Source organism: Nocardia sp. PLKS1-43, from assembly GCF_059510335.1.
The window spans coordinates 346,030-403,700 of record NZ_JCAJZQ010000002.1; the positions used below are offsets into that span (position 1 = coordinate 346,030).

The window sequence follows — 57,671 nt, forward strand, 5'->3', positions numbered from 1 at the left end:
GGTGGTATCGATGACCGCTTCCAGGGTTCCCGAGTCGTCCTGTCCTGAACCGTTTTCCGATTCATGCACTTGCGCCCCCTGTCGCCGTCATGGCGACCATTGTGACCCGGGGACGCCTCGCCCACGGCAATTCGGACAGATCGTTGGCATAAATCACAAACCGGCGAGTAGCCGTGCGCAACAGCGCAGTTCATGATCACAAGCGATCGGACCGACCGGCCCGTATGTACCGGCGACGGTCCGCGCACCGGAATGCCTGTCGCACCGGATGATTCACCAGCCATCGAGTACGAAAACGGGTTTCGCAGACGTCGCGCGGCGGCTCAGACGAGCACGTGGAGATCGGCGACGGTCAATCCGATCAGGGAATCGCGGAAGGTGTAGCCGGGCGCGGGCGGGACCGGAATCTCACACGGGATCACCAGCACCGCACAGCCCGCGGCGGCCGCGGATGCCGAGCCGGTCGGTGAATCCTCCACCGCCACACAGTGTTCGGGGGCGATATCGAGCAGCTCGGTGGCGCGCCGATAGGGGTCCGGGGCAGGTTTGCCGTGCACCACCTCGTCGCCGCAGACCGAGACGTCGAAGTACTCGCGGCCGAGCGTGTTCAGGCACACCTCGGCGACCGCGCGCTGAGTGTTGGTGACCAGCGCCGTCCGCAATCCCGCCGCACGGACCATGCGCAATGCCTCCTGCGCGCCGGGACGCCACGGAATCGGGCCGGCCATCAGCTGCGTCACCCGCCGCTCGAGCCACTCCCCCGCCTCGGCCATCCGCACCGGATCGAGCTCGAGTCCCAGACCGGCGAAGATGATCCGCAGTGTGTTCGCCGCGGCGGAGCCGATCAGCGCGTGCCTGGTCGCATCGGTCATCTCACCGCCGAGTTCCACCGACAGCTCGCGCACCGCGATATCCCAGAGCTTCTCCGAATCCAGCAGAGTGCCGTCCATATCCCACAGCACGGCCTTCGCGGCGGGTGCGGACATCCGGCGGCTCCCTTCCTCGGATCTGAATTCCGGCGCCGATGATCGGCTTTCCGGCGCACCACCCCTGAATTCGCTACTTTCCGAGGTCGTCACGCCGTCGACACACTATCGGCCCGGCACCTGTGACCCGGATCCGCCCCGGCAAGGGCAACCGGGCCGGATCAGCGCTCATCCCACCTGGGAGTCGAGGATCACCGTCTGGCCGTTGACCGATCCGACGCGGCACCACCGCTGCTCCGAGGTGACCTGCCCGTTCTTGTAGTGATACGTGACCGTACCGGTAGCCGTATCGCCGTTCTCGGTGACACCGCTCACCGTCACAGAACTGAATTCGCCCCAGAACTGCAGGTAGTTGTCGTATCCGCCGGACGAGGACTGATATCCGGAGGACAGCAGCGGCCACGCGGCCGCCGCATTGCCCGGCAGCATGCCGTAGTAGCTGGTCATGAACCCGGCGGGGTCCGCGGGCACGGCCGCGGTGGTGGTCGCGGACGTCGTCGTGGTGGTCGTCCTCGATGACGCCGGGGTCGTGGTGGTGGTCGGCTGGGCGCTGCCGGTGCTCTGCTCGCGTGCGGGCGGCAGGGCCGCGGCCGAGGTGGACCGAGTCGCCGACGCCGCCGCGGCCGGGTGGTCCTGTCCACCGCTGCCACCTCGCACCATCACGACCAGCCCGACGATCACGAGCACGACGACCACACCGGCCGCGGCGAGGATCAGCACGCGGCGATCGGCCGTCGACTCGGCAGGCTTCGACTCGGCCATCGGCGTCGCACCGGGAGTCGTCCCGCCGGGAGCCGCCGCACCGATGTGCAATGTCGGATCGGCGGCATTGCCTGCCGCCGCGCCTCCGGCCAGGACGGTCGTCGCGGCCGTGGCATCGGCCGGACCGGATGTCGGCAGGATCTTCGTGGCCGAAGGCGGCAGCACCGGCGCTCGCCCCTCGGCGACGGCCTCGAGTTCCTTGCGGGCCTCGGTCATGGTCGGCCGGTCGCCGGGGGCGGCGGCCAGCAGTCGCATCAGAACCGGGCCGAGCGCGCCCGCGTGCTGCGGGCTTGGCACCTCGGCTCGCACCACCGCGTGCAGTACGGCCAGCGGATTGTCGCCCTCACCGAACGGCGGCTGCCCCTCCACCGCCGCGTACAGCGTGGAGCCCAGGGCGAACACATCCGACGGTGATTCCGGATTTTCTCCGCGCGCCACTTCGGGAGCCAGATACGCCGGCGTGCCCGCGAGAAATCCGGTGGAGGTCACCGTGACATCGCCGACCGCGCGGGAGATGCCGAAATCGGTGATCTTCACCGCCCCGTTGTCCGCGACCAGGATATTGGCCGGTTTCACGTCGCGGTGCACGATTCCGGCGTCGTGCGCGGCGGCCAGCGCGGCGGCGACCCGGGCACCGATCCGGGCCACCTCCGCGGGGTCCAGACGGCCCTTGTCCCGCAGCAGCGTCGCCAGGCTCGGCGCGTCGACGAATTCCATGACCAGCCACGGCTGGCCGTCCTCCTCCGCGACATCGAAGACCGTGACCGCGTTCTGATGATGCAGCCGCGCGGCGATGCGCCCCTCGCGCATCGCCCGCATCTTCGCCTCCAGCGCCTGCGACCGCGTCAGGCCGGGGGCGAGCAGAAGCTGCTTCACCGCCACCGTACGCCGCAGCCGGACGTCACTGGCCCGCCAGACGACCCCCATTGCCCCCGAGCCGATGGGATCGCCCAGCCGGTAACGTCCCGCGATCAGCCGGTCTGATGTCATGTTCTCGTGCCCCTCCTACGCTTGCACGCCGAGCCACCCTGCCACTCTGCGTGAAGCCCGGAAACTCAAACAGCTTACGCGTTAAAATATTTCGCTTCGGGATGCAGTAGGACGAACGCATCCGTCGACTGCTCCGGATGCAGTTGCAACTCGTCGGACAGTGTGACACCGATCCGCTCGGCTTCCAGAATCGATACCAGTTTCGCGCGGTCCTCGAGATCGGGGCAGGCGCCGTAGCCGAATGAGTAACGCGCGCCGCGGTATCCGAGCTTGAAGTACTCCTGCACGTCGGCGGGGTCGTCGTCGGCCACCGCATGCCCGTCGAGCACCAGTTCCTCGCGAATCCGGCGGTGCCAGTATTCGGCCAGCGCCTCGGTCAACTGGACACCGATACCGTGCACCTCGAGGTAATCGCGGTAATTGTTCTGCGCGAACAACTCGTTGGCGAAATCCGCGATCGGCGATCCCATAGTGACGAGCTGGAACGGCAGCACATCCACCTGTCCGCTTCGTGCCGCGAGTTCGCGCGAACGGACGAAATCGGCGATACACAGGAAACGGTCGCGTTGCTGGCGCGGAAATGCGAACCGATAGCGTTCCGGCGCACCGGGATCCGGCTCGGACAGCACGATCACCTCATCGCCCTCGGAGACCGCTGGGAAGTACCCGTAGACGACCGCGGCGTGAGCGAGCACGCCGTCGGCGGTGAGCCGGTCGAGCCAGTACCGCAGCCGCGGGCGTCCCTCCGATTCGACCAATTCCTCATAGCTCGGGCCGTCGCCGCCACGCTGACCGCGCAGGCCCCACTGGCCCAGGAACAGCGCGCGCTCGTCCAGCAGGCCCGAATACTCTTGCAGCGAAAGGCCCTTCACCACCCGGCTGCCCCAGAACGGCGGCACGGGGACGGGCAGATCGGCGGCCACATCGGAGCGGGCAGGCACCTGCACGGGCACCTCGGCCGCCTTGCGTTCGGCGGCAATGCGTTTGGAGCGTTCGTGCCGGGCCTTGCGCTCGGCGGCCTTCTCCCGCGCGGCGATCGCCTCCGGGCTGTCGGCATCGATACCGCCGCCGCGCTTGATCGTCATGATCTCGTCCATCAGGCGCAGACCCTCGAACGCGTCGCGCGCGTAGTGCACATCGCCCTGGTAGACATCGGTCAGATCGTTCTCGACATACGAGCGGGTCAGCGCGGCCCCGCCCAGCAGCACCGGGAACTGATCGGCGATCCCGCGGGTGTTGAGCTCCTCGAGGTTCTCCTTCATCACCACGGTCGACTTGACCAGCAGGCCGGACATGCCGATCACATCGGCCTTCTTGTCCATCGCGGCGTCCAGGATCGTCGCGATCGGCTGTTTGATGCCCAGGTTGACGACCTCGTAGCCGTTGTTGGACAGGATGATGTCGACCAGGTTCTTGCCGATGTCGTGCACATCGCCCTTGACCGTGGCCAGGACGATGCGGCCCTTGCCCGAATCGTCGGTGGCCTCCATATGCGGTTCCAGATACGCGACCGCGGCCTTCATCACCTCCGCGGACTGCAGTACGAACGGCAGCTGCATCTGGCCCGAGCCGAACAGCTCGCCGACCGTCTTCATCCCGGACAGCAGCGTCTCGTTGATGATCTGCAGCGGCGGCACCTCGGCCATGGCCGCGTCCAGATCGGCCTCGATATCGTTGCGCTCGCCGTCGACGATGCGCCGCTCGAGCCGGTCGAACAGCGGCAGCGCGGCGAGCTCCTGCGCGCGCGAGGCCTTCGAGGAGGCCGTGGAGACGCCCTCGAACAGCGCCATCAGCTTCTGCAGCGGGTCGTAGCCGTCGCTGCGCCGGTCGTACACCAGATCCAGCGCCGTCTCGCGCTGCTCGTCGGGGATCCGGCTGATCGGCAGGATCTTCGAGGCGTGCACGATGGCTGAATCCAGTCCGGCTTCGACGCATTCGTGCATGAAGACCGAGTTGAGCACCTGCCGCGCGGCCGGATTCAGGCCGAAGGAGATGTTCGACAGGCCCAGGGTGGTCTGCACGTCCGGATGGCGGCGCTTGAGTTCGCGGATCGCCTCGATGGTCTCCAGACCGTCGCGCCGGGACTCCTCCTGGCCGGTACCCAGGGTGAAGGTGAGCGTATCGATGATGATGTCGCTCTCGGCCAGACCCCAGTTGCCGGTGATGTCGGCGATCAGGCGTTCGGCGATCTCGACCTTGTGCTGTGCGGTGCGGGCCTGCCCCTGCTCGTCGATGGTCAGCGCGACCACCGCCGCACCGTGCTCGGCGACCAGCGCCATCGTCTTCTGGAAGCGCGAATCCGGTCCCGCGCCGTCCTCGTAGTTCACCGAGTTGACCGCGCAGCGGCCGCCCAGATGTTCCAAACCCGCTCGCAGCACCGGGGTTTCGGTGGAGTCGAGCATGATCGGCAGGGTCGAGGCGGTGGCCAGCCGGCTCGCCAGCGCCTCCATATCCTTGGTGCCGTCGCGGCCGACGTAGTCGACACACAGATCCAGCATGTGCGCGCCGTCGCGGGTCTGGTCCTTGGCGATGTCCAGGCACTTCTGCCAATCCTCGGCCAGCATCGCCTCGCGGAACGCCTTGGAGCCGTTGGCATTCGTGCGCTCACCGATCATCAGCACCGAGGCGTCCTGCTCGAACGGGACCGCGGTGTACATACTCGACACGCTCGGTTCGTGCACCGGCTCGCGCCTGCCCGGGGCGACGCCGCGCACCGCCTCGGCGACCTGGCGGATGTGCTCCGGGGTGGTGCCGCAGCAGCCGCCGACCAGGGCCAGGCCGAATTCGGTGACGAAACCGCTCAGCGCGGCCGCCAATTCCTCCGGCGTCAACGGATATTCGGCGCCGTTGGGACCCAGCACCGGCAGGCCCGCGTTCGGCATCACCGACACCGGCAGTTGCGCGTGCTTGGACAGGTGCCGCAGATGTTCGCTCATCTCGGCCGGGCCGGTGGCGCAGTTCAGGCCGATCATGTCGACCCCGAGCGGTTCGATCGCGGTCAGCGCCGCGCCGATCTCGCTGCCGACCAGCATCGTCCCGGTGGTCTCCACGGTGACGTGGGTGATGATCGGGATCCGGCGGCCCGCCTGCGACATCGCCCGCCGCGAACCGGTCACCGCGGCCTTGACCTGCAACAGGTCCTGGCACGTCTCGATCAGGATCGCGTCGGCGCCGCCGTCGAGCATGCCCAGCGCGGCCTCGGTGTACGCATCGCGCAGGGCCGCGAACGGCGCATGGCCGAGGGTGGGCAGTTTGGTGCCGGGTCCCATGGAACCGAGCACGTATCGCGCGGAACCGTCGGCGCCCGGCCCCATCTCGTCGGCGACCTCGCGGGCGAGGCGGGTGCCGCGCTCGGACAGGTCCCGGATGCGGTCGGCGATATCGTAATCGGCGAGATTGGGCAGGTTGCAGCCGAAGGTGTTGGTCTCCACCGCATCCGCGCCGGCCTCGAAATAGGCGCGGTGGATGTGCCGCAGCACGTCCGGACGTGTCTCGTTCAGGATCTCGTTGCAACCCTCGAGGCCGCGGAAGTCGTCCAGCGACAGATCCGCAGCCTGCAGCATGGTGCCCATCGCACCGTCTCCGATAACGACACGCCGGGCGAGCGTGTCGAGCAAGGTGGTATCGAACTCGGCGCGGGGGGACACAGGCATGTACTAGAGGGTAATGGGAAGCAGGGACAAGTCCGACGACAGCGCCGGGTCACCAGCACGGGAAGTGGCCCGCGCCACACTCGGGCCGACCGGCCGGTCGGCCGCCACACGGTATGCCCGGAATTCGCGATCCACCCCGGGCCGACCGGACACGCTGTCGGCAATATGCCATGAACAGCGGGGCCGGTACGCCGTAGGCTGACCGGGTGAACGCCAGTGCATCACCCGATCCGGACCTGCCGACGTTGCGCGATCCGGTGCTCGTGGCCGCCTTCGAGGGCTGGAACGACGCCGCCGACGCCGCCAGCGGCGCCATCGAGCATCTGGAACTGATCTGGGACGCCGAACCTCTCGCCGAACTCGATTCCGAGGACTACTACGACTACCAGGTGAATCGGCCCACGGTCCGCCAGGTCGACGGCGTGACCCGCGAGATCCAGTGGCCCGCCACGACGCTGTCGGTGTGCTCGCCCCCGGGCAGCGAACGTGACGTGGTGCTGTTACACGGCATCGAACCGAATATGCGGTGGCGCAGTTTCTGTGACGACATCCTCGAACTCGTCGAGCAGCTGCGGGTGAGCACCGTGGTCATCCTCGGCGCGCTGCTCGCCGACACCCCGCACACCCGGCCCGTCCCGGTCACCGGAACCGCTTACAACAAGGAGGCGGCCGAGCAGTTCAGCCTGGAGCAGACCCGATACGAAGGCCCGACCGGGATCACCGGCGTGCTGCAGGACGCCTGCGTTCGCGCGGGCGTGCCGGCCGTGTCGTTCTGGGCGGCGGTGCCGCACTACGTCTCGCAACCGCCCAACCCCAAGGCCACGATCGCCTTGCTGCACCGCGTGGAAGAGGTGCTCGACATCGAGGTTCCACTCGGTGAGCTGCCCTCCCAGTCCGAGGACTGGGAATCCGCCGTCGACGAGATGACCGAGGGAGATGAAGAGGTCAGCGAGTACGTGCGTTCGCTCGAGGAGCGCGGTGACGCGGCCGTCGACCTGAACGAGGCGATGGCCAAGATCGACGGCGACGCCATCGCCGCGGAATTCGAGAAATACCTACGCCGCAGAGGCGGCCCAGGCGGCTTCGGGCTGTAATTTTGGCAATTTTGGCCTCCGCTTCGCCCGCGCCGAAAACCTTGCAGGTCTTCTTGCTGAGCCTTTCGCTTCGCGGGCGACTCCCAGCGGGACAGAGACGCTTCGCCGCTGGGTGCGTTGGGATTTCGCCTCGCTTCGCTTCGGCCGGCTGCTGCTGGGCTCGTCCCGCGGGCGAAGCGTCTCTGTGTCTTCAGAACTGTCAGGCAAGGAAGGTCGACCCCAAAGGTTTCGGCGCGGGCTCGTCGTTGCGCGGTCGAAGCGCATGGCCGAAGGCCGAGTCTCGACCGCGCAACGACGAGCCTTGAAGCGCCGGAAACCCGCCGGAGCGAAGCGGAGGCACATCGGACACTGCCCAGACTCGGGCTTCGGCCTCTTCGGCCAGTTTGGCGAGCAGGATTTCGCGTGGAATCGTTTGTCCCGCAAGATGTTCCAGGGATGGAACCACGACGTGGTGTGCGTCCGCGCGCTTGAGCTCGGCGGTCAGCTCCGCGAACGCGGTGCCGTCACCGGTTGTCGATTCATGGAACGTCGCGGCGAAGCACATCCCCGCGGAGTTGGCAAGGCTGCACATGGCGTCTTCGAGCTCTTCGGGGTGGCCTTCGGCCAGTTCGTCACGCACATACCCATAGATCAACGCTTCCACCCGAGCCTCCGTTGGGATCTGGATAGGGATTCGCTGTTCTGTTGTCGCCCCCCACATGCGGGGCGCTGCTCGACGAGGTACCGCGGGCCGATAGCACTGCTTCGGCGGTACCGCGCGGGCCGGAAAAACCGGCCCGTTTCGAGCATGCATCACTGCCAAATGTGATTGCAGATGTCAATGCGCTGACATTCGGATGCCCTATCCGGGCCATCTGGAGTTAACTGGTGGGATACTGAGGCCGTGGCCGCTGGTGACGATCGACCCGTTTGGGCAGTCCGAATGCGTTCCGAACGAGATGCCAGGGGGTGGTCACAGACCGAAGCGATCCGCGCGATGCGCGCCAAGTCCTCGCACAACCTGCCGACCGACAGCACTTTGCTACGCAACTGGCGGCGCTGGGAATCGGGCGAATCGCGACCCGACGAGTTCTACGCGCCGATCATCGCGGCGGCCTTCGACACCGTCACCGCCGCTTTCTTCCCCAAGGCACGCCCGAACCGGGACGACGAGTTGCTGTCCTCCACCGGGATGGACACCCTGGAATTCCTCGGCCGCCTGCGCATGTCCGATATCTCCTCGGCCACTCTCGACGCCATCCGGATCACCGCCGAGCGGCTGTGCTGCGAATATCCCAGTTCCGACCCGCGCACCCTGCACGCCGAGGGCACCGCGTGGCTGCGCCGCATCACCTCACTGCTGGACGGCCGACTGACCTTGGCGCAGCATCGCGAGGTGCTGGTCCTGGCCGGATGGGTCGCCCTGCTGGTCGGTTGCCTGGACTACGACCTGGGCCGGCGAACCGAGGCCGAGGCCACCCGCCGGGCCGCGTTGTCCCTGGGCCAGGAGGCCGACCACGCCGAGATCATCGGCTGGGGCGCGGAGATGGCCGCGTGGTTCGCCCTCACCCAGGGCAACTACCGCGGCGCGATCGACGCCGCCGACGCCGTTCTGGCAAGTACCCAGCAACTAGGCGTCGGCGTGCAACTCGCCGCACAGCAGGCCAAGGGCTGGGCGCGCCTGGGCGATCGCAGAGCGATGGACGCGGCGCTGCGCAGGGCCCGCTCGATCCTGGACCGACTCGACCATCCGGTCAATCTGGACAACCACTTCGTCGTGGACCCGCAGAAACTCGACTTCTACGCGATGGACTGCAGCCGCGTCGTCGGCGAGGACCAGTTGGCGAGAAGTTATGCGCAGCAGGTGATCCGGACATCCACGGGCCCCGGCGGCACGGTCCTCAAACCCATGCGGCTTTCCGAGGCACGACTGACCCTGGCCGTGCTGGCCGTGCGGGACGGCGCATTGGACCTCGCCGTCGACGAGGGCCTGCGTGCCTTCACCGGAACCCGGCGCTGCCTGCCGTCGCTGATGTGGGTCGCCAGCGAAACCGCCCGGGAGATGATCGAGCACTACCCGGACGATCCGCGCACCCGCACCTACCTCGAACAACTACGTGAGCTGGCAACACCGTGAACGCTGTGTTTTTGGCCTCCGCTGCGCTCCGGCGTGTTCGCGGCCCCCGAAGTCTCGCCGGGCCGCGAACCTTGCGGTTCGCGTTACCCGGGGTGAACGAGCCAGGGTGACCGACGGGTTCCCACGCTACGCTACGGCGGATCCGCAACCCCGCGAACCTCACCGCTCCCACCCGCGAACCTCGCAACTGGCCTAACCCGGGATGAACCAACCTGGCTGACCAACGGATGCCCACGCTGCCCTACGACGCGTCCACAACCCCGCGAACCTCACCGCTCCCCCGTCCGGCGAGACCAGCCGCGAACCTCGCAGCCGGCGTTATCCCCGGAGTGAGCGAACCTGGGTGACCGACGGTTCCACGCTGCGCTGGGGCGGGTCCACAACCCCGCGAACCTCACCGCTCCCCCGTCCGGCGAGACGGGCCGCGAATCTCGCAGCCGGCGTTATCCCCGGAGTGAGCGAACCTGGGTGACCGACGGTTCCACGCTGCGCTGGGGCGGGTCCGCGACCCCGCGGACCTCACCGCTCCCCCGTCCGGCGAGACGGGCCGCGAATCTCGCGGCTGGCGTTGCCCGGGGTGAGTGAGCTTGGGTGACCGTTGAATTGCGCTTCGCTTCCCTCCTGCGGTTTCCTGGTCCCCGCGGATCTCGAACCGGCTTCGGAGGTGTTCCCAGGGGCCGCGATAGCGCGGGAGCGGAGCGGAGGCCAAGATGGTGCAATGGACTTCAGTCTGCGGACCTGCTCGTGGCGGGGGCATGCCACCTACGCGCCCGATGAGACCGAACTCGCTGCCCGCCTTCATGTTTCGACTGCGGCGGGTACCGCGTGGCGCTGTCTGCGCTGCGGTGACTTCGTCGTCGGCGATCCCGCGGGCCGCGGTCCCGCCGACGAGGCGCCCGAGGTGCCACGCGGGCGGCTGCTGCGGGACCGGTTCATCATGCGGCTCCTGGCGATCGAGCGGATCGTGCGCGGTCTGATCTTCGTCGCGCTCGGGGCGGGGGTGTTCAAGGTCCGCAATTCGCAGCACCAGCTGCGCGCGGCATTCGACCGGGAGATGCCGCTGATTCAGCCGCTGGCCGATCAGATCGGTTGGAATCCGGACAATTCGAAGATCGTGCACTTCATCGAACAGGGCTGGAAGCTCTCGCCGACGGTGCTGAGCCTGATCGCGGTCGGGCTGTTGGCCTATGCGGCGATCGAATTCATCGAAGCGGTCGGACTGTGGCTGGCACATCGCTGGGGTGAGTACTTCGCCGTCGTCGCGACCGCGATCTTCCTGCCGCTGGAGATCTACGAGCTGACCGAGAAGATCACCGTGGTGCGCGCGGGTGCCCTGGTGATCAATATCGCCGCGGTGCTGTGGCTGTTGTGGTCCAAGCGACTGTTCGGACTCAACGGCGGCGGACGCGCGTACCACGCCGAACACAACGAGGCGAGCCTGCTCACGGTGGAACGTTCGGCCGTCGCGGTACCCGCGTCCTGATCGATGACCGACGCCACGGCGGCTGCTCGGCGCGCCGACGCCGGGGACGCCGTGGCGACCGCGGGCATCGGTATTACCCTCGACCCGGTGACCGAGTCCGCTGAAGGATTGCTGCCCGAGGCCGCATCCGCGACATCCAGGGGTGAGACAGCGGTGACGCGTACCTCCGCGACGGTCGCACCCGCCCTGGGGATCAACCCGTCACCGCAGGACTCGGGCCCGGCCGCGATACCGGAGGCACTGTTCGACGGTTCGGCGCCGCCACGCGATCGCGTGGTGTTCGCCCCGGCCGGCATCGACGCCGCCGCGGCGGAGGATCGGTTGCGGCTGTTCACCTTCGCCACCGCCGAGAAGCGCGGCGAGTATCTGTGGGTGTTGCGCGCGTTCGATCAGGCTCGCGCCGCCTATGTCGTGCTGCTGCACGCCAGCGACGTCGCCGAGACGCTGACCCGGTTCCCGGGCGCGCCGCGACTGTCCGCAACCGAGGTGGGCCCGCTGCTGGAACAGCTGCACCAGTGGGGCGTGCTCGAGCGCAGTTACGACGGTACCCGCGCGGCGACCCTGGCCGAATATCGCAACCGGCACTTCGTCTATCAGTTCTCACAGAGCGGCTATCACGCCTATCGCGCCGTGTCCGAGGTACTCGGCGCGCGTCTGGACGAGGCGTCATTGTCGCGCCTGGTCCTGCCGGAATTGCTGACCGACCTGCAGACCCTGGCCCAGGCCAACCGCACCGGCGATGCCGAACGCGTCTACCGCGTCCTGAACCGCCTCGACACCACCCTGTCCGAACTGGCCGAACGCGCCGCGCACTTCTACCTCACCCTCGGCGATCTGGTGCGCACCACCGAGGCGACGCCGGAATCCTTTCTGGCGCACAAGGACGCGCTGCTGGCGCATATGCGCGAATTCAGCATGGACCTGGCGCGTTTCGCCCCGCGGCTGGCGGCGGCGATCACCGAGGTCGAGGAGACCGGCGTCGAGGAGATGATCGCGCGGGCCGGAGCCTGCGACGAGCGGGTGCTGCTCAGCGTCGCCGATCGCGAGGAGGATTGGCGCGAGCGCTGGCATGGGCTGCGCGGCTGGTTCGTTGCCACTGCGGCGGATATCGTTGCGGGCGAAGGCCATTCGGACGCGCAGTCCAGGCCCGGCACCGGCCAGACCGAGGCCGAGCGCCTGCGCGACGCGACGATGAGCGCCATCGCCGCGGTGCTCTCGCTGCTGCGGCGGGTCACCGAGACCCGCAAGGGCGGGGTCAGCCGGGAGTCCGCGCTGCGCCATCTGGCCGGATGGTTCACCGCGACACCGAATGCCGAGAGCGCGCACGCGCTGTTCGACGCGGTCTTCGGCCTGGGCCGTCCCCGGCACCTGTCGATGGAACATCCCGACGCCGACGTCATACCCGCGATCCGATCCTGGTGGGACGCACCGCCGTTGGAGATCGCGCGCACCCTCGCCGAGACCGGTCGCCCACCGTCGCCGGGCGCACCGTCGCGAATCGCGCGCAACGACGCGGGAATCCGGCGGCTGCGTCAGGCCCAGCTGGACGCCCAGCGCGCCCGTGCGGCCGCGGCGCAGTCGCTGGCCGCCGCCGATCTGCACGAACGCGTACTCGACGACGGTGAAACCGAAGTGCTGCTGCGCCTGCTCGACGCGGCCTCGACCGCATGGGTTCCGGTGAGCGGCCGGACCGGAACCACCGGCTCGGACAGCGGAGTCACCCTGACGGTTTCCGAGCATCCCGGTTCGACCGTCGTTCGCACCGCACGCGGACTGCTGCACCTGAACAATCGCCGACTCGAAATCCGTGCGAACGGCAGCGCCCGAACACCTACCACCGATACCCGCCCCGGTGCCGGACTGACGGAGCGACGCCCGTGATCCACGCTCGCACAATAGATTCGCTGGCCCTGGACAGCTATCAGCGTGCCGCCCGGGTGATTCTGGCCAACCATCTGGTCACTCGCAGTTATCCGGACCGGATCGCCCTGCCGCTGCTGCGGCGCTGGGCCACCGAACTGCGTGAGGATCTGGCCGCATTGTTCGGCTACCGGCTCGAGGTCACCGAGACCACCGCCCGGCTGTTCCCGGTACTGGACCGGCTCGATTCCGGTCGTCCGGCGCGGACGCCGAATGATCGAGTCTTCGACCGGCGACGCTACGCGTACCTTTCGCTGGCACTGGCCGCGCTCGGCCGGGCAGGCGATCAGATCACCCTGTCGGAGTTGGCCGATCAGGTCGCCTCGTACGCGACGCGGGTGGACGGACTCGAACTGTCCACCGACCGAGCCGCCGATCGCGACGCGTTCGTCGACGCCGTGGCCTGGCTGGGTGCGCGCGGTGCGCTCACCCTCGCCGACGGCGACGCCGGGGGCTGGGCTGCGGATCCGGAGGCCGGGGAGGCGCTCTACGACATCGATCGGGCCGTGGTCTTCGCGATCTTCCGGCCGCCGCGCGTACTGCAGCATCTGCGCAGCGTTCGCGGCTTGTTCGAGGACGAATCCGACAGCGGCACAAGCACTTCCGCACCGCAGGCGCGGGCGGCCGATGCTCGCCGGGTGCGGCGTGCGCTGGTCGAGCGCCCGGTGGTCTACGCGCAGGAACTCACCGAATCCGAGCGGGACCAGCTGGGTACGGAGAAGGTCGTCGCCGAGGTGGAACTGCTCACGGGATTGCGGGCCGAGCGTCGCGCCGAGGGCGTCGCGCTGATCGATACCTCGGGCCGCCTGTCCGACGTACGTTTTCCCAGCACGGGCACGCTCGCGCAGGTGGCGCTGCTGCTGATCGGCGAGATCGCGGATCTGGTCCTGGACATCGACAATCCCGTCGAGCGTCGGCGCCGCCCCGCGCCGGCCACCACGCTGATCGACGCGCTGGACGACGCGATCCCGGACTCGACCGTGTTCACCCCGCTGGTCATAACCGCCGAAAGCGATGCGGCACAAGAAGATACGGGTGATACGGAGATCTCGGGCGAAGGCGGCGAGACCGAGCAGGAGCCGGTGTATCCGGTCGTACCGTTGTCCTGGATCCGCGAAACCGTCCAGGCGCTCACCGACCGCTACGGATCCACCTTCGCGGCACAGTGGCAGGCCGACGTGCCGGGCCTGACCCGGGAGGTACTCGCACTGCTCGAACGACTTCATCTGGTCGAGCCCCACCGCGAGGACGAGAGGGACTCCAGCGCAATGGTTTCCGAACCGGTCCTGTTGATCCTGCCCGCCCTCGCCCGTTACCGCGGCGCGGTGGTCACGGTCCGCACGCGCGCCAAGAGCGAACTGTTCGCCTCCGCGACCGCTCTCGGCGATCACGCCTATCCGGCACAGAAGGGGAGTTGATGGATCTCATCCACGGCGGCGTCCGATTCGTGCCCACCCGGGCGGGCATCATCAACCTCTGGGACTACCGCGATCAGGAGTTCTGCTTCGCCGATGGGCGGCTGGTGTTGCGCGGTCCCAACGGGTCCGGCAAGACCAAGGGCCTGGAAGTGCTGTTCCCCTTCGTGTTCGACGGCCGGATCGAACCGCGCCGGCTCAACCCGTTCGCGGGCGAGGAACGCACGATGAAATCGAACCTGTTGTACCGCAAGCAGGAATCGGCCTACTCGTACGTGTGGATGGAGTTCGCCCGCGGCCGACGCGAGGATCCCGAGGTGGTCACTGTCGGGATCGGCATGCGCGCGACCCGCTCCTCGGACAAGGTGACCCGCTGGTATTTCGTCGCCGACGGCCGGGTGGGTGTCGACTTCTCGCTGATCGGCCCGGACGACCGGCCGCTCACGCGCAAACAGCTCGCCGAACAGATCGGCACCGACGCGCTCACCGATCGGCCGGTGGATTACCGCGCGGCCATCGACGCGCGCATGTTCGGGCTCGGGGCGCAACGCTACGACCAGCTGATCAACCTCATCTTGACCCTGCGCCGCCCGCAGCTGGCCAAGAACCTCGACCCGCGCGGCCTGTCCCAGGCCCTCACCGACGGCCTGCGCCCGCTGGACGAGCAGCTCATCCTGGACGCCGCCCGCTCGTTCAGCGATATGGAGGAAGTCGGCCGCACACTCGAGGGCTTGGTCCAGGCGGACACCGCCACCCGCGCCTTCGTGGGTGTGTATCGCAAATATCTTGCGGTGCAAGCGAAGAGCGATGTCGATCAGGTGCGCGGGCGGATCGACGCGGTGACGCACGGCAGTACGGCGCTGTTCGCCGCGACGGCGCTGCGGGAGCGTCGCGAAGGTGAGCGAACCGCCGCCGAAGAGCGCGCCGAGGCCGCCGACCGCGGCTACGAGCAGGCGCTGACCGATCGCGAGACGCTCCAGCGTTCCAGCGCCTACGAGGGCAAACAGCAGCTCGACGATCTGGCCGACGCGGTGCGCCGGCTGGAGACCTCCGCGGCGGTGCATCGCGACAAGGCGACCAAGGCACAGCAGGCGGTCGATCAGCGCGCCGAGGAGACCGAAAGGTCCCGCGCCGCAGTCGAATCCGCTGCCGCCGCGCTGTCCCGCGGCGAGGACGAATTGCGCACGGCCGCCGAGGAAGCCGGTATCGGCTGGTCCGCGCTGCCCGAGCAGGCGCGTGCGGAACAGCTCACCACAACCGTGCGCAGTCACGCCGAGGAGCGCGACGCCGACGTGCGCGCGGTGCGCCAGGCGCTGACCCTGGTGGACACCGCGGCCGCCGGGCGTTCACGCGCCGAACGCGCCGCACAACGCGCGATCGAGCAGCGCGACACCGCCGCGGCCGCGCTCGCGGAGGCCGAGGCCACCGTGACCCTCGCCCGAGCGAATACCGCTGCGGCGCTGCGTGACTGGTGGGAGGAACACCGCGAGGTCCACGAGCCGGTCCGCGCGGGACTGTTCGAGGCGCTCGATACCGCGCTGGCCGCCGCGGGTTCCGATGACGCGGCCACCCTCACCGAGGTTCTCGCCGAGCACACCGAACCGCTCACCGAGCAGATCCGCGGTCAGCGGCAACAGGCCCGCACCGCCGCCGAACAGGCCGCGGCCCGAATCGCCGAGCTGCGGGCCGAGCAGGAGCGGGTCGCGGCCGAGAAGGAAGACGCGCCACCGGCTTTCGCCGCCCGCACCGACTCGCGCGAGGCTCGCGCGGGTGCGCCGCTGTGGCGGCTGGTCCGCTTCGCCGACGACGTCTCGCCCGAACGCGCGGCGGGTATCGAGGCGGCGTTGCAGGCCGCCGATCTGCTCGACGGCTGGGTGTGCCCGGAAGGCGAACCGCCGCCGCATGATTCGGAGCAGTTCCTGGTCCCGCTGCCGCCGCTGGACCGCCCGGCCGGCCGCACGCTGGCCGACGTACTCGTCGTCGAGGACGATTCGGACGCGCTGACCGTTCCCGGTGACGTCGTTTCCGGCGTGCTGGCCTCGATCGCGTTGTCCGACAATGTCGTCGAGGACGGCGGTGCGAGTCCTGAGAAGGCCGCCGCGTCCGGTGGCGCGACTCCACCGGTGACGATCGATGCCGACGGCCGATACCGCCAGGGCGTACAGCTGGGCCGCCACACCAAAGCGCATGCCGAGTTCATCGGCGCGACCGCCCGCGCCCGCCGCCGCGAACTGCGCCTGGCCGAATTGGCCGGCGCCGTCGAGACCGCCCGGGCGGCCGAACAGCAAGCCCTCGCCCAGCAGCGTGAGGCTTCCGAACGATTGACTCGAATCACCGCCGCCGCCAAGGCGTTACCTCGCACCCACGCCGTCACCGCCGCGTTGCGCGCGGTCTCCGAGGCCGCGGGCATGCTGCGGTCCCGGGCCGAGGCGGCGACGCAGGCCGAGAGCGATCTGGATCAGGCGATCGCCGAGTTCACCATCGCCGACAAGAAGGTCCGCGGTGTCGCGGCCGCTCATCGCGCACCGCGTGATCCGGCCGAACTCGACGCCCTGGCCGCGGCCATCCGGCACTTCGAGAACACCGGCACCGCGCTGCTGCGCCTGCGCGGGGACCATCAGCGCGATCATGAACGGGCCCGGGAGAGCGAGGACCGGCTGGCCGAATCCCGGGATCTGGCCGAAGCTTTCGCCGAGGAGGCCGAATCGGCGCGAGCCGGGTACGAGGAGCAGTTGCGCAAACTCGAGACGTTGCGCGAGGCGCTGGGCGCGGGCGCCGCCGATATCGATCGAGAACTGGAACAGGCCCGGATGCGAATCGAGGCCGCGCGGGCCGAGCAGAAGGCCGCACGCAAGGCGGCCTCCGACGCGATCGAGGCGGTCGGCTCGGCCGAAGGCGCGTACCGGGCCGCGCACGATTCGCTCGGCACCGCGCTGACCGAACTGCTCACCGACGTCAAACACCTTGCGCCCTATGCCCGTCCGGATCTGCTCAGCCTGCTCGGCGCGCCCGATCACTGTCGTTGGCCGAGTACCGAGGCGGCCTGGTCCACCCCGGAACAATTGCTGTACCGGATCGAGACCGGCGGACCGGAGGCCGCCCCCCGGGTACTGCCCGAGGAAGTGCAGGAACTGTTCGACGGCCTGTGCGCGGCCACGGAGTCGGTGCGTGCCGGTGAGGCGGCCCGCAAGTCCACCCGCAGCGCGGTCACCGCGGCGCTGCAGGAGTTCGACGCCGCACTTGCCGCAGCCCGGCAGGACTACCGGTTGCAGTGGGACGCCGCCGACGGGCTCACGGTCGTGCAGGTGCACGACGACCAGGGCGCCGCGGCACTGGCCGATTTCGCCGACCGCATCGCCCGGGCGCGCTCGGATCAGGAGCTGCTGCTCACCGACGCCGAACGCCGCATCCTCGAAGACGCGCTGCTGACCGGTCTGGCTCAGCAGATCCACGAACGCACCAGTGACGCACGCGATCTCATCACCCGCATGGGCAGCGAGATGAAGCAGCGCCGGATGTCCTCGGGCAACACCATCGGCGTGCACTGGGTGCTCGCGGACAACCTGTCCGATTCCGCCCGCGCGGTGTGCAAACTGCTCGACCGCGACGCCTCGGAGCTGAGCCCGGCAGATCTGGCCGCCATACGCGCCCACTTCGCCGCGGAGATCCGCACCGCGCGTGCCGCGCACCCGGAACGCTCGTACCCCGAAATCCTGGCCACCACACTGGATTACCGGACCTGGCGAGTGTTCTCGTTCACCCTGATCACCGCTGACGGCAGCGAGGACCGGCTCACCGTGGCCCGGCACAGCGCCCTCTCGGGTGGCGAACAGTCTGTGTCCCTGCATCTTCCACTGTTCGCCGCCGCGCACGTCATGCTCGATTCGGCCGACCCCCAGGCCCCGCGCCTGCTCGCCCTGGACGAGGCGTTCGCCGGTGTGGACGACAACGGCCGCAGCGAATTGCTGGGCCTGTCGGTCGATTTCGACCTGGACCTGTTCATGACGGGCTACGACCTGTGGATCACCTACGACCACGTCCCGGCCTGCGCGCACTACGATCTGGCGCACTCGGCCGCGGAGAACACCGTCAGCGCAACGCTTCTGGTGTGGGACTCGCGCGATCTGCTGGCCGAACACGACGGCTCCGACCTCACCGCGGCCCTGGGTTCTCCGGGCCGCCGCCGAGTGCCGCACACCGTCGAGGGAGCCATAACCATGGACGAGGCAATGGAACTCACCTCCTGACGGGTCAGTGCCCGTACAGCAGCATCTGCCGCACCGAATCGATGCGGACATACGGCAGGAACCGGCACCGCCGGATTGCCGCTGCGCCGCCACCACAGCGACAGCGTGACACCGGCCGAGGATCTGCAGCGACAGTTGCGCGATGATCGTCCGGACGACACGTTCGCCTGCTCACCGCCGGTTGGCGCGACAGAGCCCACAGGATCGAGAGCCGGAGCGGAGCACCCTCCACCGGCCGGCCTGTCGGCTCGGCCGTTCGCGCGGGCCGCGGGTCAGGTGAGGGTGGTGTCGCCGAGGGATTCGGAGAGGGTGCGCAGCAGGGCCTTCAGGTTGTCGCGGTCGGCAGCGGAAAGGTCTGCCAGTAGGCGGTTTTCATTGGCGACGTGCCGGGGAAGGAGCTCATCGACCAGGGTGCGTCCGGCGGCGGTGAGCTGGATGCGGACCGAGCGCCGGTCACCGGGGTCGGAGCTGCGGCGGACCAGTCCCTTCGACTCCAGCCGGTCGATGCGATTGGTGACCGCGCCCGAGGTGATCATCGCCGCCTTGATCAGGGCTCCCGGCGTGAGTCCCTGTTCGCCGCCGGAACGCCGCAGTGTGGCCAGCACGTCGAACTCCCAGCGCTCCAAGCCGTGACCCGTGAAGAACTCGCGCAGCTCGCGGTCCAGCACGCGGGCCAGCCGAGTGATCCGGCCGACCACTTCCATCGGCGCGACGTCGACGTCCGGGCGCTGTTCGCGCCATGCGGCCGTGATCAGGTCCACCGCATCAACCATCAATAGCCCTCTCCACATGAAGAATCTTAGCGTTGGCATAAACCAGCGTCGTGTGGTGTTATCTCTCAACATTAAGATAGTTAATCTGGAGAGAAGGCCATGACCACTCGGAACGTCGCCGGGTCGCCTGTCGCGACCCTGGCGCTCACCGCCCTGACGCCGCTGGTTTGGGGCTCCACCTACGCCGTCACGACCGAATTCCTGCCACCCGATCGGCCGCTGTTCACGGCCCTGATGCGGGCGCTACCCGCCGGACTGGCGGTGCTGGCGCTGACCCGGGTGCTGCCGCGCGGCCGCTGGATCCCGCGCGCCATGGTGCTCGGCACCCTGAACATCGGCGCCTTCTTCCCGCTGCTGTTCCTGGCCGCCTATCGACTGCCGGGCGGCCCGGCCGCCGTGCTGGCCTCGGCATCCCCACTGTTCGCGCTGGGTTTCGCGGCGGTGTTCCGAACCGAACACCCGACCGTCCGCAAGGTGGTGGCCGCCGTCGTCGGCATCGCCGGAGTGGCCATCGTCGTATTGCGCGCACGGGCAACGCTCGATCCGATCGGCGTACTGGCCGGCATTACCGGTGCGGCGTGCATGGCCGCGGGGACTGTGCTGACCAAGCGCTGGGGTCGGCCCGAGGGCGTCGGGCCGCTGACCATGACCGGCTGGCAGCTCACCGCCGGCGGCCTGCTGCTGTTGCCGCTGGCGTTGCTCGCCGAGGGTGCCCCGCCCGCGCTGGACGCCCACAACATCGGCGGCTACCTGTACCTCGGGGTGATCGGCACGGCGTTGGCCTATGTCGTCTGGTTCCGTGGCATCTCCCGGCTGCCCGCCACCTCGGTTGCCTTCCTGGGGCTGCTGAGCCCGCTGTCCGCGACCGTGATCGGCTGGGCCACCCTCGGACAGGGCCTGAGCCCGCTGCAAATCCTGGGAATGGCGATCGCCCTGGGCGGCACGTTGCTCGGCCAGACCGGCGCCGACCGAACAACGAGGCGGACCGCCCGCCACGAGATTTCCGGCAGCCCCGCACCGGAACCGCAAACCGCCGTCACCGCAGAGCAATCCGCCTGACGGCTCGCCCAACCGCCCGTCGCGGTTGTCACAGCATCCGCCAGAACGCGGTCTTCACATCGCGCGCCGCCAACGCCACAGTCTGCTGTCACCGCGAAAACCGTTCTACCACTACTTTATTCGGCCGAAAACAGCGCGATCCGCACCCGCCGATCGCCACCTGTCACCGGCGATCGCATCGGGTCGGCACGTGCGCCGACAACCGGTTCCCGGCCGATCGCATCCGATACCGCCCGCGTCGGCACTCTGCCGACAACAGGAGAAGGAGATCGAATCCTCATGCGCATCATCGTTTTCGGAGCATCCGGTGCCGCCGGCAGCCGAGTGGTCGCCGAAGCGGTCTGCCGCGGCCACAACGTGACGGCCGTATCTCGGGACGCTGCACGTCTGCGCGAACTGTCTTCGCGGGTCGAGATCAGGTCCGGCGACGCCGCCAAACCCGATCATGTTGCCGAACTGAGCGCCGGGCACGACGCGGTGATCAGCGCGACCCGTCCGGCGCCGGGCCGAGAGGAGGAGTTGGCGGCGGTGGCCGAGGCACTGCTGGCCGGGCTGGCACGCACCGGGGTGCGGCTGCTGGTGGTCGGCGGCGCGGCCGGTCTGCGAGTTCCCGGCGGCACGATGCTGCTCGACACCCCCGATTTCCCGCCCGACCTGCGGCCGATCGCACTCGCCTGTAACCAGCAACTCGATGTTTTCCAGGCGGCCACCGCGGGGCCGGTGGATTGGGTCTACCTGAGCCCGCCTGCGCTGCTCGAGCCGGGCGTGCGGACCGGCCGCTATCGGGTCGGCGCGCACGACCTGCTGATCGACGCCGAGGGCAATTCGCACATCTCGATGGAGGACTTCGCGGTCGCATTGCTGGACGAGGCCGAGCGGCCCGAGCACCATCGGACCCGGTTCACCGTCGGATACTGAACTCGAAGCGGGCCGATCCGAGACAGCTGACCCGCGTGCGGGGCGACCACCGTGGACCCATCCCGCAAACCACTGGCGCGCCTTCGCGGCCCGCAGCCCGAATAGCGGGCTTCGCCGGGTGCGGGCGCCGCCGGGCCCGAACCGAGCAGCGCTGGAACGGTTCGAGACCTGTCGCAACCCATTCACCGCGACCACAACGCCTACTGCCGCGAACGGCCCTACGCGGACCGGCACCGTCGGGCCCGTCCTGCCCGCGGACGCTGCTGTGTCACGAATCACCGTGCTCGACAACGGTATTCATCCCAGTGCGCAGATTTGTGGACCGAAGCGCCACGGGCGTGCGGCTCCACAAGCCACCGCCCGAGCAACCGCCCCGGCGCGCCGTGCTGCGCGCCGGATCACGGCCCGCGCTGCTGCGACCGGATCACGGCCGGTGGCTGCCGCACCGCTCCCGCGTCCACCCCGAGTGCGCCCGCGACCGCCCTGGTGAGGTGGTCGGTGATCTCGGCGCGATTCCAGCGCCGGTGCTCGGCCAGGTCGTAGACGACGCGTTCATCGAAGATGGTGATCCACAGCAGGACCGCGTAGGTGATGTCGAGATCGGGCGCCAGCCCGTCGCGGACCAGCGCCTCGAGCACTTCGGCGAGAATGTCGTGCAGGCCGGTGATCGCCTCGTCGCCCCCGGCGAGCCGCTCGATGAATCCGCTGCTGCTGCGGATGTAGCGCACCGCCGACCCCCATTGCATCGACTGCTCCACCCAGGTACCGCAGAAGCGGTGGAACCGGCTGAGCGAATCGCGCTGTGTCCCGGGCTCCGAAACCGCGGCGTCGATCATCGAGAACGCCTCCAGCAGTTGCGTGATCGCCCGGTGATGGAACGCGGCCATGGCGTCCTGCGGTGTGGGGAAATGCCGGTACGCCGTGGCCACACCGACGCCCGCCACAGCGGCGAGTTCGGGGATCGAGAACCCGACTCGACCGGCCCGCAGCAACGTGTGGACGCCGTCGACCAGCAGCACTCGGCTGCGCTGGGCATCGCTGCGGGTGTTCACGGGCACGATTCCATCCTGCACAAGCGCGTCTGCCGGCATGCCGGGTGGGTCGAAAACGGTGGGTGCGCCATCGGGCCCCTGCCCGATTCCCCGTTCGAGTAGAGAAGTTCTTCTCAGTTATCTATCATCTCAATCGAGAAGATCTGCTCACTTAGGGGGCGAGATGCGGGTAGCGGCACCGGGCGCGCTGTTGGTGCTGATCATGGCGCAGCCGAACATGGCGACCGGCATGATGCCGTACTACCGGCACGCCTGGGCACTGGCCCCGCTGCTCATCACGGTGATCTTCGCCGCGTATCTGTTCGCGCTGACACCGACGCTGGCACTGCTCGGAACGCCGCCCGCACGCACCGGGTGGTGGTGGCGGATCGGGCTCGGCAGCGCCTTCGGCATCGGCGCGGATCTGGCGATGGCACTGGCACATTCGGCCTGGCCCGCTTGCCTGGCGCGGATCTGCGCGGGCCTGTCGGTGGGCCTGGTGACCGGCTCGCTGGCCGGGCTGATCCTCGAACGCCGGGGCGAGCGCGGGCGCACGGCCATGGCGACCGCCACCGTATTCGGTTCCGCGCTGGGCACATTCGCCGCCGCCGCGCTGGCACAGTACCTGCCCGCACCGGGAGTCACCGTCTACCTGGTACACGCGGTCACGCTCGGGCTGCTGGCGCTGATCGTGCTGGCCGATCGCGGTGTGCGCGTCACGGCCCCCGCACGTGGCGCCGCACCCGTGCCCGGCGCGGATGAACCGCCGATCGCGGGATATCTCACCGGAATCGCAGCGTGGGTCTCCGCCGGCCTGGTCGTCGCCCTGTTGCCCAGCTACGGCGCGGAGTTGCTGGGCACCCGGAATCTGACCCTGCTGGCACTCCCGGTCACGCTGTATCTGATCTGCGCCTGGCTCGCCCAGCGCGCTCTGCCGCCCCGAGCCCTGCCTGCCGAACCCTTTGCCGCGCAACTGATCATCATCGCCGGTGTCGCCATCGCCGCCGCGGTCTCCTGGGTTTCGAGCCTGCCGCTGCTGCTGTGTGGCGGCGCGATCGCCGGATGCGGTCAGGGCATCGCCTATCGCACCGGGCTGCGCATAGTCAGCGCCGCCGCGACTCCGGATCGGCACGCTCGAATCGCCGCACGCTTCGCCGCCGTGGCGTATCTGTGCGCGGCGGTCGGCACCGTCGCCCTCGGGGTCGTGGCCACCATCGGATCGATGCGCGACGCGGTTCTGGCCGCGGCCGCCGTACTCACCGCAATCGCCTCGGCCACTTGGGTATTCCGCCGCCGCGCAGTGCCGCACGCCGCGCGTTGTACTCCCGTTTCACGAACATCGACAACCGCATAATCCCCCGCACGCATTCTCCGATTTCCTCGCCGGAGTAAGTACCTCCACTCTCCCGAAATCCACCGGAAACAGCACTGCGGCAAGACGCACGGAATTGCCACCGTGCGCCTTCTGCGTGTTCGGAATATGTTGGGCTGCAATGGATTTGCCCGAGTTTCGGAAACGGGTTCGTTACCTGCGTTCACCGGGACACAAAATTCGATTGCTTCACTTGATGTACGAGAACCAAATACATTCCCAGCGAATGGATTCCGATCATGGCAACACCCACCCGGACCGGCCCGTCGATCTCCCGCCGGACGAACGCATTCCGAGTCCGCACCACCGAGGCGTCGATCGCCACCGCCGAAAACACCGGTGGCACACTCAAACGCAGCCTCGGCCGCACGGATCTGATCGCGATGGGAGTCGGCACCATCATCGGCGCGGGCATCTTCGTCACCACGGGCGTCGCGGCCGCGACCAAGGCCGGACCCGCGATAATCCTGTCGTTCGTGCTGGCCGGAGCGATCTGCGTACTGGTCGCACTCTGCTACAGCGAACTGGCGTCGATGACGCCGGTATCCGGCAGCGCGTACACTTACACCTATTCCACGATGGGTGAGGTCCCGGCATTCCTGGTGGGCTGGAATCTACTGCTCGAATACGCCGTGGCCGCGGCCGCGGTCGCGATCGGATGGTCGGGGCTTTTCCGCGCGACACTCCAATCCTTGTTCGGCACAACGCTTCCCAAAGCGATTTCGAGCGGGCCGAGCGACGGCGGTGTGATCGATCTCCCGGCCGTGATAATCGTCGGCATCATCGTCGCCGTGCTCGTATTCGAGGTGAAAATTGCCGCGGCCGTGGTGAAAACCCTCGTCGCACTCACCATCGCCGTGCTCGCGCTGGTCGTCGCGATCGGCGCGCCGCATGTGCATCCGGGCAATTGGGCACCGTTCGTTCCGTTCGGCGTCAACGGCATCGCCGCCGGGGCCGCGCTGGCATTCTTCGCATATCTCGGATTCGACGTCGTTGCCACCTCGGCGGAGGAAACCCGGAATCCGCGCCGGAATCTGCCCTGGGGCATCATCGGGTCGGTCGTCATCGCGACCATCCTGTACGTCGCGGTGAGCGCCATATTGACCGGTGTCGCACCGTATTCCACCTTGAACAACGCCGCACCGGTGGCGACGGCGCTGGCCGCGATCGGCGCGGGCTGGATCGGCAAGGTCATCCTGGTGGCGTCGGTGATCGCGCTCACCAAGGGCCTGCTGATGGTGTTCTACGGACAGACCCGCCTGGTATTCGCCATGGCCCGCGACGGTCTGGTGCCCAAGGCGCTGTGCCGCACCGGTTCTCGCGGGGTGCCCGTTCGGCTGAGCCTGGTGCTGGGTGCGGTCATCGCGGTGGTGGCCGGGCTGCTGCCGATCGATACCGTGGCCGAACTGGTCAATATCGGCGCGCTGTTCGCGTTCGTCATCGTCGCCCTTGGTGTGCTGATCCTGCGCCGGACCGATCCGGGCCGCGCACGCCCGTTCCGGACACCGTTGATGCCGATCGTGCCGTTGCTCGCGATCGCCGGATGTGTCTGGCTGGCAACCACTTTCGCGCCGCTGACCTGGTTGCGATTCGTGATCTGGAGTGCCGCCGGCGTTGTGCTCTACCTGACCTACGGGCGCAGGCATTCGGTCGTCGGCGGTGGCCGCGCACCCGAGCCCACCGACGATGCCACCGTGACCGGAGGCGCCGCATGACCGCCCAGCTCGACAGCTTCTACCCCACCCGGGTCGACTTCGGCACCCTGGCGGAAATCCACCGGGCCGCGGCGGCGGCACTGCCCCCGGACGTGTTCGATTTCGTCGAAGGCGGTGCGGGCAAGGAGATCACGTTGCGCGCCAACCTGGCCGCATTCGACCGCTGGCGCATCCTCCCCGAGCCGATGAGCGGGGTCGGCGCCCCCTCGACCCACACCGACCTGCTCGGCATCGGACTCGACACGCCGATCCTGACCGCGCCGTTCGGCGGCGACGCGCTGTTCCACCCCGAGGGCCACCTCGCCGTCGCCCGAGCCGCACAGCGGCACGGCGCGCTGTCGATCGTGCCCGAGGCAGGCAGCTTCTCCTACCAGCGCGTGCACGCGGCCGCACCGCGCGCCGCGCGCATCGCCCAACTGCACCCGTTCGGTCATGCCCCCGCCGAGGCGGACCGCCTGGCACACGCCGGGTTCGAGGCGCTGTGCATCACCGTGGACTGCCCGGTCGGCGGATTCCGCACCCGGAACATGGGTAATCGCTTCGACCCCGATCAGCGCCTGTTCGCGGGCAACCTGACCGGGGAGAACGGCGCCCCCGGCGTCGCGGAGGTGTTCGGGCAACTGCTCAAACAGGGTGGCGCGGTGTGGGATTGGGATCAGCTCGCGGACGCGGCGGCGGGCTTCGGGCTGCCGTGGATCGCCAAGGGCATTCTGACACCGGCCTCGGCCGAACGCGCCCTCGCCGTCGGCGCATCGGCACTGGTCGTCTCCAATCACGGTGGCCGCCAGTGCGATCCGGCTCCGGCCAGCCTCGAGATGCTGCCGAGCATTCGTGCGGCGGTCGGCCCGGATCTGCCGATTCTGCTGGACAGCGGCGTGCGCACCGGCAGCGACATCTATCTGGCGCTCGCGCTCGGGGCCGACGCCGTCATCATCGGCCGGGCTGCCATCTACGGGCTGGCCGCCGCCGGAGAAGCCGGAGTCGATCGAGTACTCCAGCTGCTCAGCGAGGAACTGCGCACACTCATGATCCTCTCCGGCGCAGCGACTCTCGGAGACATCGATGGTTCCCGGATCGTGCGGGCCCCGGCATGAGGGGCCGGGGCCGCACCGACGTCCGGACACCACCGTCCCGCCGAAGGAGATCACCGTCGTGAACGCTCCCTTTCCCGCGGCCCGCGCCGGCGGCGGCCTGCTGTTCACCTCGGGTCTTGCCGCCGTCGACACCGCCACGATGACGGTGTCCGCCGACACCTTCGAGGAGCAGGCCGCCATCGTCCTGGACCAGCTCGACGCCGCACTCGACGCGGCGGGCAGCAGCCGCGCGCAGGTCCTGAAACTCGACTGCTATCTGTCCGACCGGCGGTGGTTCGCGTCCTGGAACGCGGCCTTCGCCGGGTATTTCGAGTCAGCCGCACCGGCGCGGACCACAACTGTCACCACCCTGCCCATCGAGGGGCTGTTCATCGAAATCCAGGCGATCGCGGTCGCCGCATCCTGAGGGAGATCCACAATGACCGCCGCAACTCCACTCCTGCATACCCGTTCCGCCATCGGCGATTTCACCATCCGCGACGTCATCGAGGGCCAGACGGCCGGGCAGCTCATCGTGGCCGCCGACGACTGGGGCTGGTGGGCGACACTGCTGGGCGGCAACACCATCGCACCCACCACCGGCATCCAGCAGGCCGTGGCCGTCGGCTTGGTGCGCGCCGGATTCCTGGTCCGGCGCAATCACCGCTACCACCTCACCCACACCGGTCACGATGTCGGCAAGAACCGGGGTTTCGTCCGGTGCGCGGTGCGTGGCTGGGAACCCACATTCCGCAAGCTGTCCGATGCCGCACTCGACGAATTCATCCCCGCCGCAACCGAACCCGGTGAGGTGGCACGAGCCTGCACCGATATCGCCCGACGACGCCCGGAGATCTTCGCCGGCATCGGCGCGGCCATCGCCGCCGACGAAACCCCGGGATGCACCATAGATCTCGGCTGCGCCGATGCCGGACGGATACAGGCGCTCGCCGCGATCGCACCGAAGGAGCGATTCCTCGGCGTGGACATCGAGGCCGAGGTGATCGACGCAGCCACCGCGGTCCTGGCCGGGCAGGGGCTCACCGATCGGGTCACCCTGCTGGCCGGTTCGGTACAGCCCGGGTCCGAACCGCCGGCCTGGCTCGCGCACGTCGACCGCGAGAGTGTCACCACCGCAATGTCGTTCTTCCTGTTGCATCAACTCGCCAGCGACGGCGAGGGCATCGCGGCGGTGCTGCGCGGCTGGATGGAGTGGTTCCCGAACGTGCGCCGCCTGGTCATCGGCGACGGCTATCTGCTCGAGGCCGAACAGTGGACCCAGCAACCCTGGTTCTCGCCGACCTACGAGATCTACCACACCATCACCGGGGTGCGGCTGTGGACGCAACAGGAGTACGAGACCGCGTTCGCCGAACTCGGCTGGTCCGTGACCCGCCGGATGGAGGACCACACGATGCTCGTCACCACTGTCCTCGAACGCGGATGACCACCTCGTTCGACGGCCCGCCGATCCCGGTCGACACCCGCGCGGCGGTGCTGGATCAATTCGTCACCGACGAGACCGGCCGCAACGGCAGCCGCCCGCGCGGTGTCGCCCATGCGACCGGCCTCGACGACGTACTCGCCGTGATGGCCTGGGCACGCGACTCACGCACCCCGCTGATCCCGCGCGGCGCGGGCACCAGCCTGGAGGGGCATCTGCTCGCCCGCGGGGACGAGCTGATCCTGGATCTGTCGCAAGCGGATTCGATCCTGGACATCTCACCCGCCGACTTCACCGCCACCGTGCAGCCGGGTGTGACCCGAACCCGGCTCAACGCGGCGGCAGCCGAATTCGGCCTGCAATTCACCGTCGACCCGGGCGCGGACGCCACGCTGGGCGGGATGGCCGCCACCAATGCCAGCGGCACGACCAGTGTGCGATACGGCGGCATGCGAGCCAATGTCGTTGCACTGCAGGCCGTCTTCGCCGACGGCCGGGTCATGCGGTTGGGGCGGGCGGTACGCAAGTCCTCGAGCGGTTACGACCTGAAGAGTCTGCTGATCGGGTCGGCGGGGACGCTGGCGATCATCACCGAACTCACCGTGCGGCTACATCCGATTCCCGAATGCCAGGCGGCACTGCGTATTTCGTTTCCGGATGTGGCCGCCGCGGTGGCTGCCGCGGTCGAGATGCTGGGACTCGCGCTGCCGGTGAGCAGACTCGAATTCGTCGATGCCGCGAGTATGGCCGCGCTCAACGCCTTTCGCCGCACCCGCTATGCCGAGCTGCCCGCGTTGTTCGTCGATCTCGAGACCGCCTCGGCCGCGGCGGCGAACGCGAACGAACGCGACATCGATCGCATCGTCCGGGCACACGGGGCGACTGCCGTCGAGGTGGCGCGGACGCACACCGAACGACACGCGCTCTGGGAGGACCGGCACGCACTGTTCTTCGCGCTCAGGGCACGCAGCCCGGGACACCGGTTCCTGGTGACCGATACCGCCGTGCCCTGTTCCCGCATTGCCGATGCGGTGGGCACCGCGACCCGGCTCGGCGCCGAGCTCGGTCTGGACATCAGCGTGGCCGGACACATCGGCGACGGCAACGTGCACGTCGTGGTGCCCTATACCGAAGCGAACCTTCCTGCCGCCCTGCGGTTCTCGGATGCGGTGGTGCGCCATGCCCTGTCCGTCGGCGGCACCGCCTCGGGCGAGCACGGAATCGGCTTGGCCAAGAAGAAATATCTACGCGACGAGCACGGCGGCGCCGTGGAGGTGATGAGCCGGCTCAAACGCGCCCTGGATCCGCACGGACTGCTGAACCCGGGCAAGATCCTGGACGCGTGAATCCCTTCGCCGTCGCTCAGCGCGGTCCCGGCACTACGGGGTCCGGGGCCGGAGCGACGACCGCTGGGATAGGTCCGGTCGTGGAACGACCGTTCTGGGCGTAGCCCAGCCATCCGGTGCCCACGAAGACCGCGAGCAGCAGGGCGGTCGGCAACTCCAGGAGCAACCACCCCGGCGGACACCACGGCAGAGTCCGCACCGGACCGCGCCGCACCGTGCCGCGGCCGTGCCGCAGCTGCGGCTCACCCATCGGCACCGACCACTCACCCGCAACTCGCCGTTGCACGCCCGAAACCTCCATCATCCCGACCGGTCCGGAAAAGATGCCCGAACGTCGCCGAGTACTCAGACTGCCCGCTTACACACACCGCCACACCGGTAATGGTCAGGTAGTTCGGCGTGTCGATACATTTTGCCCTCATTTCGCTCGGATGTCGCGCATCGGGCTCGATGTTTCGACCACGGAACGACCCGTACCGGAGCCGGAATTTCCGGAGTTAGCTGATGATTCGCTACGCTGTGATCGCATCGCGACGGCAACACCGATTCGCCGGGGCGCCACCGCGATCGGTGATCGGCTCGGCGAACTCACCCTCAGGAGGTACGGTTTATGCTGCATCCCCGTCGAACAGGCTGTGCCGCAGCGGTTCTCCTGCCGGGCTCGCGCCCGCCACGCTGAGCGCGTGGGTGCGAGCACCTCGCCCTCACCCGCTGCTTTGTCCGAACGACGGAGAATTTTGCGCAGAAGAACGAGAGCCGCCATGTCATGCACGCCCGAAGTGTTCTTCATCGCCGCCGCCGCATTCGGCGCGACGGCCCTGGTCACCCTCACCGCGCTGTCTCCCGCGCGCACCGACGCCGGGTATGGTCGGGCGTACCGAGCCCGATCGAGTTCGGCAGGCGCGGGTCGCGACCCCTATCCCGGCGGGAGAGCATCGGGTGACTTCGAATGACCGCGGCCCCGTCCCCCGCCGCACCGTGCTGCGCGGTGTCGGCGCCCTGACCGTCGCCACCGCGCTGACACCCGCTGGTACGGCCGGGGCGGACACCCCGGACTGGGACGGTCTGCGAAACCGCTTGCGGGGCAGGCTGCTACTGCCCGCGGATGGCGAATACCACTTCGCCAAACAGCTTTTCGATCCGCAATTCGACTCCGGGGCGCCGATGGCCATCGTGGCGGCCGCTTCGGCAAGCGATGTCACCGCGGCCCTGGCCTTCGCCCGGGATCACCGGCTGCCCTTGGCCGCCCGCGCCGGCGGGCACTCCTATGTGGGCGCATCGGCGACCACGGGCGCGCTGGTGGTGGATGTGCGCGGCCTCGACGGCATCGCCTTGAACGGCGATCTGGTGACGGTCGGCGCGGGGGTGAACATCCGCGCGGTGCTGGCCGAACTGAACAAGTCCGGCAGGTCGCTGCCGATCGGCTCGTGCCCGACGGTGGGACTGGCCGGACTCACCGTGGGCGGCGGTCTGGGCGTCGATTCCCGGCGTTACGGATTGACCTGCGACGCACTGGATTCCGCCGAGGTCGTATTGCCCGGCGGAGCTGTCGCGCACACCTCCGCGAACCAGTTGCCCGGCCTGTTCTGGGCATTGCGCGGTGCGGGCGGCAGCGCCGGAATCCTGACTTCGCTCACCTTCCGCACCCACGCGGCCGAAGACCGCGACATCGCACGACTCGGCTTCCCCGCCGACGCGGCGGCTCGCGTGCTGACCGGCTGGGCCCGCTGGCTGCCCGGCGCCGACCGATCGGTGTGGTCGAACGTCGAGATCGGCGCTACCCCAGGCACTGTCGAATGCTCGGTCATGATCGTCACCCCCGCCGGCCAGGGCGCCGCCGCCATCGCCGGGCTCACCGCCGCGGCCGCCGCGACGCCGATTTCCGTCACGCACCGGACTCTCGGCCATCTGGCGGCCGCCGACGACATCTCGGGTGGCTCGACCACCCCGCGCTCGACCAAGGTCGCCGGATCCGACGTGGTGGCCGAGCTGAACGCGGCGGTGGCGGAGACCATCGTCGATATCGTCACGGCCCGATCCCGCGGCGGCGCAGCCGGATACGTACTCGTAGATCCGCTCGACGGCGCGGTGCGGGACGTCCGGGCCGACGCCACCGCGTTCCCGTGGCGCGCGCACGCCGCGGCGCTGCAGTGGATCGTGGACGCACCCGCGGCGCCCGAGGACGCACGCGCGTGGATCACCAGCGCGCACCGGGCCTTGGGTGCGGCCTCGGCCGGTGCGTACGCCAACTACTCCGAACCCGCTGTCGCGGCGGAGCGTTACTACGCGGGCAGCCTCGCCCGCCTGCGCGCCCTGGCCCGGTCCACCGATCCGAATGGACTGCTGCGCACGGGAATCACGCTCTGAGGCGCGTCCGGCGATCGGGGGATCAGACCCGCTCGGCCGACCGGGTGCGCACGCGCAGCGCGATGGGCTTCTGGGTCTCGGCGAAGAAGTCGTTGCCCTTGTCGTCCACGACGATGAACGCCGGGAAGTCCTCCACCTCGATCTTCCAGACCGCCTCCATGCCCAGCTCCGGATACTCCAGCACCTCGACGGATTTGATGCAGTCCAGGGCCAGCCGCGCGGCGGGGCCGCCGATCGAGCCGAGGTAGAACCCGCCGTGCTCCTTGCACGCCTTGGTGACCTGCGCGGAACGATTTCCCTTGGCCAGCATGACGAACGAGCCGCCCGCGGCCTGGAACTGATCGACGTAGGAGTCCATCCGCCCCGCCGTGGTCGGGCCGAACGAACCCGAGGCGTACCCGTCGGGAGTCTTCGCCGGGCCCGCGTAGTAGACGGCCATATCGCGCAGGTACTGCGGCATCTCCTCGCCCGCGTCCAGCCGCTCCTTGATCTTGGCGTGCGCGATGTCGCGCGCGACCACCAGCGGGCCGGTCAGCGAAAGACGCGTCTTCACAGGGTATTTCGACAGCTCCGCGCGGATCTCCGACATCGGCCGGTTCAGGTCGACCTGCACCACGTCGCCGCCGAGGATGGCATCGGTCTGCTCCGGAAGATACTGCGCCGGTTCGCGTTCGAGCTGTTCGAGGAAGACACCCTCGGGGGTGATCTTGGCCAGCGCCTGCCGGTCCGCCGAACAGGACACCGCGATCGCCACCGGGCAGCTCGCACCGTGCCGCGGCAGCCGGATCACCCGCACGTCGTGGCAGAAGTACTTACCGCCGAACTGCGCGCCGATGCCGAAGGACTGCGTGAGTTTGAACACTTCCTGCTCGAGTTCGAGATCCCGGAAGCCGTGCGCGGCCATGGATCCCGAGGTGGGCATGCCGTCCAGATAGTGCGCCGAGGCGTATTTCGCGGTCTTGAGCGCGAATTCGGCACTGGTGCCGCCGATCACGACCGCGAGGTGATACGGCGGGCAGGCCGCGGTGCCCAGCGAGCGGATCTTCTCGTCCAGGAATTCCAGCATCCTGGACGGGTTCAGGATCGCCTTGGTCTCCTGGAACAGGAACGACTTGTTCGCCGAGCCGCCGCCCTTGGCCATGAACAGGAACTTGTACGCCGGATGCGCGGGATCGGCTGCGGTGGAATACAACTCGACCTGGGCCGGCAGGTTGGAGCCGGTGTTCTTCTCGTCCCACATGGTGATCGGAGCGAGCTGCGAATACCGCAGGTTCAGCTTGGTGTAGGCGTCGAAGACACCGCGCGAGATCCACTCGGCGTCGTCCACGCCGGTCAGCACGCCCTCGGACTTCTTGCCCATCACGATCGCGGTACCGGTGTCCTGGCACATCGGCAGGATTCCGCCCGCGGAGATGTTGACGTTCTTGAGCAGGTCCAGCGCGACGAACCGGTCGTTGCCGGAGGACTCCGGATCGTCGATGATCTTGCGCAGCTGGGACAGGTGCCCCGGGCGCAGGTAGTGGCTGATGTCGTGCATCGCCTCGGCGGTCAACATGCGCAGGACATCGGGCTCGACCTGCAGGAACGTCCGCCCACCCGCCTCGAACGTGCTGACTCCCTCGGTGGTGAGCAGCCGGTAGGGGGTCTCGTCGGCGCCGGTCGGCAGCAGATCCGAGTAGAGGAAGTCAGGCGTGGTCACGAATCGCACTCCTTGTGGCTGGAATCGAGCATTTGGCACTGTATCCATCGGCGCCTGTCCAGACGATGTCAGGCAAGCCTAATCTTGCTCGGTTTCGACACACAGGTTGCACCTTCAACACGCTCGGTGTACCTGTCATTGACGTGGGGATGACCGAGGTGGAAGGCAGCGCATGACCAGTCCAAGCTTGACCCGTCGCGGACGCGGCACGCAATCGTGACCGAAATCCGTTGGCTCGACGAGCTCGAGTCCCGGGCCTGGCTCGGCTTCGTGTTCACCCGCGACCTCATCGCAGCGGCCGTCGGCCGCGATTCGCTGCGGGCCTCGAACTTGACCTACGTGGAGTACACCGTACTGGCCCGGCTGGCCGACGCTCCCGACCACCGGCGCAGCTTCGCCGAACTCGCCGCGGTCCTGGAATGGTCGCAGAGCCGGCTCTCGCACCAGATCACCCGGATGGAGAAGCGCGGACTGGTTGCGCGCGAATCGATCCCGGACGACGCGCGGCGCACGGCCGCGGTACTGACCGGTAAGGGTTCGGAGGTGCTCACCACCGCCGAACCGGCCTACATCGACAGCGTGCGGCGGCACATGATCGATGTGCTGGACCGTGATCAGCTCGCCGCGCTCGCCGATATCTACGACACACTGTTGACCCACCACCGCCGCCCCGCCCAGGCCCGGGTCGGCGCCCTCGACAAGCGGCCGGACCAGCTGTCGGAGCGCCGGGACGAGCCCCGGCTGCGCGAGCGCGGCGGTCGCGCGGGCTGAGCCGGTGCGCGGTGCGGATGTTTGTTTTGGTATCCAGCGGGTATCGGGTAAGACTAGGCTCGACAGGGCATGCGTGAGCAGCCGTGTGTGAGCGAGCCCGACGAAGCAACCGACCTACCCTTAACGAAAGGGGCAGGAGTTTTCATGTCCGACGTGTCCATCGGCCTGTCGCCGGATTCGCTGCCGACCGGTTCGGCTGACGACCTGCTGCCCCAGCTGGTCGAGCACCTGCGACAGAACCGCACCGAACTGCGGGAGGAATGGGCCCGTCGCATCGGCGTAGCCGCACTGCTCACCGCGATGACGCCGGAGGAGGTCTTCTCCGAGGCCACCTCGATCTACGACAACTACGTCGAGGCGCTGCAGACCGGTAGCGTCGAGGCCCTGCAGGCGTACGCGCGGGACCTGTCCGAACGCATCATCCCCCGGGGCGTCGAGACCGACGAGGTCATCGGCATCGTGCTGCTGCTGCGAGATGTGCTGTCCCGCAGCTTGTTCGAGAAGTACCAATCGGACTTCGATCTGCTCAAGCGAGTACTGGACGCCTACGAACCGGCCGCCAACCGCATCGCCAACACCGTGGCCATCTCCTTCGTGCAGGAGCGCGAGCGCGTCATCCGACAGCAGCAGGAGGCCATCCGCGAGCTGTCCACGCCCGTTCTGCAGGTCCGCGAGCAGTTGCTGATTCTGCCGATCATCGGCGTGCTGGACAGCCAGCGCGCCCGCCAGCTCACCGAACAGCTGCTGCGCGCGATCCGCGCCAACCGCGCCAAGGTGGTCGTCATCGACATCACCGGTGTGCCGATGATCGACTCCACGGTGGCCAACCACCTGGTCCAGACGGTCGACGCCTCGGGTCTGATGGGCGCCAGCGTCATCCTCACCGGTCTGTCCTCGGAGATCGCCCTCGCGCTGGTCACCATCGGGCTCGACCTGACCAAGATGAACGCCGTCGGCGACCTGCAAGGCGGGATCCAGGAGGCGGAGCGGCTGCTCGGTTACGAGATCTCGCGCCTCACCGACCGCGACCGACGGTAACCCGAGGCGGGGACAATGCCGGTACCCATTCTGAAACAGGGCACCTACTTGATCGCGTCCGTGCAATCGGCCCTGACGGACGCCGACACCGAACGCCTGCAGGACGATCTGATGACCTACGTCAGCAGATACCGCGCCCAGGGCATCATCGTCGACGTCACCGCGATCGATGTGATGGATTCCTTCGCGGCGCGCTCGCTGCGTACGATCGCCCATATGACCAAGCTGCGGGGTGCGGAGACGGTCATCGTCGGATTGCAGCCCGAAGTCGCGTTCGCGATGGTCCAGCTGGGTCTCACCTTCGAGGACATGCACACCGCCCTGGACCTCGAAGAGGGTTTGTCCTGGCTGAACAGCAAATTGCTGCACACCCACAATCAACGAGATGGTCGTGACCGTGGTCGCTGACAGTGTGGTGATCGCGGTCAAGGTGTCCAGCGACATCGTTACCGCACGTCAGGCCGGGCGAGAACTGGCAGCGCAGCTGGGCTTCTCCCTGACCGACATCACCATGATCTCCACCGCAATCTCGGAGATCGCCCGAAACATCACCAGCTACGCCGGAACCGGTGAAGTCCGTGTGGCCGTGGAGGAACGAGAAGGACGGCCGGCCCTGGTGGTCCAGGCACAGGACCAGGGGCCGGGCATTCTGGACATTCCGCGCGCCCTCGAGGACGGTTATTCGACCGGTCGCGGCCTGGGGCTGGGGCTTCCGGGCGCCCGCCGACTGATGGACCAGCTGATCATCGACTCCGGCCCCGGCCAGGGAACGCTGGTGGAGATGTGGAAGTGGGTGCCTCCCCGTGCATGAGGACGGGTTGATCGGCACCATCGAATGGGCCACGGCCGGACGGGCGCTCCCCGGTCAACGCGTATCCGGGGACCGAGCGGTGGTCCTGGACGCGGGCGGGGGCTCGGTGCTGTTCGCGGTGCTCGACGGGCTCGGGCACGGCGCCGCCGCCGCGGACGCCGCCGATCGCGCCGCCCAGGTGCTCTCGGACAACCGGGCCGAGCCGCTGGACGTGCTGGCCCTGCTGTGTCATCGCGCCCTGGCCGAAACTCGCGGCGCGGCACTGACTCTCGCGCTGTTCGACTCCGGTGACCGGGTGCACTGGCTCGGCGTCGGCAATGTGGAGTCCCGGATCATCGCGAAGGCTCCCGGCAAACTCGCGGTCCGCGCGACCGCGCTGCTGACCGCCGGGATCGTCGGCTATCGGCTCCCGCCCAATCTGCAGACGCAGACGGTTCCGGTGCGGGCCGGGGATCTGCTGTTGATGGCCACCGACGGCATCGTCACCGATTTCGTCGACACCGTGGACCTGTCCCGGCCGACCGCCGAGATCACCACGGACATCCTCGAGGGTCATTCCAAGGAAACCGACGACGCGCTGGTACTGGCCGCGCGTCATCGCGGACATACGGGTCCGGCGCAATGAACCGGCGCACACCGCGCGCACACGTCGTGCCGGCCCCGATGCCCGGACGCGGCAGCGAGGTCGCGGCATGACCACGGTGCTGGCCGCATTCCGTGAGGCGTATACGAACGCCCTACGGCTGCACCTGGATTCGCCGACCCAGTACACCCTGGCCGAGGGGTACGAGCTCGGTCGCCGCGCGCTCGTCGAGGGCGTCAGCATCCTGGATTTGACCGAACACCACTTCCGGTTGCTGGGCCGATGGAATCTGCTCGCCCCGCCACCCGCGGCGGCGGCCGCCGAGCAGGAGAGCGGCGAACATCCCGGCGGCCCGGACGCCGGGGACACCGCGCTGGAATTCCTGCTGCAGACCCTTGCCGCACTCGATGTGGCCACCCGTGGATTCCTGGACAGCACCCGCTCCTACGAGTTGCAGCGGCTGCGCGCCGAGGATCTCGAGGGACGCGACACCTTCCGCACCGCGCTGGTCGAATCGCTGCAGGACGGATTCTTCGTCGCCGATTCGCACGGCACCCTCACCGAGGTCAACTCCGCGTTCGGCGCGCTGACCGGATACGGGCCGGAGACCGTGCCGTATCCGCTGCCGCACCCGTGGTCGATCCCCGAGGAGTCGCACTATCCGGATCTGGGCACCGAGGCCGCGCGCTTCGTGATGCCGGTGCGTCATCGGGACGGGCGCCGGCTGTGGCTGGCGGTCAGCACGTCCTCGCTGATCCGGCCGGAGGACGACGAGCGGATCTTCGTCGGCACGATCCGCGACGTCACCGCCGAACACGACGCCCAGGCCCGCGATCAGGCCGTCTCCCGGCTGGCGACCGCGGTCGCGGCGTGCACCAGCGTCGTGGAGGTGCTCACCGTCGGACTGGACGAGCTGCGCATGGCGATCGGCGCGGAGACCGCCGTGGTGTCGATGTGGCCGAACCGCCAGACCGGGCCGGAGATGTACGTCTCCGGTGAGGACGCGGTGCAGTCGCGTCAGGTGCTCGACGCGAGGGCCCGGGCCCTGCTGGACCGCGCCTGGCTGCGACCGGGCCGGACGATGTTCGCCATCCCCGAGGGCGCGGCCAGTTCCGAGGGCATCGTGGCGCCGTTGGGCGAAACCGGGGATGCGGCGCTGTGGCTGCGTTTCGCCGCGCCCCGCGCGATCAGTCCGGGCGATTGGGCGCTGTTCTCGCTGCTGGTCGGTCAGCTCAGCCTGGCCGTACAGCGCGCGCGCAACTTCGACGCCGCCCGTTCCACCTCGCTCACGTTGCAGCGGGCGATGCTCGGCCCGATCGAACTGCCGCCCCGCTTCTCGGTGCACTACGAACCCGCGCTACCGCCGCTCGAGATCGGCGGCGACTGGTACGACGTGGTGCAACTCGCCGACGGCACGATCGGCCTGGTGGTCGGCGACTGCGTCGGCCGTGGCCTGTCCGCGGCGGTGGTGATGGGCCAGTTGCGCACCGCGGCGCGCGCACTGCTGCTGCGCGGAGCCGGGCCGGCGCAACTGCTGGCCGAACTGGACACGGTCGCCGCGCGGATCCCGGGCGCGATGTGCACGACGGTCTGCGCGGCGATCCTGGATCCCGAGCGCGGGACGTTCCGCTACTCCAACGCCGGGCACATGCCGCCGGTGCTGGCCGCGCCCGGGACCAAGGGCCGACTGCTCGAGGGCGGCCGGGCGGTGCCGCTGGCCACCTTCGAGATGCCGCAGCGTCCCGAGGCGACCACGACGCTCGAACCGGGCTCGACCCTGGTGTTGTTCACCGACGGACTCGTCGAGCAACGCGGTATCGATATCGACATCCGATTCGACGAACTGGCCGACGAGCTGTCCGATGCGGCGGATATGCCGCCGCGCGAGGTCGCCGACGCGGTGCTGTCCCGCCTGCGTCCGGCGGGCGGCTACGACGACGACGTCGCCATGGTCGTCTACCGGCAGCCGCCGCGGGCGCTGCATCTGGACGTGCCCGCCGAGGCGAGCGGCCTGTCCGGGATACGCCGCCGCCTGACCGCCTGGCTGGGCGCGGCCGCGGTGCCCGCCGATCTGGCGACCGATCTGGTCGCCGCCGCCAACGAGGCGTGCAGCAACTGCATCGAGCACGCGTACCTCGGCGGCGCCCCCGGCCGGGTGGTGGTGTCCGCGGATTGCGCTCTGGACCGGGTCACCATCGAGGTTTCCGACGACGGCAACTGGCGACCGCTCCCCGAGGATCCGGGCTACCGCGGGCGCGGCATCGCCATGATGCACGCGCTGACCGACGAGCTGACGATCGACCACGTCGGGGTGGGCACCCATGTGCGGATGATCGCCAAACTTCCGGCGGTGTCGTTCTCAGCGGCCAGCCGGGTTTAGCCGCAGCGCTCCCGTCCGCGCGAACGGCACATTCACGCCACCGCGCGGCCGATCCGTCGAAAAATTCGGAATACGCGGCGTACCTGGGGTTTTCGCGTTCGTGAGTACTACGAAACACCGACAATCCGCCGGACGATGCGGCATCCGGCGCGGGTTCGTGGCAGATTGTCTAGGTGACCAACACTTCCGGAGACGCGCATCCCCTCGCCGACGCGATGACCACATCGGTCTCGGTGCACGACGAAGCGACCGTGCTCACGGTGGCGGGTGAGGTCGATCTGGCGACCGCCCCGGCGCTGGAGAATGCGATCGAGGCAACACTGGGCGGTAAGCCCTCGGTCGTCATCATCGATCTGACCCAGGTGAGCTTCCTGGCATCGGCCGGTATGGCTGCTCTCGTCGGCGCGCACAAGCGCGCCGGGGAGACCACCCGCATCATGGTCGTCGCCGACGGTCCGGCCACCGGCCGCCAGCTCAAGGTGACCGGCCTGGACAAGGTCTTCTCGATGCACACGACCCTGGACGGCGCGCTGACGGCGCTACGCCAGAACTAGCGCCTCGATACCCGTCGTCCCAGCGGGCTGTGCCGGGACGACGGGATTTCGGCCGTCTCAGACCAGCGCGCGCAGCTGTTCGACGAGCTTGACCCGGTCCGCGGGCGTGGCGGCCATCGGCACCACGTTCAGCACCGTCACCCCGGCCTCGGCGAAGGCGGCGACCCGCTCCTTGACGAACCCGGCGGATCCGATCAGCGAGACGTCGCGCACCAGCTCGTCGGGGACCGCCTTGGCGGCCGCCTCCTTCTCACCGGCCAGGTACAGCTCCTGGATGCGATTCGCGGCGGCGCCGTAGCCGTATTTCGTGGCCAGGGCGTGGTAGAAGTTCTTCTCCTTGGCTCCCATACCGCCGATGTACAGCGCCAGGTGCGGTTTGACGAACTCGAGCAGCCCCTCGACGTTCTCGCCGATCGCCAGCGCGGGTCCGGCGAACACCTCGAGCTCGCCCAGGGCCGGATCGCGCTTCGCCTTACCGGCGGCCAGGCTCTCACCCCATACTTCGCGCGCCTTCTCCGGCAGGAAGAAGATCGGCTGCCAGCCCTCGGCGATCTCCGCGGCCAGTTGCACGTTCTTCGGTCCCAGCGCCGCCAGCAGCACCGGAATGCGTTCGCGCACCGGGTGATTGATCAGCTTGAGCGGTTTGCCCAGGCCGGTTCCGCGCTCGGCGGGCAGCGGGATGGTGTAGTGCTTGCCCTCGAAGGTCAGGCGCTCGCGCCGCCACACCCGGCGGCAGATCTCCACGACCTCGCGGGTCCGGCCGATCGGGGCGTCGTACGGCACGCCGTGGAAGCCCTCGATCACCTGTGGTCCCGAGGCGCCGAGACCGAGGATGTAGCGGCCGTCCGACACGTAGTCCAGCCCGGCAGCGGTCATCGCCGTCAGCGTCGGGGTGCGGGTGTACAGCTGCAGGATGCCCGAGGCCAGCTGCACGCGCTCGGTCTTGGCCGCCAGATAGCCCAGTGCGCTCACCGCGTCGAAGGAGTACGCCTCCGGCACGAAAACGATGTCCAGGCCCGCACGCTCGAGATCCGCGACCTCGGCCGCGACCTCCTTGAATCCGCCTGCATAGTTGATGCCCAATCCGATACGCATGACGCTCAACCTACTGCGCACAGCTATCGGGCCGCGTGACCCCCCACACTCGAAGGTCCGGGCCGGCTGCCGGTGACCGCGCCGACCTCGGGTGCCGAACCACAGGCCGCACCGCGGACCCGGTACGGTAATCGGCATCTCGGCCGATCGGCGCCCGCCGGTCCGTCGAGCAGTCGCGCACCGAAAAGAAAGGTCCCGCAACATGTCTCAGGACACCGCATCGTCCACCGGCACCACCACCTTCGGTGCCTCGGCCATCGGGCGGTACCTGGACGATCTGGCCGCCAAGATCCCCGCCCCCGGCGGCGGCGCGGTCGCGGCCCTGCACGCGGCGCAGGCGGCCGCGCTGGTGGCCATGGTGGCGCGCTACACCACCCGCGCCAAAGACGCCGCCAACCGGCCCGTCGTCGACCGGATCATCGCTGCGGCCGATTCGGCGCGCGAGCGCTCGCTGGCGCTGGCGGAAGCCGACGCCGAGGCGTTCACGGCCGTCGGTGCGGCCTACAAACTGCCCAAGGAGACCGACGCCGAGCGCACCGCCCGGACCGAGGCCGTCAACGCCGCGTTGCTCACCGCCGCCCGGGTGCCCGCCGCCGTGGTCGCCGAGGCCGACGAAATCATCTCTCTCGCAGCCGATCTGCTGCCGATCGGCAATCCGAACGTGGTCACCGACATCGGCGCCGCGGCCGACGCGGCCCGCGCCGCGGCCACAAGTTCCCGGCTCAACATCGCCATCAACGTGGCTTCCCTGGGCGAGGGCGAGGGTGCGGAGTTCGCCCCGGTGCTCGCCCGCATCGAGGAACTCACCGCCCGGGCCGACGCGGTCTACGCCGATGTGATGGCCGCCATACACCGCTGACCCGGAAATCATCGCCGACCAGCACACAATCGGCAATCAGCGCCGTTGCGACATGCTGCGGTTTGATTACGATGCGTGCGCTTTCGGGATGCCGGCGTGATCATGAAGTTCTAAGATGAACGTCTCATAACCACACCAGCGAAGGGGTGGGGTCATGCGGAACATGATTCGTCATTTGTTCTTCGCGATCGTCATCGCAGCCCTCACGGCCATTACCTCCGGCATCGCCGCCGCGGCATCGGTCACACCACAGCAGATTCCTGTCGTGACATCCATTTCACCCGCCAACGGAGCGGTGGTGGGCATCGCCCATCCGGTCACGGTCGATTTCGCACAGCCGGTCGCGGATCGCGCGGTCGCCGAACGATCCGTCACGGTCACCGCCGGTCAGCGTCTTCCGGGCACGTTCGCCTGGAACGGCGATCGGGAACTGGTCTGGACACCGGACCGATTACTCCCGGTCAACGCCCGATTCACAGTGCAGGCGGGTCATGCGCGATCCCAGTTCGGCAGCAACGGCGGCACGCGCGCGGACGCCAATATGTCCGCGCACACCTTCACCGTATTCGTCCCCGGGCAGGCGCCTCGGGTAATGCCCGCGTCGATGGGTAAACCGTCCCGCCCGACACCGGTCGGTACTTATCCGGTAATGGAGAAGGACCGGACCATCATCTTCGATTCACGCACGATCGGCATTCCGCTCAGCTCGCCCGAGGGGTACTACCTGAAAGGCGAATGGGCCGAACGTCTCACCTCGAGCGGGGTTTTCGTGCATTCCGCGCCGTGGTCGGTCAACCAGCAGGGTAATTCGAACGTGAGTCACGGATGTATCAATCTCGCGCCCGCGGACGCCCAGTGGTATTACAACCAGGTCAGCGTCGGCGACCCGGTGACCACACACTGGTGAACTGTGGCGAACCGGCGGCGAGCCGCGCGTTTCGGGCGCGGCTCGCCGCCGCGGCGTCTCTCAGGCCCGGCTGGCCTCCGCCGCCCGGACCACGTGACGCATCAGCAGGGCGGTGGTGACCGGGCCGACACCGCCCGGAACCGGGCTCAGCGCACCCGCTCTGCCCTGAACGGACGCCGCGTCCACATCGCCGACGATCTTGCCGTCCGGCCCCTCATTGGTGCCGACGTCGATGACCACGGCGCCCTCGCGCACGTGATCACCGGTGATCAGGCCCGCACGGCCCGCGGCCGCGACAACGATATCGGCGGCGGCGGTGACCGCGGGCAGATCGGTGGTCCGGGAGTGGCAGACCGTGACGGTCGCATTCTCGGCCAGCAGCAGTTGCGCGAGCGGCTTGCCGACCACGTTCGAACGGCCCACGACCGCGACGTGCCGTCCGGCGAGCCGAATATCGTGATGTTTGGCCAATTCGACCACGGCCTCTGAGGTGGCGGGCGGGAAACCCGGCAGTCCGGTCGCCAGCAGGCCCAGCGAGTGCGGGCTGACCCCGTCGACATCCTTGGCCGCGGCGATCGCCGAGCTGACATCCTGCAAGGCAACCCCGTCCGGCAGCGGCGTCTGCAACATGACCGCGTCGACCGCGATGTCGGCGCACAGCCCACGCAACTTCGAGCGAATCTGATCGGCCGTCGCGGTGGCCCCCAGATCGACTGTGTCGCAATCGATTCCGAGGCGTCCGGCGGCGCGCTGGAGCGATTTCACGTACCAGCCGCTGGCTGGATCGTCATTGGCCACCACCAGCACCAACCGCGGTGCGGCTCCCCGCTGAGTGAGCGCGGCGGCGCGCTCGGCGGTATCGGAATTGAGGGCGGCGGCGAGTTCCTTGCCGGTCAGCGAAATGGTGTCCACTCCTGACACCTTAATCGGCCCGCCGGCGGTGTCGACGCCCGGCGCGCAGTACGGCTACCCCTCCGCTACCCTCCAAGACTGGGAAATTCACAACAACCAAATCCTAGCTCGACCCGATATCGGACCGTATCGTAGTGACGGCTGCCACCAAGCCAACTACCAGCAACATAGCCTGATCCGTTCGGTCGGAAAGGTATCGATAGCAGTGAAAATCGCACAGCGTCTCACGTATCTCCTCACGGCCACCTCGGCCCTGCTCCTGGCCGCCGGATCCCTCTCCGGAATCGCGGCCGCCGACAACACACCGGCCCCGCTGTACCGCTCGGCACAGGCCGAGTTCATGACCGGTCACGACGCGGCCGGACTGCGGAAACTCGGGCGCATGGTCGCCGCCGCGCCCGACAACCCGCAAGCGCTTGCCCTGCAAGCGATCTGGGCGGATTATGCGGGCGATCTGCTCACCCGGGAGGCGGCCTTCAACCGGCTCGACGCGGTCGATCCCGGGATGGCCGCAGGTGCGCGCGGCGTGCTCGGGGCGATCGGTGCGGGCGTCGGCACCCTGCCCAATCCGCTGCCCTCGATGATCGGTCCGCAGACCGCTCTGGTGGTGCTCGGCTACGGCCTGCTGCCGAACGGCGCGATGCGACCCGAACTGGTGAACCGCCTGCAAGCGGCCTGGTTGCAGGCGGTCGCCGCACCCGATTCGACGATCGTGGTCACCGGCGGCGCACCGCAGAACGGGGTGCCCGAGGCCGCCGCCATGGCAGGCTGGCTGATCGGGCACGGCATTCCGGCCGCCCGCATCCTGGTCGAGGATCGGTCGGGCTCCACCGTGCAGAATGCTCTGTTCAGCACCCGGATCCTGCGGGATCGCGGCATCGGCAGCGCGGTGGTGATCACTTCGCCGAATCACATCCGCCGCGCGGTCACCGATTTCATCGTCTCCGGGACCCGGGTGGTGGGTGCGATGACCTCGCCCAACGAGATCATCTCCCAGCTGATGCCACCGTCCAAGGCCGCTCAGCGCGGCATCTACCTCGACGCCATCCACACCTTCCTGCCGAATTCCGGTTAACCCAGCGCTCGGCCACAATGGACCGATGAACGTCTCCGACATCGGTTCGCTGGTCACCACGCTGCGCGCGGCGGGGTGCGTGTTCGCCGAGGAGGAGGCCGCACTGCTGGCCGCGGCGGCGGCCGCCGAGTCGGAGCTGGACGAGCTTGTCGCACAACGGGTTTCCGGAGTGCCGCTGGAATATCTGCTGGGCTGGACGGAATTTCGCGGACTGCGGGTCGCGGTCTCACCCGGGGTGTTCGTACCGCGTCAGCGCACCGGATTCCTGGTCGAACTCGCCGTCGCCGATCCACGCGACCCGTGCGTGGTCCTGGACATGTGCTGCGGTTGCGGTGCGCTCGGTCTCGCGGTGGCGACCGAGCTGTCCGCGGCCGGAATCCGTGTCGAACTCAGCGCGAGCGATCTGGAGCCCGCCGCGGTGGCCTGCGCCCGCCGCAATCTCGCGCCGCTGAACGCACCGGTGTACCAGGGCGACCTGTTCGCTCCGCTACCCCGGGATCTGGCCGGACGCGTACATGTGCTGCTCGCCAACACCCCGTACGTGCCGACCGCCGCCATCGCCGATATGCCGCCCGAGGCGCGCGATCACGAACCGCGCACCGCGCTGGACGGCGGCCCCGACGGACTCGGCGTCTTCCGCCGCGTCGCCGCCGCCGCACCGCACTGGCTCGCCCCCGGCGGTCGTCTCCTGGTCGAGACGAGCCGCGAACAGTCCGGCGCGGCCACCGAAATCCTTGCGCGGCAGGGACTTACACCGGCGATCGCCGAATCCGAGGAACTTTACGCGACGGTCGTGATCGGCACGCGTCCCGGTGGGCGACTTCGGCGTGCGTGATTCGCAGTGCGACAACGGCTTCGAGCCGGAGCGGCCGGGTCAGGGTTGACGGCGGATGATCGTGGGGTCCGAGGGCCCCGTGTCCTCGGGAGGGGGCGGTGCTCCTGCTTGTTGTTGGGGGCGCGGAGTTTGTGGCGCCTCGCCGGCCGGATGCTCGGGTGACGGGGCTTGCGGATAGGTTGTGCCAGGCTGAGGTGAGTATCCGGCGGGCGGTGGGGCGCCCGCCGGGGCGCCGGGGTAGCCACCGGCTGTCGCGGCCGGCGGGTAGGGGCCGCCCACAGGAGGTGCGGAGTAGGTTGCGCCGGGGTATTGCTGGGGCGCGGTTTGGGGAAACCGGACGCCGAATTGCGCCGGGTGGATTCCGGCGGCGGATCCACCCGGGCCCAATGCGCCGAGATTCCGGGTGATCGCGTCGATACTGGTTTGCACGCCCTGCAAACCCGCTTCGAGGGCGACCGGGTCGGGTTTGGTGGTGGCCGAGACATATTGGGCCACACCGGCTTCGACGGCCTCGACCGCGGCGGTGGCGTCCGGCAGCGCCTGATCGCGATGGGACTGCGGCAGGGTGGCGATGGCGATCAGGTGGGTGTCCACCGCCATCGCCGACTGCTCCAGTCCCGCACGCAGATTCACGCTGGCGGCCGTGTCGTAGGCATTGACGCCGTGCAGGGCGCGGATCGCGTCCCGCAACCGGCGGTGCAGGCGTGCCTCGGGGTCGTGCGAACCCGCCCAGGACGCCGGAGCGTTCGAGGGGATGCCCGGCACGACCTGGTTGTCGTACGCGACCGACTGCTTCTGATGTCGGGCGATCACCATCACGATCGCGACCACACCGCCCACCAGCACCAGCAGCGCCAGCAGGATCAGCAGAAGTACCACCGCTCACCTCCGATGGGTCGAATGGTGCACGGTGGTGGTGTGGCCGTGCCCGGTGGAATGGTGCCCGAACTTCATGTACAGCACGACGATCGCGATCATCAGGAGTATCGCCAGCGTGACGGCGATGGCGATCTTGATCTTGCTCCACGGCCGCTCGCCGGATACCTCACCGGTCAATCCGTTGATGTAGACATTGAACGGCCGATCCATGTAGATCACCGTCAGCAACCAGATCGGCAGCAGCAGATGCTTGTACGCCAGCGAATTCCAGGTCGAATTCAACGAGTGGATGCGCTGCTGGTCACCGCCGATATCGCGGCGGACCGTGTGCTCGATCTCGCTCTCCATCTCCGAACGCGCCTCGGACAGCGACTCCTCGGCGTCGCGGTCGTAGGTGCGGGCGAGGTGGCCGGCCACGTATTCCGGCGAGTAGCTGGTCGCGTCCTGGATCGGCCACGGTTCGAGGGTCTTGATCCGGGCACGGTCGGCGTGCTCGTTGGCCAGGACCGGAACATCCACGAACTGGTTGGCGACCTCGCCCTGCACCGGATACCACTGGACCCGGGTCACCGTCTGCAGATCGCCATCGCTGTCCCGGTAGGTCTCGGTGTACTCGATGCCCCGCTCGCCCTGATACCAGGTGTACGTGTCTGCGTCGTAGGTGAAGTACGCGTGATAGACGCTCGCGAACGACCCGAGCCGCTTGTACTTCTTGAATTCGCTGGGTGCGAACCACCGTCCGGAAACCCACTTCTCGACCAGCGCGCGAGCGTTCCTCTCATCGATGCGGAAGGGCACCACACCGTCGACCGGCAGGCGCGCGGGCGCATTGTGCACATCGTCACGCTGAATCGGGGTGGCGCAGTACGGGCATCTGGTCGCGGTCAGAGTGCCGACGAACGACGTTGTACCGCCGCAGTTCTGGCATTTGATCTCGTGATTGCCGGTGATCTCCGGCCCCGCGGTAGTGGCCTGCAGCGCACGCAACTCCCCCATCGCCTCGCGCAGGTCGCGCGCCACGACGGGCGCCCGCGGCGCCTCGATCTCGGAGTAGTTGCCGCAGTTGGGACACCGCAACTTCTGACTGGCGATATCGAATTGCAGCTGACCGCCGCAGGCCGAGCACGGGTAGGTACGGGTGTGTTCGGTGCGATGCAGCATCGCCCGATCCGGTTGCGGTGCAAGTTGTTGGGCGGCCATACCGGACTGCTGCCCCTCGGCGCCGCCACCCGGTGGAACGAACTCGACGGCCACGGCAGCCGCAACCGGCGGCCCTATCGGCCGCTGCGGCGGCCCCATCGGCGAAGGCCCGCCGGCGGGGAATTGCGGCGCCCCAGAAACCGAGCCACCCGGCAACGGCGGAGGCCCGCTCGGCGACTGCGCCCCACCTGGATTCGGGCCGGGTAACAGCGGCAGACCACCCGGCGACTGCGAACCACCCGAAGTCGGACCGACGGACTGCGGACGCAGATCATCACCTGACTGCCGCACACCGGAGTTCGGACCGCCCGGAAACGGCGGCGGGCTCCCCGGCGAGCGCGAACCACCGGGATGCTGACCGCCGGGCTGTGGATACAGGCCACCGTGCGACTGCGGCGAACCAGGGTTCGAACCGCCCGGAAACGGCGGCGGGCCACCCGGGGACCACGGCACATCGGGGTTCGAACCGCCCGGCAACGGCGGCGGGCCACCCGGGGAGCGGGAACCACCGGGGTTCGGACCGCCGGGTAACGGCGGCGGCACGGCGGGCGGTTGCGGCGCACCGGGGTTCGGATCACCGGGGAGCGATGGTGGCCCCTCGGGCGAGTGCCGGCCACCGTAGGTCCGGCCGCCGGGCTGTGGATGGAGGCCGCCGATCGGTTGCGGTGCAACGGGTTTCGATCCGGCGGGGAGGGGCGGTGGGCCGGCGGGTACCGGCGGGGCGCCCGATACGGAGAAATTCGCCGGAGGCTGCGCACCCCATGGTGTCGCACCGCCGCTGCCGGGTTGCGGCACAGCAACATTCGGATGCCCTTGCGGCGGAGGCACCGGCCCACCCGAACCGGGCAACGGCGACGGCTCGCTTCCGAGGGATCGCGGGCTACCCGGCCGCGGACCGCCGGAGGGCGGGAGGCCCGGCGGCGCAGGGGGGTTCGCTCCCGGCCGGATCGGTTGTCCGCCACCGTAATTGCGAGTCGGCGCGGATGCCGGATAGGTCTCGCCGGGAGCCCCCGACTGGCCCTGCTGCGGCGAGCCCCCGCCGCCCGGTGGCGGCGGCGGGGTCTGCGGTGCGCGATCTGGCTGCTGTGGGTTGTTCATGGCTCCCCCGGGGCCGTACTGACGGGCAAGGACCGGTCCGGGCTACTGCGCGGGCGGCGGAGGCGGCGGGGTGCCCGGCAGCGGCGGCGGGCTGTTGAACAGCCCCTGCAACGCAGGCACCGTCTCGGCCGCGGCCCAATTCGCCATTCCGTTGGACCAGACATTCGTCTTCGGCGTGAGCTGACCGCTGGCGACGAACTGGCGCAGCTGATCGGCCGGATACGGGCCTGCTGCTTGACCGTTGAGGTCGATGTGGAACTGTTGCTGAGTGGGCAGTGGCGGCGGCACGGGCTGGCCGCCGCCGGGGTGCGGCGGGTAGCCGGGCTGTGGGTAACCGCCACCCGGCTGCGGGTAGCCGCCCTGCTGCTGCGGGTAACCCTGCGGCGCGTAACCGCCCTGGTTCCCGGCGATCTGGCCACCGAGCGCGACGCCGAGTCCGGCCTGGATCGCCGCACCCATCGGGCCGCCGCCCTCGTTCTGCGCCGCGGCCAGCATCGCATCGGCGGTCTGGGCCTGCTGGTAGCGGTTCAGGTCGCCGACGTTGTTGAGGAATCCGCTGGCCTCCACACCACGCGCGACACCGCGCGTCATGGCCTGCTGGATCTCCTCAGGCAGCGAGATCGACATGGTGACCTGATCCACGCCGAGACCGAAGGACTGCACGCGCTGGGCGACGAATTCGCGGAGTTTGTCGGACAATTCGACCTGACGGCCCTGCAGGTCGATGGCGCCCAGGCCGCTGGCCATCACCATGTCCGAGAACGCCAGCGCGATATTGCGCCGGATCATCTCGGTGATCTGCTCCATGTCCACGACGCTCTCGGTGCCGATCACCTGGCGCAGGAACGCCGCGGGATCGATCACCCGGACGATGGTGGTGCCGTTGGCCCGCACCTGCACCATCTTGAAGTCCGGATCGCGCACCGTCACCGGTTGCGGTGTGCCCCAACGCAGATCGGTCACCGGCCGGGTGTTGATGTAGTACACCTCGGAGCGGAACGGGCTGCTGAACCCGTATTTCCAGCCCTGCAGCGTGGACATGATCGGCATGTTCTCGCTGGTCAGCTGGTAGTGACCGGGCTGGTACTGATCGGCGAGCTGACCGCGGTACACGAACAGCGCGTGCTGTCCCTCGCGGACGATCAGCTGCGCGCCGTTCTTGATCTCGTTGTCGTAGCGCGGGAAACGCCACGCCAACGTGGTATTCGTATCATCGAGCCACTCGATGATGTCGATGAATTCGTTGCGGATCTTGTCCATCAGGCCCATGCGTCGCCTCCGTCCTCCCTCGGGCAGCTCGGCACCCGTCCGGCCAGAGTATGTCACAGGTAGGACGGCCCGGGCCTCCCGATATCCCGGAGGCGAAGGAACACATACCGACTCGCCGGTATCGGCGCGTCGGGCGGTCTGTGCGCGAGAGCGCCGACCGGTTCCGATCCGCGATTCACCCCTTGCGGCCGGTGAATTCCGCCATCGAGTGGTAGACGCCGACGAAGTTCAGATACAGGTCGCGGACCTTCAGCGGCAGCAGGCCGGAGATCGCCCGGTTGAAGCGCGAGGTCCACGGCATGACGACCAGCGCGGTCCCCTTCTTCATCTGCGTCCACGCGGTCCGCACCGCCTCCTCCTGCTCGATGATCGGGGTGAACAGGAACCCTTTCGCGCCCGCGAACATGCCGGTGTTGATGTAGGTCGGGCAGAAGGTGGTGACCTTGACGTGGTCGTTCCCGGATTGTTCGAGCTCCAGCCGCACCGAATCCGACCAGCCCAGCGCCGCCCACTTGGAACCGGCGTACACACTCATCCGGGGATTGGCCACCAGCGCCGCGGAGGACGCGATGTTCAGTACTCGCGCCGGTGTCCGGCGAGTCACCATGGCCGGCAGGAATTCCAGCGTGATGTACATGGGCCCAAGGGAATTGATCGCCACGGTCTGTGCGATATCGGCACGATTCGCGGTTTCCCAGAAGTACCCGTTACCGCGCACGATGCCCGCGTTGTTGATCAGCACATCGATATCGCCCACCTCGTCGCGCACGACCGCGCCGGCCTCGGCGATGGCGTCGCGGTCGGACACGTCGACGACGCGGTGGTGCACCGTACCCGGCCCCACAGCCGCGAGTTCGACCGCGGTCTCCTTCAAGGCGGCGTCGTCGACATCCCAGAGCACCACGTCCGCGGCCCTCTCCCGCATCGCTTGCTCGGCGAAGGATTTGCCCAGCCCCATGGCCGCGCCGGTGATCAGGACCTTCTTGCCCGCTACCGAATCCATATCCACTCCTGTAGTCGTACCGCTGCCGCCGGATGCGAGATCACTACTGGCGCAACGCCTTCATGACGCCGAAGTACAGCGTCATGGTCTTGGCCCACATCGCCTCGGACATGCCCGGCAGGGGCGCGATCGGCAGTGCCCGCTGCACCGCGATGGTCTGGGTGTCGATGTATTTGCGCAGGCCCTCGGGCCCGTGCCGGCGGCCGCCGCCGGAGATGCCCAGCCCGCCCGAGGGCGCCGCGACGCTTCCCCACGCGGCGATGAATCCTTCGTTGACGTTGACCGAGCCCGCCTCGACCAGAGCCGCGATCCGCCGCGCCCGGCCCGTATCACGGCTCCACACACTGGCATTGAGCCCGTAGGCGGAATCGTTGGCCTGCTCGACGGCCTCCTCGTCGCTGCCGACCCGGTAGACCGAGACCACCGGCCCGAAGGTCTCCTCCCGGTACACGGTCATCCCCTCGCGGACATCGGCCAGGATCGTCGGCTCGTAGAAGTAGGGACCCAGATCCGGACGCGCCCGCCCGCCCGCGAGCACCGTCGCGCCCTTGGCCACGGCGTCCTCGACATGCGCTGTGACGGTGTTGATCTGACGCTGGAAGGTGAGCGAACCGATCTCGTAGGAATAATCCCGCGCCGAGCCCAGCGCCAAATTCTCGGTGTGCCCGGCGAATTCGGTCACGAAGCGCTCGTACAGGCTGTCGTGCACATAGATTCGCTCGATCGACTCGCACAGCTGCCCGGCCGAGGCGAAGCAGGCCCGCACGGCGATCTTCGCCGCCGCGGACACGTCGGCGTCCGCCAGCACCAGCATCGGATTCTTGCCGCCCAATTCGAGCGAGCAGCCGATCAGCCGCTCCCCCGCCTGCCGGGCGATGGTGCGGCCGGTACTGCTGGATCCGGTGTAGTCGACATAGTCGGCGCGCGCGATGATTTCGCCGCCGATCACCGAGCCGCGACCCAGCACCGCCTGCCACAGCCCCTTGGGGAGACCCGCGCGCTCGGCGGCGTGGATCGCCCACAGCGCGGTCAGCGCGGTCTGGTTGTCCGGGCGCGCGACCACCGCGTTACCGGCCGCCAGGGCAGGCAGGGCATCGGAAACCGCAAGCGCCAGAGGGTAATTCCAGGGCGAGATGACCGCGACCACACCCTTGGGCCGATGCCGCACCTCGACCCGGGTCAGCACCGGCAGCACACCGCGCGGGCTGCGCGGGGCCAGCAGCCGCCGCGCCTGCGCCGCGTAGTAGCGGGCGTTGACCGCGACGTCGCCCACCTCGTCGAATGCGTGCACCCGCGATTTGCCGGTCTCGGTCTGCACGATGTCGAGGATGACGTCCTGTTCGGCGAGCACCAGATCGTGGAACCGCCGCAGCACCGCGGCCCGCTCCCGCACCGGCACCGCCGCCCACTCCCGCTGCGCCCGGCGCGCGGTGACGAAGGCGCTCTCGATGTCGGCGATATCGGACTGCGGCAGGTCGGCGATTTTCGCGCCGGTCGCGGGTGCGAACACCTCGACCGGAGCGGCCGCACCGGCCGTGGCCAGCGCCAGCAGGCGCTGCACCAGCTCGGAGGGGAGTGCATCCGCGGGAGCGGTCTGCGGGGCGGTCGGCATCGTCGGCCCTCTCGGTCAGCGGGTGATGCAATTTATTGAACACTAATGTTACATGAACAGTGGTGTTAGATTAATAGGGCTGAGCCGTATGCTGTCAAGCGACCGTCGATGATCGAGGAGGTTTCACCAGATGCCCGGCGACGTGGTGGTCCCCGCTCACAACGGCGCCCGGCGCGGTCGGCCGCCACAAACCCCGGAACAGGCCGACGAGGTGCGCGCCCGGATCGAACTGGCCACCGCCGCGGTCTTCACCGAACACGGCTCGCGCGGGCTCAACGTCGCGCGGATCATCGAGCAGGCCGGCATCTCCCGCCCGACGTTCTACCGCTACTTCGGCAATGCCGAACAGCCGCTGCACTCGCTGCTGAGGCTGTCCAACGAGGGCCTGGTCGGCGGGATCCGGACCGCCCTGGCGCGTTCGTTCGAACCGGTACAACTCGGCATCGCGATCATCGACGCCTATCTGGAATGGGCGCGCGGACACGGCCCGATGTTGCGCCCGGTCTTCGCCGAACTGCACGATCCGGCCTCACCGGTATCGGCCTACCGCGAGGAGGCGTTCGACGATATCCGCGCGCTGGTCCGCGCCAAATTCACCGAACTCGGCCGGCCGCTGCCCAGCCCGCTCGACCTCGACACCGCACTGCACACCTGCGAGTACGTGGTCTACCGCGTCTCCGCGGCCGCGACGCCCGGTCGCGAACCGGATCCGGAACAGGTCACCGCGGCCCGGCTGACGATGATCCGCAGCGTACTCGTCGCCCTGGGCAATCGCGCCGATGTCGAACGGGCGCTGACGATTCCGGGGATTTTCGACGAGCGCGGCTGAGCGATCGCGGCCGCGCCGGGCGGCCATCGTCCCATGCGGCGTGTGCCGCCGGACCGACGTGGACAACGCGTCGACGCTCCCAAGGTGGCCGACACTGGCTGCCGCACAGAGACAGGCGAAGCGCCCGCCGGAACGAGGCTGGGCCGTCTTATGCGGTCACCCGCGTGGACTCAGCCGCGTAACCCGCTGGCGCGCAATACGCGTCGGCCGATTCCGGCGCGGATGGCGTCCTCGGTGCCGATGATGCGGACGTGCCGGCGGGCGCGGGTGATCGCGGTATAGAGCAGTTCGCGGGTCAGGAGGGTGGATTCCGGGCCGGGAAGCACGATCGACACCGTACCGTACTGACTGCCCTGGCTGCGGTGGATGGTCATCGCGTATACCGTTGTGACGCCGGGGAATTGGGTCGGATGCACCAGGTAGGGTTCGCTGCCGCGCTGCAGGGCCGCGCGCAGCCCACCGTCGGGGCCGCGCACGATCACCCCGGTGTCGCCGTTGTAGATGCGGGCCTCGTGATCGTTCGCGGTGACCAGCAGCGGCTGGCCCGGATACCAGTGTCCGGCACCCGGTTCCGCGCCGATCCCGGATGCGGCGACCCACGCCGCCGCCATCCGGTCCCACCGCTCGACGCCGTATCGGCCCTGCCGGTGCGCACACAGCAGGCGATGCGATTCCATGGCGGCCAGAGCCGCCGCGGCGTCGCCCTTCTCGGCCGCCGCGGTGCATTCGCGGGCGGCCAGGACCACATCGTCGCGGACGGCGGCGATCTCCTCGGGTTCGCACAGCGACAACTCCGTGCCCCCGTCCGCCAGTAGTCGCAGGGCGGTGTCGTCGTCCCCCGCGCGCACCGCGACGGCGAGTTCGGCGATCCGGCCGCCGAACCGGCGACCTCTGGTCAGCCTGATGATGCCGCCGCGCAAACGTTCTCGCTCGCGGGCGCTCAACGCCTCGGCACGGTCCACGGTTGCCTGCCCACCGAGATCATCGCCCAGCACCTGTTCCAACACCGGATTCGGCGGGCCGGCAACGGGTCCGGCGACCAGGTCGGCGAGTACCGCGCCCGCGTCCACCGAGGCCAGCTGGTCCGGATCGCCCACCAGGACCAGCCGGGCGTCCCGGCGCACCGCGGGCAGCAGCCGGCTGGTCATGGTCAGCGACACCATCGAGGTCTCGTCGACCACGATCACGTCGTACGGCAGGCGGTTGAACTCGTTGTGCCGGAAGCGCGTCGCGCCGCCGCGCTGCCAGCCGAGCAGGCGGTGCAGGGTCGCGGCGGTGAGTTCGGGCAGGTCCAGGTCGGCGGCCTGCTCGCGCACCGACTCCTGCAGGCGCGCAGCGGCTTTCCCGGTCGGGGCGGCCAGGGCGATGCGCAGTTCGGGGGCATCGGGCATGGATCGCTGATGGGCCACCAGCAGGGCCAGAATCCGGGCGATCGTGTGTGTCTTGCCGGTGCCGGGACCGCCCGCCACGACGGTGGTCCACTGGGTCGCGGCCAGCGCGGCGGCCACCCGCTGCCGGTCCGGCGGATCCCCGGGTGCGCCGCTGTCCGGAAACAGCCGGTCCAGCTGGCGCCGGATCGTCTCCGGATCGATCATCGGATGGGTCGCGGCGCGCTCGGTGAGCACCTCGCGAATGGTTTGTTCCTGCCGGTAGTACCGGTCCAGATACAGCAGCGGGCCCGCACCTGCGGACTCGACCAGGCGTAACGGGCGCAGTGGCCCGGCCGCGCTGCCTTGCACCAGTGGACTCTCACGCAGGGCCGCGAGCACCCGCGCCTGGTCGGGCCAGGGCAGCGTCGCCGGATCGACCGGTTCGGCGGCGGTGTCCGCGTCGGTGTCGAAACCCTCACCGTCCACGCCGATTTCGTGCATCCTGGTCAGTTCGAGACATACCGAGCCGGACCGCACCGCGCGCACCGCCAGCGCCGTGGCCAGCAGAACCGACTCGTCCTGCTCGCGGCCGAGTCGCCCGAGCCGAAGCGCCACATGCACATCCGCGGCCGCCAGCACACCGGCGGTGTTGAAGGTGCGCAACAAACCCGTCGCCCGCTGCGCGAGCTGGATCGCGGTCATCGCCACCGCCCCGCCAGCCGGTCGGACAGCGCACCGGCCAGCGCGGGTGGCGGATCCCAGTCGAAAACGCCGCAGCCGGGCGGTGTCGCGGGACCGATCATGCCGCGTACGAACAGATACCGGATACCGCCGAGGTGCCGGGCGGGGTCGTAGTCCGGCAGACGCCACCGCAGGTAGCGATGCAGCGCAGCCGAATACAGGATCGCCTGCAGCGGATAGTGCGACCGCATCATCTCCGCGGCCATCCGCTCGCGGGTGTAGTGCGCGACGGTCAGATCACCGGTGCCCAGCCGGTTGGTCTTGTAGTCCACCACGACGAAACGCGGTCCGGCCGTGCGCAGTACGACGTCGATACTGCCGGTCAGGAAGCCCCGCAACGGGGTGTCCGGCAGGGTGTCGAGCTGGTCGGCGTATCCGGCGAACGGGTCGTCGGCGGGCAGATGTTCGCGCAGCAGATCGGCGATTCGGCGCACCGTCACCCGCCGCGCGCACGGGGTGTCACCACCGGCCAGCGGTAGTTCGAAATCCAACTCGCTGAGCCGGTCCCGGCTGGAGATTTCGGCCAGGCTACCGGTCGCCATGGGCGTGTGCAGGACCGCGAGCAAGGCGGTGGCCAGCGCGTCGGGATCGATATCGGCGAGCAGTTCGGCGATGGCGTCCGCGCACCGCGTGCGGACTTCGGCGGCCAGGTCGGGGGCATCGGTGTCGACGTATTCGAGCACACCGTGCACCAGGGTGCCGAAATCGGCGCCGTAGGGCAGATCGTTCATGAGCGACGGTGCGGCGGAAGCGAATTCAGCGTCACCCGGGAGTTCGGCGGAGGGCTCCGCGGGCTCGTCCGAAACACCCGTATCGGCCTCGGATTCGGCGATGTGCATCTCGTGCGCCCCCGCGGTCAGCGCGGAGTAGGAGGTGCGCCGCCAGTCCTGATCGATGACCCGGTCGAAGCGCGCCGCAGCCAGCTCGGCGGTATCCGATTCCGCGCGCTCCCAGCGCGGCCGCACCGCGGCGGCGTGCTCGACCGGCCGGACCGCGACGACGCCGTCCGGCGCTCGCTGTGCCCAATGCGAAAGACGTTCTCCCACAACGTTGTCCGCGGGAATCTCGCCGCGACCCGGAACCTCCGCACTGCCCGGCATCCGCCCCAGCATCATCCGGTGCAGCGGCGCTGCGGCGGTGCCGTAGGTGGGCGCCCACCAGGCCACCACCTGACATTGGGCGCGAGTCAGCGCCACGTACAGCAGGCGCAGCTCCTCCCCGGCCTCCTCGGCCTCGCTGCGGCGCTTGCGGTCGTTGTAGCCCACCGCCTCCGGACCGCCCACATCCAGGACCCGCTTGCCCCGCTCGTCGTGGAACATCAGCGTCGCCGGATAGGGATTGCGCGCGTTGTCCCAGGCGAAGGGCAGATATACCAGCGGAAACTCCAGGCCCTTACTGGCGTGTACGGTCGCGACCTGCACCGCCGCGGCATCGCGATCGAGCCGCCGGCTGCGATCGGCGACCGCGCCGGAGGCGGGATCGCGCACGCGATCGCCCAGCCAGCGGGTCAACGCGCTGAGCCCGAGCGATTCGCGCAGTGCCACCTGGTCGATCAGTTGCGCGATATGACGCAGATCGGTCAACTCCCGCTCACCGCCGGCGATCGCGAGCAACCGTGGGGCCAGCCGGGTTTCGGCGGCGAGCCGCTCGGCGACGGCGGCGAATCCGGCCCGGCCGAACAGTCGCGCGGACTCACGCAGTTGCTGGCCGACGCGGCCGACGAGATCCGCTCCGCCCGAATCGATCTCGGCCGCGGAGTAGCCCAGCAGCGGTGTCGCCGCGGCCAAGCGCACCCGGTCGGCACGGTGCGGCTGTTCCAGAGCACGCAGCAGCCACAGCCAGTCGGTGGCACTGCGGGTGGCGAATACGCTCGCCCCACCGGCGAGTACAGAGGCCACCCCCACTTCGTCCAGGGCGGCCTGTACCACGTCGATCTGCGAGCGCGTTCGCACCAGGACCGCGATATCGCCGGGCCCCAGGGGACGTTCGCCGATTCGCAGGCCCGAGTCCAGCTGCTGCACGATATCGGCGGCCAGGTCCTCGGCGACCCGCGCCCGCTGGCGCCCTACCGCCGGAAATCCGGACTTGTTCAGCGGTCCCGCGCCGGTGCGCCGAAACCACCTCAGCCGCAACGGCGTCCGATCGCCCTCTCCGGACAGGCTGGTGTGCGGGCGCACCGCCGCCACCGGATGCACCCCGATCTCCTTGTGCCCCAGCGCCGCACCGCCCATCAGATGGTTCAGCGCGGCCAGCAGACCGGCATCGCTACGTCGGTTGACGGTCAGTTCACGGCGTCGATCGGCCACCGCGACCGCGTCCAGATAACTGAGCACCTCCGCACCGCGGAACGCGTAGATGGCCTGCTTCGGATCACCGACCAGCACGAG

Annotated in this window: 46 protein-coding genes (2 of these 46 only partly in view); 28 read left to right on the top strand and 18 right to left on the bottom strand. The window is 68.8% G+C overall.

Annotated elements, in window-relative coordinates; all coding sequences use genetic code 11:
* From AC5WS7_RS09515 to metH, 4 genes are all read right to left on the bottom strand, one after another.
* A protein-coding gene (locus AC5WS7_RS09515) for a HalD/BesD family halogenase (RefSeq protein WP_495954046.1) crosses the window boundary here: on the bottom strand, positions 1-69 show its 5' end (the start). 822 nt of this gene lie to the left of the window's left edge; only the first 69 of its 891 coding nucleotides appear in the window; its start codon is at positions 67-69; the stop codon falls past the left edge of the window.
* A 254-nt stretch (positions 70-323) separates the two neighbouring features.
* Entirely contained in the window at positions 324-986 is a 663-nt protein-coding gene (locus AC5WS7_RS09520; RefSeq protein ID WP_495954047.1) for an HAD family hydrolase, read from the bottom strand.
* A gap of 168 nt (positions 987-1,154) precedes the next feature.
* Complete coding sequence (locus AC5WS7_RS09525) at positions 1,155-2,738, bottom strand: serine/threonine-protein kinase (protein ID WP_495954048.1); 1,584 nt, start codon at positions 2,736-2,738, stop codon at positions 1,155-1,157.
* A gap of 74 nt (positions 2,739-2,812) precedes the next feature.
* Positions 2,813-6,391 (bottom strand): methionine synthase, encoded by a 3,579-nt coding sequence (gene metH, locus AC5WS7_RS09530; protein WP_495954049.1) that lies wholly within the window; start codon positions 6,389-6,391, stop codon positions 2,813-2,815.
* Between the two features lie 206 nt (positions 6,392-6,597).
* On the opposite strand from metH, the gene AC5WS7_RS09535 reads away from it, so the two are divergent.
* Positions 6,598-7,485, top strand: a complete 888-nt coding sequence (locus AC5WS7_RS09535) for a PAC2 family protein (RefSeq protein ID WP_495954050.1) — start codon at positions 6,598-6,600, stop codon at positions 7,483-7,485.
* Positions 7,486-7,684: 199 nt separating this feature from the next.
* Here AC5WS7_RS09535 and AC5WS7_RS09540 read toward each other — a convergent pair whose 3' ends face one another.
* Positions 7,685-8,128 (bottom strand): hypothetical protein, encoded by a 444-nt coding sequence (locus AC5WS7_RS09540; protein WP_495954051.1) that lies wholly within the window; start codon positions 8,126-8,128, stop codon positions 7,685-7,687.
* A gap of 279 nt (positions 8,129-8,407) precedes the next feature.
* Between AC5WS7_RS09540 and AC5WS7_RS09545 the strand changes: the two genes are divergently transcribed.
* The 5 genes from AC5WS7_RS09545 (at position 8,408) to AC5WS7_RS09565 (ending at position 18,666) form a co-directional block, all read left to right on the top strand.
* Positions 8,408-9,601: an NsdA family TPR-like regulatory protein gene (locus tag AC5WS7_RS09545; RefSeq protein ID WP_495954052.1), complete on the top strand. Its 1,194-nt coding sequence runs from the start codon at positions 8,408-8,410 to the stop codon at positions 9,599-9,601.
* Between the two features lie 718 nt (positions 9,602-10,319).
* Entirely contained in the window at positions 10,320-11,084 is a 765-nt protein-coding gene (locus AC5WS7_RS09550; protein ID WP_495954053.1) for a DUF2127 domain-containing protein, read from the top strand.
* Between the two features lie 321 nt (positions 11,085-11,405).
* On the top strand, positions 11,406-12,965 hold the full coding sequence (locus AC5WS7_RS09555; protein WP_495954516.1) for a TIGR02677 family protein: 1,560 nt from the start codon (positions 11,406-11,408) through the stop codon (positions 12,963-12,965).
* Positions 12,965-14,422, top strand: coding sequence for a DUF2398 family protein (locus tag AC5WS7_RS09560; protein ID WP_495954517.1), 1,458 nt, complete (start codon positions 12,965-12,967; stop codon positions 14,420-14,422). The genes AC5WS7_RS09555 and AC5WS7_RS09560 overlap by 1 nt, the downstream gene beginning before the upstream one ends.
* A complete protein-coding gene (locus tag AC5WS7_RS09565; protein ID WP_495954054.1) occupies positions 14,422-18,666 on the top strand; it encodes a TIGR02680 family protein in 4,245 nt (1,414 codons plus the stop codon). Before AC5WS7_RS09560 ends, AC5WS7_RS09565 begins: the two co-directional genes overlap by 1 nt.
* Positions 18,667-18,938: 272 nt before the next feature.
* Here AC5WS7_RS09565 and AC5WS7_RS09570 read toward each other — a convergent pair whose 3' ends face one another.
* Complete coding sequence (locus AC5WS7_RS09570; RefSeq protein WP_495954055.1) at positions 18,939-19,439, bottom strand: MarR family winged helix-turn-helix transcriptional regulator; 501 nt, start codon at positions 19,437-19,439, stop codon at positions 18,939-18,941.
* Positions 19,440-19,538: 99 nt separating this feature from the next.
* Here AC5WS7_RS09570 and AC5WS7_RS09575 point away from each other — a divergent pair, with 99 nt between their 5' ends.
* Positions 19,539-20,498 carry an EamA family transporter gene (locus AC5WS7_RS09575; RefSeq protein WP_495954056.1) on the top strand — a complete coding sequence of 320 codons (960 nt, stop codon included), beginning with the start codon at positions 19,539-19,541 and terminating at the stop codon, positions 20,496-20,498.
* Positions 20,499-20,777: 279 nt separating this feature from the next.
* On the top strand, positions 20,778-21,416 hold the full coding sequence (locus AC5WS7_RS09580; RefSeq protein ID WP_495954057.1) for an NAD(P)-dependent oxidoreductase: 639 nt from the start codon (positions 20,778-20,780) through the stop codon (positions 21,414-21,416).
* A 398-nt stretch (positions 21,417-21,814) separates the two neighbouring features.
* On the opposite strand, the gene AC5WS7_RS09585 is transcribed toward AC5WS7_RS09580, so the two are convergent.
* The gene (locus tag AC5WS7_RS09585) at positions 21,815-22,474 is read right to left on the bottom strand and encodes a TetR/AcrR family transcriptional regulator (protein WP_495954058.1); all 660 of its coding nucleotides are present in this window, start codon (positions 22,472-22,474) and stop codon (positions 21,815-21,817) included.
* A gap of 157 nt (positions 22,475-22,631) precedes the next feature.
* On the opposite strand from AC5WS7_RS09585, the gene AC5WS7_RS09590 reads away from it, so the two are divergent.
* From AC5WS7_RS09590 to AC5WS7_RS09615, 6 genes are all read left to right on the top strand, one after another.
* Positions 22,632-23,801: an MFS transporter gene (locus AC5WS7_RS09590; RefSeq protein WP_495954059.1), complete on the top strand. Its 1,170-nt coding sequence runs from the start codon at positions 22,632-22,634 to the stop codon at positions 23,799-23,801.
* Positions 23,802-24,058: 257 nt separating this feature from the next.
* Positions 24,059-25,534, top strand: coding sequence for an amino acid permease (locus AC5WS7_RS09595; protein ID WP_495954060.1), 1,476 nt, complete (start codon positions 24,059-24,061; stop codon positions 25,532-25,534).
* The gene (locus AC5WS7_RS09600) at positions 25,531-26,628 is read left to right on the top strand and encodes an alpha-hydroxy acid oxidase (protein WP_495954061.1); all 1,098 of its coding nucleotides are present in this window, start codon (positions 25,531-25,533) and stop codon (positions 26,626-26,628) included. The genes AC5WS7_RS09595 and AC5WS7_RS09600 overlap by 4 nt, the downstream gene beginning before the upstream one ends.
* A gap of 58 nt (positions 26,629-26,686) precedes the next feature.
* Positions 26,687-27,034, top strand: coding sequence for a RidA family protein (locus AC5WS7_RS09605; protein WP_495954062.1), 348 nt, complete (start codon positions 26,687-26,689; stop codon positions 27,032-27,034).
* 12 nt (positions 27,035-27,046) lie between these two features.
* Positions 27,047-28,054, top strand: coding sequence for a hypothetical protein (locus tag AC5WS7_RS09610; protein WP_495954063.1), 1,008 nt, complete (start codon positions 27,047-27,049; stop codon positions 28,052-28,054).
* Positions 28,051-29,397: an FAD-binding oxidoreductase gene (locus AC5WS7_RS09615; RefSeq protein WP_495954064.1), complete on the top strand. Its 1,347-nt coding sequence runs from the start codon at positions 28,051-28,053 to the stop codon at positions 29,395-29,397. The genes AC5WS7_RS09610 and AC5WS7_RS09615 overlap by 4 nt, the downstream gene beginning before the upstream one ends.
* A gap of 16 nt (positions 29,398-29,413) precedes the next feature.
* Here AC5WS7_RS09615 and AC5WS7_RS09620 read toward each other — a convergent pair whose 3' ends face one another.
* Positions 29,414-29,683 carry a hypothetical protein gene (locus tag AC5WS7_RS09620; protein ID WP_495954065.1) on the bottom strand — a complete coding sequence of 90 codons (270 nt, stop codon included), beginning with the start codon at positions 29,681-29,683 and terminating at the stop codon, positions 29,414-29,416.
* 475 nt (positions 29,684-30,158) lie between these two features.
* Here AC5WS7_RS09620 and AC5WS7_RS09625 point away from each other — a divergent pair, with 475 nt between their 5' ends.
* Both AC5WS7_RS09625 and AC5WS7_RS09630 read left to right on the top strand, forming a co-directional pair.
* Positions 30,159-30,350, top strand: coding sequence for a hypothetical protein (locus AC5WS7_RS09625; RefSeq protein ID WP_495954066.1), 192 nt, complete (start codon positions 30,159-30,161; stop codon positions 30,348-30,350).
* On the top strand, positions 30,337-31,764 hold the full coding sequence (locus AC5WS7_RS09630; RefSeq protein ID WP_495954067.1) for an FAD-binding oxidoreductase: 1,428 nt from the start codon (positions 30,337-30,339) through the stop codon (positions 31,762-31,764). The genes AC5WS7_RS09625 and AC5WS7_RS09630 overlap by 14 nt, the downstream gene beginning before the upstream one ends.
* A gap of 22 nt (positions 31,765-31,786) precedes the next feature.
* Here AC5WS7_RS09630 and AC5WS7_RS09635 read toward each other — a convergent pair whose 3' ends face one another.
* On the bottom strand, positions 31,787-33,463 hold the full coding sequence (locus AC5WS7_RS09635) for a fumarate hydratase (RefSeq protein ID WP_495954068.1): 1,677 nt from the start codon (positions 33,461-33,463) through the stop codon (positions 31,787-31,789).
* Positions 33,464-33,679: 216 nt separating this feature from the next.
* On the opposite strand from AC5WS7_RS09635, the gene AC5WS7_RS09640 reads away from it, so the two are divergent.
* The 7 genes from AC5WS7_RS09640 to AC5WS7_RS09670 all read left to right on the top strand — a co-directional run bounded on the left by AC5WS7_RS09640 (position 33,680) and on the right by AC5WS7_RS09670 (position 39,600).
* Positions 33,680-34,234, top strand: a complete 555-nt coding sequence (locus AC5WS7_RS09640; RefSeq protein WP_495954069.1) for a MarR family winged helix-turn-helix transcriptional regulator — start codon at positions 33,680-33,682, stop codon at positions 34,232-34,234.
* A gap of 144 nt (positions 34,235-34,378) precedes the next feature.
* The gene (locus AC5WS7_RS09645; RefSeq protein WP_067894856.1) at positions 34,379-35,272 is read left to right on the top strand and encodes an STAS domain-containing protein; all 894 of its coding nucleotides are present in this window, start codon (positions 34,379-34,381) and stop codon (positions 35,270-35,272) included.
* A 15-nt stretch (positions 35,273-35,287) separates the two neighbouring features.
* Positions 35,288-35,680, top strand: coding sequence for an STAS domain-containing protein (locus tag AC5WS7_RS09650; RefSeq protein ID WP_067894853.1), 393 nt, complete (start codon positions 35,288-35,290; stop codon positions 35,678-35,680).
* On the top strand, positions 35,658-36,083 hold the full coding sequence (locus tag AC5WS7_RS09655; protein ID WP_495954070.1) for an ATP-binding protein: 426 nt from the start codon (positions 35,658-35,660) through the stop codon (positions 36,081-36,083). Before AC5WS7_RS09650 ends, AC5WS7_RS09655 begins: the two co-directional genes overlap by 23 nt.
* Positions 36,076-36,708: a SpoIIE family protein phosphatase gene (locus AC5WS7_RS09660; protein WP_495954071.1), complete on the top strand. Its 633-nt coding sequence runs from the start codon at positions 36,076-36,078 to the stop codon at positions 36,706-36,708. The genes AC5WS7_RS09655 and AC5WS7_RS09660 overlap by 8 nt, the downstream gene beginning before the upstream one ends.
* A gap of 67 nt (positions 36,709-36,775) precedes the next feature.
* Positions 36,776-39,046 carry a SpoIIE family protein phosphatase gene (locus tag AC5WS7_RS09665; protein WP_495954072.1) on the top strand — a complete coding sequence of 757 codons (2,271 nt, stop codon included), beginning with the start codon at positions 36,776-36,778 and terminating at the stop codon, positions 39,044-39,046.
* A 173-nt stretch (positions 39,047-39,219) separates the two neighbouring features.
* On the top strand, positions 39,220-39,600 hold the full coding sequence (locus AC5WS7_RS09670; RefSeq protein ID WP_495954073.1) for an STAS domain-containing protein: 381 nt from the start codon (positions 39,220-39,222) through the stop codon (positions 39,598-39,600).
* A gap of 57 nt (positions 39,601-39,657) precedes the next feature.
* Here AC5WS7_RS09670 and AC5WS7_RS09675 read toward each other — a convergent pair whose 3' ends face one another.
* Complete coding sequence (locus AC5WS7_RS09675; RefSeq protein ID WP_495954074.1) at positions 39,658-40,695, bottom strand: LLM class F420-dependent oxidoreductase; 1,038 nt, start codon at positions 40,693-40,695, stop codon at positions 39,658-39,660.
* A gap of 202 nt (positions 40,696-40,897) precedes the next feature.
* Here AC5WS7_RS09675 and AC5WS7_RS09680 point away from each other — a divergent pair, with 202 nt between their 5' ends.
* Together AC5WS7_RS09680 and AC5WS7_RS09685 are read left to right on the top strand one after the other, a co-directional pair.
* A complete protein-coding gene (locus tag AC5WS7_RS09680) occupies positions 40,898-41,554 on the top strand; it encodes a cyclodeaminase/cyclohydrolase family protein (RefSeq protein WP_495954075.1) in 657 nt (218 codons plus the stop codon).
* Positions 41,555-41,708: 154 nt separating this feature from the next.
* Positions 41,709-42,461: a L,D-transpeptidase gene (locus AC5WS7_RS09685; RefSeq protein ID WP_495954076.1), complete on the top strand. Its 753-nt coding sequence runs from the start codon at positions 41,709-41,711 to the stop codon at positions 42,459-42,461.
* Positions 42,462-42,521: 60 nt separating this feature from the next.
* On the opposite strand, the gene AC5WS7_RS09690 is transcribed toward AC5WS7_RS09685, so the two are convergent.
* A complete protein-coding gene (locus AC5WS7_RS09690) occupies positions 42,522-43,373 on the bottom strand; it encodes a bifunctional 5,10-methylenetetrahydrofolate dehydrogenase/5,10-methenyltetrahydrofolate cyclohydrolase (protein ID WP_495954077.1) in 852 nt (283 codons plus the stop codon).
* Between the two features lie 205 nt (positions 43,374-43,578).
* Between AC5WS7_RS09690 and AC5WS7_RS09695 the strand changes: the two genes are divergently transcribed.
* Both AC5WS7_RS09695 and AC5WS7_RS09700 read left to right on the top strand, forming a co-directional pair.
* Positions 43,579-44,448, top strand: a complete 870-nt coding sequence (locus AC5WS7_RS09695; RefSeq protein WP_495954078.1) for a YdcF family protein — start codon at positions 43,579-43,581, stop codon at positions 44,446-44,448.
* 25 nt (positions 44,449-44,473) lie between these two features.
* Positions 44,474-45,283, top strand: coding sequence for a putative protein N(5)-glutamine methyltransferase (locus AC5WS7_RS09700; RefSeq protein WP_495954079.1), 810 nt, complete (start codon positions 44,474-44,476; stop codon positions 45,281-45,283).
* 39 nt (positions 45,284-45,322) lie between these two features.
* Here AC5WS7_RS09700 and AC5WS7_RS09705 read toward each other — a convergent pair whose 3' ends face one another.
* From AC5WS7_RS09705 to AC5WS7_RS09725, 5 genes are all read right to left on the bottom strand, one after another.
* Positions 45,323-46,162 carry a hypothetical protein gene (locus AC5WS7_RS09705; protein WP_495954080.1) on the bottom strand — a complete coding sequence of 280 codons (840 nt, stop codon included), beginning with the start codon at positions 46,160-46,162 and terminating at the stop codon, positions 45,323-45,325.
* A 3-nt stretch (positions 46,163-46,165) separates the two neighbouring features.
* Positions 46,166-47,416: a TFIIB-type zinc ribbon-containing protein gene (locus AC5WS7_RS09710; RefSeq protein ID WP_495954081.1), complete on the bottom strand. Its 1,251-nt coding sequence runs from the start codon at positions 47,414-47,416 to the stop codon at positions 46,166-46,168.
* A 1,086-nt stretch (positions 47,417-48,502) separates the two neighbouring features.
* Complete coding sequence (locus tag AC5WS7_RS09715; RefSeq protein ID WP_495954082.1) at positions 48,503-49,729, bottom strand: SPFH domain-containing protein; 1,227 nt, start codon at positions 49,727-49,729, stop codon at positions 48,503-48,505.
* Positions 49,730-49,904: 175 nt separating this feature from the next.
* Entirely contained in the window at positions 49,905-50,732 is an 828-nt protein-coding gene (locus AC5WS7_RS09720; protein WP_495954083.1) for an SDR family NAD(P)-dependent oxidoreductase, read from the bottom strand.
* Between the two features lie 43 nt (positions 50,733-50,775).
* On the bottom strand, positions 50,776-52,344 hold the full coding sequence (locus tag AC5WS7_RS09725) for a succinic semialdehyde dehydrogenase (protein WP_495954084.1): 1,569 nt from the start codon (positions 52,342-52,344) through the stop codon (positions 50,776-50,778).
* A 130-nt stretch (positions 52,345-52,474) separates the two neighbouring features.
* Here AC5WS7_RS09725 and AC5WS7_RS09730 point away from each other — a divergent pair, with 130 nt between their 5' ends.
* The gene (locus AC5WS7_RS09730; protein ID WP_495954085.1) at positions 52,475-53,173 is read left to right on the top strand and encodes a TetR/AcrR family transcriptional regulator; all 699 of its coding nucleotides are present in this window, start codon (positions 52,475-52,477) and stop codon (positions 53,171-53,173) included.
* Between the two features lie 170 nt (positions 53,174-53,343).
* Here the strand turns inward: AC5WS7_RS09730 and recD are convergent, their stop codons facing one another.
* Together recD and AC5WS7_RS09740 are read right to left on the bottom strand one after the other, a co-directional pair.
* Complete coding sequence (gene recD, locus AC5WS7_RS09735) at positions 53,344-55,245, bottom strand: exodeoxyribonuclease V subunit alpha (protein ID WP_495954086.1); 1,902 nt, start codon at positions 55,243-55,245, stop codon at positions 53,344-53,346.
* Positions 55,242-57,671 carry the 3' portion of a UvrD-helicase domain-containing protein gene (locus tag AC5WS7_RS09740; RefSeq protein WP_495954087.1) on the bottom strand. Its footprint extends 1,125 nt past the window's final position, so the window shows 2,430 of its 3,555 coding nt (coding positions 1,126-3,555); its start codon lies beyond the right edge, outside the window — the gene reads right to left on this strand; the stop codon is at positions 55,242-55,244. The genes recD and AC5WS7_RS09740 overlap by 4 nt, the downstream gene beginning before the upstream one ends.

Bases quoted from the DNA above. Each gene is read 5' to 3' on its own strand.
- AC5WS7_RS09680 (WP_495954075.1), top strand. From the start codon at position 40,898: ATGTCTCAGGACACCGCATCGTCCACCGGCACCACCACCTTCGGTGCC.
- AC5WS7_RS09700 (WP_495954079.1), top strand. From the start codon at position 44,474: ATGAACGTCTCCGACATCGGTTCGCTGGTCACCACGCTGCGCGCGGCG.
- recD (WP_495954086.1), bottom strand. From the start codon at position 55,245: ATGACCGCGATCCAGCTCGCGCAGCGGGCGACGGGTTTGTTGCGCACC.
- AC5WS7_RS09615 (WP_495954064.1), top strand. From the start codon at position 28,051: ATGACCACCTCGTTCGACGGCCCGCCGATCCCGGTCGACACCCGCGCG.
- AC5WS7_RS09610 (WP_495954063.1), top strand. From the start codon at position 27,047: ATGACCGCCGCAACTCCACTCCTGCATACCCGTTCCGCCATCGGCGAT.
- AC5WS7_RS09580 (WP_495954057.1), top strand. From the start codon at position 20,778: ATGCGCATCATCGTTTTCGGAGCATCCGGTGCCGCCGGCAGCCGAGTG.
- AC5WS7_RS09575 (WP_495954056.1), top strand. From the start codon at position 19,539: ATGACCACTCGGAACGTCGCCGGGTCGCCTGTCGCGACCCTGGCGCTC.
- AC5WS7_RS09545 (WP_495954052.1), top strand. From the start codon at position 8,408: ATGCGTTCCGAACGAGATGCCAGGGGGTGGTCACAGACCGAAGCGATC.
- AC5WS7_RS09625 (WP_495954066.1), top strand. From the start codon at position 30,159: ATGTCATGCACGCCCGAAGTGTTCTTCATCGCCGCCGCCGCATTCGGC.
- AC5WS7_RS09520 (WP_495954047.1), bottom strand. From the start codon at position 986: ATGTCCGCACCCGCCGCGAAGGCCGTGCTGTGGGATATGGACGGCACT.
- AC5WS7_RS09550 (WP_495954053.1), top strand. From the start codon at position 10,320: ATGGACTTCAGTCTGCGGACCTGCTCGTGGCGGGGGCATGCCACCTAC.
- AC5WS7_RS09655 (WP_495954070.1), top strand. From the start codon at position 35,658: ATGGTCGTGACCGTGGTCGCTGACAGTGTGGTGATCGCGGTCAAGGTG.
- AC5WS7_RS09725 (WP_495954084.1), bottom strand. From the start codon at position 52,344: ATGCCGACCGCCCCGCAGACCGCTCCCGCGGATGCACTCCCCTCCGAG.
- AC5WS7_RS09590 (WP_495954059.1), top strand. From the start codon at position 22,632: ATGCGGGTAGCGGCACCGGGCGCGCTGTTGGTGCTGATCATGGCGCAG.
- AC5WS7_RS09595 (WP_495954060.1), top strand. From the start codon at position 24,059: ATGGCAACACCCACCCGGACCGGCCCGTCGATCTCCCGCCGGACGAAC.
- AC5WS7_RS09565 (WP_495954054.1), top strand. From the start codon at position 14,422: ATGGATCTCATCCACGGCGGCGTCCGATTCGTGCCCACCCGGGCGGGC.
- metH (WP_495954049.1), bottom strand. From the start codon at position 6,391: ATGCCTGTGTCCCCCCGCGCCGAGTTCGATACCACCTTGCTCGACACG.
- AC5WS7_RS09525 (WP_495954048.1), bottom strand. From the start codon at position 2,738: ATGACATCAGACCGGCTGATCGCGGGACGTTACCGGCTGGGCGATCCC.
- AC5WS7_RS09715 (WP_495954082.1), bottom strand. From the start codon at position 49,729: ATGGGCCTGATGGACAAGATCCGCAACGAATTCATCGACATCATCGAG.
- AC5WS7_RS09720 (WP_495954083.1), bottom strand. From the start codon at position 50,732: ATGGATTCGGTAGCGGGCAAGAAGGTCCTGATCACCGGCGCGGCCATG.
- AC5WS7_RS09600 (WP_495954061.1), top strand. From the start codon at position 25,531: ATGACCGCCCAGCTCGACAGCTTCTACCCCACCCGGGTCGACTTCGGC.
- AC5WS7_RS09570 (WP_495954055.1), bottom strand. From the start codon at position 19,439: ATGGTTGATGCGGTGGACCTGATCACGGCCGCATGGCGCGAACAGCGC.
- AC5WS7_RS09685 (WP_495954076.1), top strand. From the start codon at position 41,709: ATGCGGAACATGATTCGTCATTTGTTCTTCGCGATCGTCATCGCAGCC.
- AC5WS7_RS09675 (WP_495954074.1), bottom strand. From the start codon at position 40,695: ATGCGTATCGGATTGGGCATCAACTATGCAGGCGGATTCAAGGAGGTC.
- AC5WS7_RS09730 (WP_495954085.1), top strand. From the start codon at position 52,475: ATGCCCGGCGACGTGGTGGTCCCCGCTCACAACGGCGCCCGGCGCGGT.
- AC5WS7_RS09665 (WP_495954072.1), top strand. From the start codon at position 36,776: ATGACCACGGTGCTGGCCGCATTCCGTGAGGCGTATACGAACGCCCTA.
- AC5WS7_RS09650 (WP_067894853.1), top strand. From the start codon at position 35,288: ATGCCGGTACCCATTCTGAAACAGGGCACCTACTTGATCGCGTCCGTG.
- AC5WS7_RS09645 (WP_067894856.1), top strand. From the start codon at position 34,379: ATGTCCGACGTGTCCATCGGCCTGTCGCCGGATTCGCTGCCGACCGGT.